Annotated in this window: 47 protein-coding genes, 3 tRNA genes and 1 pseudogene (1 of these 51 cut by a window edge); 35 read left to right on the top strand and 16 right to left on the bottom strand. The window is 64.6% G+C overall.

What is annotated here, in order from left to right:
* On the top strand, positions 1-745 hold the 3' portion of the coding sequence (locus DSM104443_RS14110) for a methyltransferase domain-containing protein (protein WP_171093275.1). 284 nt of this gene lie to the left of the window's left edge; only the last 745 of its 1,029 coding nucleotides appear in the window; its start codon lies off the left edge, out of view; its stop codon occupies positions 743-745.
* Here the strand turns inward: DSM104443_RS14110 and DSM104443_RS14105 are convergent.
* Positions 742-1,350, bottom strand: a complete 609-nt coding sequence (locus tag DSM104443_RS14105; RefSeq protein WP_171093273.1) for a class I SAM-dependent methyltransferase — start codon at positions 1,348-1,350, stop codon at positions 742-744. The genes DSM104443_RS14110 and DSM104443_RS14105 overlap by 4 nt on opposite strands.
* Positions 1,351-1,669: 319 nt before the next feature.
* On the opposite strand from DSM104443_RS14105, the gene DSM104443_RS14100 reads away from it, so the two are divergent.
* Entirely contained in the window at positions 1,670-2,473 is an 804-nt protein-coding gene (locus DSM104443_RS14100) for a TylF/MycF/NovP-related O-methyltransferase (protein ID WP_171093271.1), read from the top strand.
* A 49-nt stretch (positions 2,474-2,522) separates the two neighbouring features.
* Here DSM104443_RS14100 and DSM104443_RS14095 read toward each other — a convergent pair whose 3' ends face one another.
* The 4 genes and pseudogenes from DSM104443_RS14095 to asnB all read right to left on the bottom strand — a co-directional run bounded on the left by DSM104443_RS14095 (position 2,523) and on the right by asnB (position 7,233).
* Positions 2,523-3,680, bottom strand: coding sequence for a DegT/DnrJ/EryC1/StrS family aminotransferase (locus DSM104443_RS14095; RefSeq protein ID WP_171093269.1), 1,158 nt, complete (start codon positions 3,678-3,680; stop codon positions 2,523-2,525).
* Positions 3,677-4,828 (bottom strand): glycosyltransferase family 4 protein, encoded by a 1,152-nt coding sequence (locus DSM104443_RS14090; protein ID WP_171093267.1) that lies wholly within the window; start codon positions 4,826-4,828, stop codon positions 3,677-3,679. Before DSM104443_RS14090 ends, DSM104443_RS14095 begins: the two co-directional genes overlap by 4 nt.
* Positions 4,829-4,848: 20 nt before the next feature.
* Positions 4,849-5,001: pseudogene (locus tag DSM104443_RS22105) on the bottom strand (DapH/DapD/GlmU-related protein); the annotation flags it as partial.
* A 414-nt stretch (positions 5,002-5,415) separates the two neighbouring features.
* Positions 5,416-7,233 (bottom strand): asparagine synthase (glutamine-hydrolyzing), encoded by a 1,818-nt coding sequence (gene asnB, locus DSM104443_RS14080; protein ID WP_246232248.1) that lies wholly within the window; start codon positions 7,231-7,233, stop codon positions 5,416-5,418.
* Positions 7,234-7,386: 153 nt separating this feature from the next.
* On the opposite strand from asnB, the gene DSM104443_RS14075 reads away from it, so the two are divergent.
* From DSM104443_RS14075 to DSM104443_RS14065, 3 genes are read left to right on the top strand one after another with little or no spacing between them, the layout of a single operon-like run.
* Positions 7,387-10,638: a hypothetical protein gene (locus DSM104443_RS14075; protein WP_171093263.1), complete on the top strand. Its 3,252-nt coding sequence runs from the start codon at positions 7,387-7,389 to the stop codon at positions 10,636-10,638.
* A gap of 15 nt (positions 10,639-10,653) precedes the next feature.
* Positions 10,654-11,880, top strand: coding sequence for a glycosyltransferase family 4 protein (locus tag DSM104443_RS14070; protein ID WP_171093261.1), 1,227 nt, complete (start codon positions 10,654-10,656; stop codon positions 11,878-11,880).
* Between the two features lie 35 nt (positions 11,881-11,915).
* Positions 11,916-13,199 carry a nucleotide sugar dehydrogenase gene (locus DSM104443_RS14065; RefSeq protein ID WP_171093259.1) on the top strand — a complete coding sequence of 428 codons (1,284 nt, stop codon included), beginning with the start codon at positions 11,916-11,918 and terminating at the stop codon, positions 13,197-13,199.
* On the opposite strand, the gene DSM104443_RS14060 is transcribed toward DSM104443_RS14065, so the two are convergent.
* Positions 13,194-14,171 carry a UDP-glucuronic acid decarboxylase family protein gene (locus DSM104443_RS14060; RefSeq protein WP_171093257.1) on the bottom strand — a complete coding sequence of 326 codons (978 nt, stop codon included), beginning with the start codon at positions 14,169-14,171 and terminating at the stop codon, positions 13,194-13,196. The two genes, DSM104443_RS14065 and DSM104443_RS14060, sit on opposite strands and share 6 nt — an antisense overlap.
* Before the next feature lie 125 nt (positions 14,172-14,296).
* Here DSM104443_RS14060 and DSM104443_RS14055 point away from each other — a divergent pair, with 125 nt between their 5' ends.
* On the top strand, positions 14,297-17,059 hold the full coding sequence (locus DSM104443_RS14055) for a M16 family metallopeptidase (RefSeq protein ID WP_171093254.1): 2,763 nt from the start codon (positions 14,297-14,299) through the stop codon (positions 17,057-17,059).
* Here the strand turns inward: DSM104443_RS14055 and DSM104443_RS14050 are convergent.
* Both DSM104443_RS14050 and DSM104443_RS14045 read right to left on the bottom strand, forming a co-directional pair.
* Positions 17,052-17,441 (bottom strand): VanZ family protein, encoded by a 390-nt coding sequence (locus tag DSM104443_RS14050; RefSeq protein WP_171093252.1) that lies wholly within the window; start codon positions 17,439-17,441, stop codon positions 17,052-17,054. The two genes, DSM104443_RS14055 and DSM104443_RS14050, sit on opposite strands and share 8 nt — an antisense overlap.
* 4 nt (positions 17,442-17,445) lie before the next feature.
* Positions 17,446-18,786 (bottom strand): mannose-1-phosphate guanylyltransferase/mannose-6-phosphate isomerase, encoded by a 1,341-nt coding sequence (locus DSM104443_RS14045; protein ID WP_246232244.1) that lies wholly within the window; start codon positions 18,784-18,786, stop codon positions 17,446-17,448.
* Between the two features lie 469 nt (positions 18,787-19,255).
* On the opposite strand from DSM104443_RS14045, the gene DSM104443_RS14040 reads away from it, so the two are divergent.
* From DSM104443_RS14040 to radA, 16 genes are all read left to right on the top strand, one after another.
* Positions 19,256-19,744 carry a hypothetical protein gene (locus tag DSM104443_RS14040; protein WP_171093249.1) on the top strand — a complete coding sequence of 163 codons (489 nt, stop codon included), beginning with the start codon at positions 19,256-19,258 and terminating at the stop codon, positions 19,742-19,744.
* A gap of 9 nt (positions 19,745-19,753) precedes the next feature.
* Positions 19,754-20,980 carry an outer membrane beta-barrel protein gene (locus DSM104443_RS14035; protein WP_171093247.1) on the top strand — a complete coding sequence of 409 codons (1,227 nt, stop codon included), beginning with the start codon at positions 19,754-19,756 and terminating at the stop codon, positions 20,978-20,980.
* Between the two features lie 92 nt (positions 20,981-21,072).
* A complete protein-coding gene (locus DSM104443_RS14030; protein ID WP_212756680.1) occupies positions 21,073-21,612 on the top strand; it encodes a polysaccharide biosynthesis/export family protein in 540 nt (179 codons plus the stop codon).
* Positions 21,612-23,870 carry a GumC family protein gene (locus tag DSM104443_RS14025; protein WP_171093245.1) on the top strand — a complete coding sequence of 753 codons (2,259 nt, stop codon included), beginning with the start codon at positions 21,612-21,614 and terminating at the stop codon, positions 23,868-23,870. Before DSM104443_RS14030 ends, DSM104443_RS14025 begins: the two co-directional genes overlap by 1 nt.
* A 2-nt stretch (positions 23,871-23,872) precedes the next feature.
* On the top strand, positions 23,873-24,544 hold the full coding sequence (locus tag DSM104443_RS14020; RefSeq protein WP_171093243.1) for a hypothetical protein: 672 nt from the start codon (positions 23,873-23,875) through the stop codon (positions 24,542-24,544).
* Positions 24,541-25,284, top strand: coding sequence for a FecR family protein (locus tag DSM104443_RS14015; RefSeq protein ID WP_171093241.1), 744 nt, complete (start codon positions 24,541-24,543; stop codon positions 25,282-25,284). Before DSM104443_RS14020 ends, DSM104443_RS14015 begins: the two co-directional genes overlap by 4 nt.
* Before the next feature lie 107 nt (positions 25,285-25,391).
* A complete protein-coding gene (locus DSM104443_RS14010) occupies positions 25,392-26,750 on the top strand; it encodes an O-antigen ligase family protein (RefSeq protein WP_171093239.1) in 1,359 nt (452 codons plus the stop codon).
* A 9-nt stretch (positions 26,751-26,759) separates the two neighbouring features.
* Complete coding sequence (locus DSM104443_RS14005) at positions 26,760-27,719, top strand: SDR family NAD(P)-dependent oxidoreductase (RefSeq protein WP_171093238.1); 960 nt, start codon at positions 26,760-26,762, stop codon at positions 27,717-27,719.
* Between the two features lie 147 nt (positions 27,720-27,866).
* Positions 27,867-28,292, top strand: a complete 426-nt coding sequence (gene rpsF / locus DSM104443_RS14000; protein WP_171093236.1) for a 30S ribosomal protein S6 — start codon at positions 27,867-27,869, stop codon at positions 28,290-28,292.
* Between the two features lie 17 nt (positions 28,293-28,309).
* Positions 28,310-28,615, top strand: a complete 306-nt coding sequence (gene priB, locus DSM104443_RS13995) for a primosomal replication protein N (protein ID WP_171093234.1) — start codon at positions 28,310-28,312, stop codon at positions 28,613-28,615.
* Positions 28,616-28,618: 3 nt separating this feature from the next.
* A complete protein-coding gene (gene rpsR / locus DSM104443_RS13990; RefSeq protein ID WP_171093232.1) occupies positions 28,619-28,915 on the top strand; it encodes a 30S ribosomal protein S18 in 297 nt (98 codons plus the stop codon).
* A gap of 14 nt (positions 28,916-28,929) precedes the next feature.
* Positions 28,930-29,382: a 50S ribosomal protein L9 gene (gene rplI / locus DSM104443_RS13985; RefSeq protein ID WP_171093230.1), complete on the top strand. Its 453-nt coding sequence runs from the start codon at positions 28,930-28,932 to the stop codon at positions 29,380-29,382.
* Between the two features lie 224 nt (positions 29,383-29,606).
* Entirely contained in the window at positions 29,607-31,016 is a 1,410-nt protein-coding gene (gene dnaB / locus DSM104443_RS13980; RefSeq protein ID WP_171093228.1) for a replicative DNA helicase, read from the top strand.
* Between the two features lie 4 nt (positions 31,017-31,020).
* Positions 31,021-32,088, top strand: coding sequence for an alanine racemase (alr, locus tag DSM104443_RS13975; protein ID WP_171093226.1), 1,068 nt, complete (start codon positions 31,021-31,023; stop codon positions 32,086-32,088).
* The gene (locus DSM104443_RS13970) at positions 32,085-32,891 is read left to right on the top strand and encodes a hypothetical protein (protein ID WP_171093224.1); all 807 of its coding nucleotides are present in this window, start codon (positions 32,085-32,087) and stop codon (positions 32,889-32,891) included. The genes alr and DSM104443_RS13970 overlap by 4 nt, the downstream gene beginning before the upstream one ends.
* A gap of 1 nt (position 32,892) precedes the next feature.
* Complete coding sequence (gene radA / locus DSM104443_RS13965) at positions 32,893-34,254, top strand: DNA repair protein RadA (RefSeq protein WP_171093222.1); 1,362 nt, start codon at positions 32,893-32,895, stop codon at positions 34,252-34,254.
* Positions 34,255-34,331: 77 nt separating this feature from the next.
* Here radA and DSM104443_RS13960 read toward each other — a convergent pair whose 3' ends face one another.
* The 7 genes from DSM104443_RS13960 to hpnC form a co-directional block, all read right to left on the bottom strand.
* Complete coding sequence (locus DSM104443_RS13960) at positions 34,332-35,696, bottom strand: serine/threonine protein kinase (protein ID WP_171093220.1); 1,365 nt, start codon at positions 35,694-35,696, stop codon at positions 34,332-34,334.
* A gap of 8 nt (positions 35,697-35,704) precedes the next feature.
* Positions 35,705-36,595, bottom strand: a complete 891-nt coding sequence (locus DSM104443_RS13955) for a TssQ family T6SS-associated lipoprotein (protein WP_171093218.1) — start codon at positions 36,593-36,595, stop codon at positions 35,705-35,707.
* Complete coding sequence (locus DSM104443_RS13950; protein ID WP_171093216.1) at positions 36,592-37,920, bottom strand: nucleotidyl cyclase domain-containing protein; 1,329 nt, start codon at positions 37,918-37,920, stop codon at positions 36,592-36,594. The genes DSM104443_RS13955 and DSM104443_RS13950 overlap by 4 nt, the downstream gene beginning before the upstream one ends.
* Positions 37,921-38,056: 136 nt before the next feature.
* Positions 38,057-38,809 (bottom strand): SDR family NAD(P)-dependent oxidoreductase, encoded by a 753-nt coding sequence (locus DSM104443_RS13945; protein ID WP_171093214.1) that lies wholly within the window; start codon positions 38,807-38,809, stop codon positions 38,057-38,059.
* Positions 38,806-40,134 (bottom strand): hydroxysqualene dehydroxylase HpnE, encoded by a 1,329-nt coding sequence (gene hpnE / locus DSM104443_RS13940; RefSeq protein WP_171093212.1) that lies wholly within the window; start codon positions 40,132-40,134, stop codon positions 38,806-38,808. The genes DSM104443_RS13945 and hpnE overlap by 4 nt, the downstream gene beginning before the upstream one ends.
* Positions 40,131-40,964, bottom strand: a complete 834-nt coding sequence (gene hpnD, locus DSM104443_RS13935; RefSeq protein ID WP_171093209.1) for a presqualene diphosphate synthase HpnD — start codon at positions 40,962-40,964, stop codon at positions 40,131-40,133. Before hpnD ends, hpnE begins: the two co-directional genes overlap by 4 nt.
* Positions 40,961-41,776 carry a squalene synthase HpnC gene (gene hpnC / locus DSM104443_RS13930; RefSeq protein ID WP_171093208.1) on the bottom strand — a complete coding sequence of 272 codons (816 nt, stop codon included), beginning with the start codon at positions 41,774-41,776 and terminating at the stop codon, positions 40,961-40,963. The genes hpnD and hpnC overlap by 4 nt, the downstream gene beginning before the upstream one ends.
* Before the next feature lie 99 nt (positions 41,777-41,875).
* Between hpnC and DSM104443_RS13925 the strand changes: the two genes are divergently transcribed.
* From DSM104443_RS13925 to DSM104443_RS13885, 9 genes are all read left to right on the top strand, one after another.
* Positions 41,876-41,960: transfer RNA gene (locus tag DSM104443_RS13925), tRNA-Leu, on the top strand.
* Positions 41,961-42,032: 72 nt separating this feature from the next.
* A complete protein-coding gene (tig, locus tag DSM104443_RS13920) occupies positions 42,033-43,349 on the top strand; it encodes a trigger factor (protein ID WP_171093206.1) in 1,317 nt (438 codons plus the stop codon).
* A 2-nt stretch (positions 43,350-43,351) separates the two neighbouring features.
* Complete coding sequence (gene clpP, locus DSM104443_RS13915; RefSeq protein ID WP_171093204.1) at positions 43,352-43,999, top strand: ATP-dependent Clp endopeptidase proteolytic subunit ClpP; 648 nt, start codon at positions 43,352-43,354, stop codon at positions 43,997-43,999.
* 19 nt (positions 44,000-44,018) lie between these two features.
* The gene (gene clpX / locus DSM104443_RS13910; RefSeq protein ID WP_171093202.1) at positions 44,019-45,287 is read left to right on the top strand and encodes an ATP-dependent Clp protease ATP-binding subunit ClpX; all 1,269 of its coding nucleotides are present in this window, start codon (positions 44,019-44,021) and stop codon (positions 45,285-45,287) included.
* Between the two features lie 90 nt (positions 45,288-45,377).
* Positions 45,378-47,783, top strand: a complete 2,406-nt coding sequence (lon, locus tag DSM104443_RS13905) for an endopeptidase La (protein WP_171093199.1) — start codon at positions 45,378-45,380, stop codon at positions 47,781-47,783.
* 13 nt (positions 47,784-47,796) lie between these two features.
* Positions 47,797-48,069 carry an HU family DNA-binding protein gene (locus DSM104443_RS13900; RefSeq protein ID WP_171093198.1) on the top strand — a complete coding sequence of 91 codons (273 nt, stop codon included), beginning with the start codon at positions 47,797-47,799 and terminating at the stop codon, positions 48,067-48,069.
* 40 nt (positions 48,070-48,109) lie between these two features.
* Positions 48,110-48,185: transfer RNA gene (locus DSM104443_RS13895), tRNA-Val, on the top strand.
* A 12-nt stretch (positions 48,186-48,197) separates the two neighbouring features.
* Positions 48,198-48,274: transfer RNA gene (locus DSM104443_RS13890), tRNA-Asp, on the top strand.
* A 55-nt stretch (positions 48,275-48,329) separates the two neighbouring features.
* Complete coding sequence (locus DSM104443_RS13885) at positions 48,330-50,309, top strand: SurA N-terminal domain-containing protein (protein ID WP_171093196.1); 1,980 nt, start codon at positions 48,330-48,332, stop codon at positions 50,307-50,309.
* Between the two features lie 9 nt (positions 50,310-50,318).
* Here DSM104443_RS13885 and fabI read toward each other — a convergent pair whose 3' ends face one another.
* Positions 50,319-51,107, bottom strand: coding sequence for an enoyl-ACP reductase FabI (gene fabI / locus DSM104443_RS13880; RefSeq protein ID WP_171093194.1), 789 nt, complete (start codon positions 51,105-51,107; stop codon positions 50,319-50,321).
* A gap of 85 nt (positions 51,108-51,192) precedes the next feature.
* Here fabI and DSM104443_RS13875 point away from each other — a divergent pair, with 85 nt between their 5' ends.
* The 4 genes from DSM104443_RS13875 to DSM104443_RS13860 are packed head-to-tail and all read left to right on the top strand — an operon-like array spanning position 51,193 to position 57,616.
* Positions 51,193-53,025, top strand: a complete 1,833-nt coding sequence (locus DSM104443_RS13875) for an ABC transporter substrate-binding protein (protein ID WP_171093192.1) — start codon at positions 51,193-51,195, stop codon at positions 53,023-53,025.
* Positions 53,022-54,800 carry an ABC transporter substrate-binding protein gene (locus DSM104443_RS13870; protein ID WP_171093190.1) on the top strand — a complete coding sequence of 593 codons (1,779 nt, stop codon included), beginning with the start codon at positions 53,022-53,024 and terminating at the stop codon, positions 54,798-54,800. The genes DSM104443_RS13875 and DSM104443_RS13870 overlap by 4 nt, the downstream gene beginning before the upstream one ends.
* A 38-nt stretch (positions 54,801-54,838) precedes the next feature.
* Positions 54,839-56,644 carry an ABC transporter substrate-binding protein gene (locus DSM104443_RS13865; protein ID WP_171093189.1) on the top strand — a complete coding sequence of 602 codons (1,806 nt, stop codon included), beginning with the start codon at positions 54,839-54,841 and terminating at the stop codon, positions 56,642-56,644.
* Between the two features lie 33 nt (positions 56,645-56,677).
* Positions 56,678-57,616, top strand: coding sequence for an ABC transporter permease (locus tag DSM104443_RS13860; protein WP_171093187.1), 939 nt, complete (start codon positions 56,678-56,680; stop codon positions 57,614-57,616).
* Positions 57,617-57,671: the final 55 nt, after the last annotated feature.

Raw genomic sequence — 57,671 nt, 5'->3', positions numbered from 1 at the left:
GGCGACTTCTGGATACATGTACGCACATCTCGAGTCGGGATTGAATGAATACCCAATTCCATCGATTCGCTTGCCTCCGGGAAATGGCAAGTTACTGGTGGACATCGGTAGCAACTGGGGCAGGTGGGTGGTAGCGGCAGCTCGGAGTGGCTACACGGTCGTTGGCGTAGACATTCATCTCCACGGGTTGCGGGCCGCCAGGCGTGTCTGCGCTCAGCTAGGAGTCGACGCTCTCTTGATTTGTGGCGACGCGAGGCGCCTGCCTCTGAAGGACATGACAGCGGATACCGTGTTTAGCTACAGCGTACTTCAGCATTTTTCGCGCGAGGACTTTGCAATGGCACTCACGGAAATTGCCCGCATTCTTCGCTCGGATGGCAGCGTGCTGGTTCAAATGCCCAATCGACTTGGAGTCAGGAATTTCTATAACCGCCTGCGGAATCGATTCCGCGAGGAGGGCTTCAACGTCCGATACTATTTTCCGAGCGAGCTGGTCCGACACGGGCACAGAGACTTCTCTCGAGCTAGAACGACTATCGACGGCTTCTTCGGTCTTGGCATTCAACCGAGTGATTGGGAGTTTTTCACGCCGTTCGGAAAAATGGTTTGCCTCGCCTCCGAAGGCCTTAGGCGGGTTTTCCACAACGTGCCAGGGGGCGTTTGGCTAGCGGACAGCCTCTATCTGCACCTTGAGCTGCCACGCGGCCACTCCGCCAATCCGCAAATCTCGACACCGCGGGCTTAGTTCTCCGTACTGGCTTCCACGTACAGCGACTCGATAGCGCGCCATTGCGAGTCGATGAGCAGACTTGGATCCCGGCCGGTGAGGAAGCCCTCTTTCGCTATGGACCGGAATCCGTGCGATTCGAGGAGGCGCCGAAGCGTTGCGAAATCGTAGATGAAGGCGTGACCGTATTTCCGCATGATGCGATTTACGCTCATCATCGGCGTATAGATTCCGCGATAGGAATCTTCCGCGGCGTAGGGCAGGGGCAAGTCGGATGCATAGTTGTTGAGATAAAGAGATCCGTCAGGCACGACGATTCTCAAACTTCCACCGGGCTTGAGGATTCGACGAAACTCGCCCAGCAATCGGTCACCGGCTTCAAGCGGGACGTGTTCCAGGCAGTGCTCGGTATAAATTCCGCGCACGGACTGCGACTCGAGCGGCAGTGGTCTCGTAATGTCCCAACAGATGTCGATGCCGGGGTGCCAGCTGAAGTCAAGATTGATGAAATTTGGGTGGCAGTTGTTGCCGCAGCCGACGTCCAGATAGTCCTTGGACCGAATACGTTGTCGGTTGAGGTGCCAAGATCGGTTGCGGATGATCGCGGCAATCGCGATTTGCACCCTCGCAGAACTGGTAAGTGGCCGTCGAAATATAGGGCGTATGTGCAAGGAAAACAGGCCTCTCTGGGATAGACCTCGTCAGGCAGGTTCGCCTCAATAAATCAGGTCTTCGATGGAGACTGCTTGCTCTGACATCAACTCGCGCAAATGATAGCGGAATATCAATGTGAGTCGACATCTGCAAGAATTGCGAGCGTCGATGCTTGCTCGCGAGTACGACCGGGCTTGCTCGGTTCGGACGCTGTGGCGAGCGGGAGAGGTTGCGCTGCGTACTTGGGATAGCGGCGACAAGGTCAACAGGATGGAGGGGAGTCGAGACATGAGTAGTGAATTGCGGGACGCATATCTGGACCTGATGAAGAAGTGTCTAACGCGCGAGCTGTTTGCGAAGAACTATAGGGAAATTCCAACCAACACCAAGACGTTTGCCAAGCGAATGAGGCAGGTGGCGGTCGATGGTTCGCGAGCGGTACTCGGGCCCGCTGGCCTGGAGATTGTTAGTACGCGCGGACCGTTTGGCGAAACGATGACGCATATGGATTCCTTGATCCACGTGCAGAAGTGCATTGAAGAGATCGTGAAGTCCGAAACTCCAGGCGATTTCATTGAAACGGGGGTTTGGCGCGGCGGAATGGCGATCTTCATGAAGGCGGTACTTAAAGCGCATGGGGACACCGACCGGAACGTGTGGGTCGCTGATTCGTTCGAAGGGCTGCCGAAGCCGGATGCCAAGAAGTACAAGGCAGATGCGGGAGACACCCTCTGGTCGCATTCGTTGGATGTTTCCATGGACGCGGTCACGGAGAATTTCAGGCGTTATGGGGTCTTGGATGATCGCATTCGGTTCTTGAAGGGCTTCTTCGAAGACACGATTCCCACAGCACCCGTTGATCGATTGGCGCTGCTGCGTCTGGACGGGGACATGTACGGTTCGACGATGGTCGTGCTCAAGAACCTGTATCCCAAGTTGTCCGTGGGCGGATACGTCATCGTCGATGACTATGCCGTCGTTCCTGCTTGCAAGCAGGCCGTCCATGACTATCGAGCAGAGGCGGGGATCAAGGAGCCCATTTGCTATTTCCCGCAGGAGCCGTGGGACGCTCACTGGCGCAAGGAGTCCTAAGTCCTGCCATGTGCGCGGGAGATGCTCCAGGGTCGTGGCTGGAAGCTGGCTAGACCCCGCCTGCCGATGCCGCAGGCCTTGGTGCCGCCTGTGTGCGGATCAATGCCCTTTGCATTGCCTCTGCAACTCGCGCGACTTGGGAGCGCGATTGACGTGTCGAGGATGGAAGGCAGATCCCACGATCGGCGAGATCGTGCGACACGGCGGTGCCCTGATTGACGAATCGGCACGCGGCGTACGGAGGCAACTTGGAGAGCGGTACAAAGAAGGGGCGAGTGTCGATGGCCTCATCCGCGAGTGCCTGGCAGACGGCGTTTACGCGTCCTCTTGCGCCGATGGGAAGCAGCGCAACTACGAGCCAGCAGATTGGGTTGGCGGGATGTACAACAGGATTCAGGTTGATCGACGACCCTCCGAATTCTTCCCGATACCAGGACAGGACTTGGGCCTTTCGGGAGAGAATCTCGCTCGCGCGCTCGAGCTGTGCGCAACCGAGGGCGGCCTGGATGTTGGTCATGCGGTAATTGAATCCGACCTCCGGGTGAAAGTAGCGCCGCTCCTTGCTCATGGCATGGTCCTTTAGGAAGCGGACCCTTGTCGCGAGTGCGTCGTCATTCGTCGTGATGCATCCGCCTTCACCCGTGGTGAGGACCTTGTTGCCGTAGAAGCTGAACGTCGCTGCGTCTCCGAGTCCGCCCACCGGCTTTCCTTCCCAGCGCGCTCCGTGGGCTTCGGCGGCATCTTCGATGAGGAAAATCCCGTGACGATCAGCAACGTCGCGCAACGCGGTCATGTTGGCTGGGTGCCCGAATAGATGCACCGCAATGATCGCCCTGGTCCTGGGCGTGATTGCCGCTTCGACCAGTTGGGGGTCGATGCAATACGTTGCGGGATCGACGTCGACGAGGACCGGCGTGGCGCCGGCGTGCTTCACCGCGGAGGCTGTAGCAACGAATGTAAGGTCGGGAACGATGACTTCGTCACCGGAGCCGATGCCGCGAGAGACTAGACAGAGATGGATCGCGACGGTGCCGTTCGACAGCATGATCGCGTTCCGAACGCCACAGTATTCCGCGAACCCCTTCTCGAAGCGATCAATGAAGGCTCCGATGGAGGAAACCCACCCGGATCGAACTGCATCGAGGACGTATCGCTCCTCGAGGAGGCCGAGGTCGGGTTCGGCGACGGGAATGAATTCCTGTTTCAAAGCTGCTCCCTTTTCGTCACGAGGGGTTCGGCGGCGATCCTCTCGATAAACTGCTGATGTTGCGCGGCGAAGCGCTCATAGGAAAAGTGCGACTGTACCCGCGCCGCCGCGGCTTGGCCCATTCGTCGGGTCCGCTCGCGGTCGTTCGCCAGGGTCTCCAGCGCGTTCGAGAACGCAGCCTCGTCGCGCGAAGAAACGATCAAGCCGCTCTCGCCGTCGACGCAGACCTCGACCGATCCGTCCTCGTTGCCGACGATCGATGGAATGGCGCACCCGCCAGCCTCCAGGGGCGTCAGCGGGATTCCTTCGCCGCCCCCGTCGAATTTCTGGCTCACAAGGGCGAAGACCGTGGACAGGCGGTACACGGCGGGCAGGTCGACGTCGGGAACACGGCCGATGAGCTTGACGCGATCGCCCTTGCCGCTCTGCAGCGCGATGCCGCGCAAGATTTCGACTTGGTTTCCAGAACCCGCGATGACCAGTTCCGCATCCTTCGGTAATCGCGCACGTGCGAAAGCACGGATCAGCCGGTCCGGACCCTTGTGCCTTGATCCCTCGTCGAGTCGTCCCAGGAACATCACACGGAAGCGATCGTCGGGTACGAGACCGTAGCGCCCGGCGATCTCCAGGTCGATCGCGCCCGGGCGAAACATCGCCACATCGACCGGATCGTGGATCACGGTGGAGCGCTCTGGATCAACGATGCCCATCTGTACGGCCGATGAGAGCGTCGCGTTACAGTCCGCGATGACCCAGCACTTCGCGAGGCAGCGTTCGCGCAGCTTCGAACGGCGGGTCCAGAGCTCGAGCCCATAGATGTTGACGACGGCGGTGCCGCCGGTCGCGGCGGCGAGGGGCACGACGATGGGCGTGTAGTTCAGGTGCCCGGACCAGTACATGCGCCCCGGACGTGCGCGTGCGCCGAAGGCCAGCGCGAACCGGACTTTGTTGGACGGCCTGTTGCCGCCGGCAACGAGATCGACCTCGATCGGTTCGTCGAAGCCGCCGGGCCCGGGAGCGAGCATCGACAGGACCTCGACGTTCTCGCCGCCCAGGATCGACTTCAACGCGCGCACCTGGGACCGCCCGTACCGTGCGATGCCCCCCATGTCGAACAAACCCGGACTGCCGTAGACGATTCTTGTCATGTGTTGGATGAGATCGTGCGACGTGGACTGATTTCCTTTGCGGGCACGCCGCCGACCACTGCGTTCGGAGGCACGTCCCGGTTGACCAGCGCCGCGGCGCCGATGACGGCATGGTCACCCACGGACACGCCTGGAAGGATGATCGCACCCGCGCCGATCCAGACGTGGTCTCCTACTTTCACGGCGGCATACGTCACGGGTTGCTCCAGGACGGGTGCCGTGGCGTTGGCGCGGTACTGGTTCGATTGCGTGTAGATGATGACGCCAGCGGCGATCGCGCATCCAGCGCCGATCTTCAAGCCGCCTTGTCCGTGGAGCACGCAGTTTCGGTCAACGTGAGTGCCGTCGCCGATCTCGATTCGTCCCTGTTCTCCATGGGCATTGAGATAGCTGCTTCCATACAGCGTGACGTTGCTTCCGAAATGGATGTTGCTGCGATCGACCATCTCGATGCCACGGCCGAGGCGCAGGCGATGGCCGCCTCCGCCGCGCAACCAGCCCCGCAGGACGCTCTCGACGCCCGTGGCCTCACGGCTAGTCAGCGCGGCGAGGATCCTGCTCGCGAGTGGTAGGAGCATGGTCGGCGCTCAGCTCGGCACGTTTGGCGCGCCCGCCATTTTCGGCGGTTTCCCCGGACGTCCCTGCGGTTTCGCCGGCAGGTTCCATTTGTCGAGCACGCGCCGCGCCCAGGTGCGCAGCCCGCGTTCCGCCCGCTCTCCCGGAAGGCTCGTTCCGAACCATTCGCGCACCGGGACGTTGAAGCCAGTCTTGGGACGCGTCGAAAGAAGGGCGGGAAGCTCTCCGCTTACCGCGCGCAGAAGATCCTTCTTGGTCGGCGCACGCTCGTCCGCAACTTGCCTCGCCACCATGCGGAAGAGTGGCACATCGACGAAGGGGACGCGGATCTCCACGGAGTGCGCCATGCCGGCCCAGTCGGAGTCCCGCAGCAACTGGCTCCGCAGGTACCAATCGAGCTCCAGCGCGGAGACGGCGAGCCGTTCGTGTGAGATGTTCCCCAGCGCGACGCGCAGGCGGTCCTCCGTATCGAGGCGCTTCAGTCCCTCTTCGACGAATGCGGGATCGAGGACGCGCGCGACCTCCCACGGCATGTAGAGGGCTCGGCGCAGGAGATACGCGCCGGACACGGAGCCGCCGTATTCGAGCAGCCCCGCGTACTTCGGCGATGTGAACGGTGCGAGAAGGGGCTCGGCCGCCCTGCGGACGGCGCGGGAAATCCCCGCGTGCTTTGCGAAGGGGGATGCCCAGCGTGCGGTCGCCGGCACTTGCGTGAAGCTCGGATAGCCGGCGAAGAGCTCATCGCCACCGAGACCGGAGAGCGCGACCTTGATCCCCGAGTCTTTCGCGGCCTTGCTGACGAGCCAGGTGTTCAGTCCATCCATGGACGGCTGGTCCATCGCCTCGAAGTACGACGACAGGCCGGCATCGACCTGTTCCCGCGAAGTCCAGCACGTGGAGTGCTTGATGCCGAGATCCGCCGCAACGCGCGCGGCGAGCACGGTTTCGTCGTACTCGGTGTTCTTGAACTCGGAGAATCCCAGGGTCAGCGAATGCAGGCGATCCCCGAGACGTGCGCCGGCGAACGATGCGACGACGCAGGAGTCAATTCCGGAAGAGAGGAAGAGACCCACTGGGACGTCGGCGACGAGGTGGTGATCGATGCTCTCATCGAGCGCGGCGCGGAGTTCCGCCATGGCATCTCCGCCGGCGGGTCGTCGTTCCTCGCCCTCGATCCTCAACATTTCCTCGCGCGTCGAGAAGTACTGCGTCTCGGCCGCGAGGCCGTCCTTCCCAATCCACAGGTGGCTCCCCGCGGCGATCGAGCGGATGTCGCGATACAGCGAGAAGGGCTCCGGAACGAAGCCCCATAGCAGGAAGCCCACGGAACCGGCAGGGTCCTCACGGCGCGGCACACCGCCGCCGGCGAGGAGGGCCTTGACCTGGGACGCGAATCGCAGCGTGGATCCGTCGTCGGCGACGTAAAGGGGCTTGATTCCGAACGGGTCGCGCGCGAGGAACATTCCGTGTCGCCGTTCGTCCCAGATGGCGAACGCGAACATACCGCGGAGGGCGTGGACCATGTCTGGCCCGCGATCGGCATAGAGGTGGAGCAGGACCTCGGTGTCGCTTTCCGAGCGGAACCGGTATCCCTTGGACTCGAGATCGCTTCTCAGTGCGCGGTAGTTGTAAATCTCACCGTTGTAGGTGATGCGTAGCTGGCCGTCTTCGGTGGACATCGGCTGCGCGCCCGCCGCGCTGAGATCGATGATCGCCAGCCGGCGATGGGCAAGACCTACACGGTTGTCGGGCGAGATCCACAGGCCCGATCCATCGGGGCCTCGCGCCGCCATGGCGTCGCCGATGCGCTGCAGCTCGGCGCGATCCACGGGCGCTGCCGAGCGGGCGTAAGCGAAGGTTCCTGCGATTCCGCACATGGGTCTGGCGCTTTGGTGCGTCTTGAACGGCTTCGTCGAGGATCGATCCGACTCGGTCTCTACGTTTTGCTCTACATTCTAAGTCAATTAGATCGGAGTTCCGCGTTGATCACTATCATCCGCAGCGCCTTGGTCGCGGCATTCCTACTGGCAATTGCGTCCTTCGGCCTAGGCGCGTCTCAAGATAGCAATTCGGTCACGCTGATCGTCGATGGGCCTGTGTCCGCTGGCATCGACGGGCGCAATTGGAACAAGTCCGTACCCGGTGCCACAACGGTCGATGCCGTTCACAGGTCGGTGCTCCTGCGTTTTCCCGAAGCACCGGATCGAATTGCGTCGGAACTGAGCCGGGGCTATACGCTCGAATCTGCCGCGGTGACGTTTGAATACGGCGGTCGAGAAGTTGTTCCGGAAGGGTATCTCTCGCGTCCAGGCCTGGGCCGTGCCAAGTGGAGCGCGCAAGCTCCACGGTGGCACCTCGTCGCATGGGCGCTTCGGCGTCCATGGATGTCGGATGCAAACGAAGGTCCGACCTTCAATGCATTTATCAACGGTGTGGGTTACTGGTCGCGGTACGGAGCGTCGGACTTCGCCCGGGACCGGTATAAGGACCGGTTCGGCCCCGTCGAGCTTTCGGAGTCGCAACCCTTCGCGGAACTGGACATCACGGCACTCTTTTCTGAACCGGCGTTCGGGAGCGATCTTGGTCGCAGATTGCGGACGATCGGGGATAGCGGTTTGCTGATCGCAAAGCTTGAGCGCTATGACCAGCGCTATCGCGATCCCGGCAACGCGTTCGAATGGTCCGTTTCCACGGGTGGGCATGGCCTCACATTCAAGAATGCCCGGCTAAAGGTGATCCTCCGGAAAGCCATCGGCGGGAAAAGGCCACGAGTCCGCCCCCCGCCCGCGGCAGATGTGCTGCGACTTGGGGAACAACTCCGAGCCACAAACTCCGGAGGTAAACCGTCCGCGTCGATGCTATCGGGACAGGATTTGGCCGAAGTGCGCCAGATCGCCGCCCTTCGCCGTAGCTCCCAGCCGCAATGGAGATCTCAGCGCGTCGAGGAACTCATCGGCATAGGCGGGGACGAGGTGTCGCCGTGGGTGAACGCGTTGGAAGCTAACAATGGAGCTCGGTATGCAAAGCTGGTCCAAGAAATTCTGGCGACGCCTCCGCGCTATTGGCAGGGCTGGAGTGTGCATGACTCATTGCTTCGCTGGTATCTCTACCGTGACGCGATGCCGTCCGTGGCGAGGGAACACATTCGCTTGGATTGGGAGGCATGGCTGATGCCCGATGTTGCGACGGGCGACCTGTTCCATCCGCAGAGCAAGGAAGCCATCGAGTATTGGGAGAAGACCGGTGACTGGCGCGGGCGCGCGTCGTTCTTCCGAGATGGCTACAACTACGGCGTGAGCACCGAGAACTTCAACCACACGGCGGCAATGGGAGCGTTGCTCGGAGGGGCCATCGTCGCTTCGGATCTGGCCATGGCCGATGGCCGCCACGGTCTCGAACAGTTTCCACTGCGCCTTTGGTCCTTCGCCGACGGCGGCACGCAGGAAATGCTCGATCACTACTACTACTCAATCACCGTCAGCGGCCAGAAGATGTTCGCGGATTTCGGTCCGACGCCGATCGATCGGCTCATGGGTCGCGTAATTCTGGATCGATCCGTCGACCTGCTTTCGAGCGCATATCACCCGGGACTGCGGCGCATCGTGAGCACCAGCGGAAGAACAGACCTGCAGCAGGTTCTCGTGACTCAAGAGGGCATCTACGGCGTGCTGCATTCGCTTTCGAAGCAGGGTGTCCTCAACTATCTCGATCGGCCCTTCGACGCGACCGACCACGGAATGCGGATTTGGGGCTACAACGCACCTCCTGGGCGCATTGGTGTGCAGGCACTTGTCAGCCCCTGGGCTGGCGATTGGGTCTCGAAGGTGCTCGACGAGAAGGCGCTGCCGTTCGAGGAGACGGCCACGGAAACGGTCCGTGGATCGTTCAAACCCCCGCTCTGGAGGCGTGTTTACCTGGGCAAGCATTACGGGCTGGCTAGCCAAGACATCAAGGGCGACACGGTCGACGTCATTGCCCAATGGAAGCGTCGGGAAGCGCCGGTGACCTCGATGGGAGAACTTGGCACGCTCACGCTGCGGTATGCCGTCAACGAACCTGACATGGCTACGACGCTCGGCGGGACGATGCCACACGCCGGCGGCGTTCTGACGTTCCAGCATCGCAATCGCGCAATCGTGATGACGAAACCGCGAACGGAAAAAAATCGCGTGATCGAGATCGCTGGCAAGAAGGGATTGCGCTCGCTCGCGTCGGTAATCGCGCTCTGGAACTTCAGTGCCGAGCCGTCCTGGGAACTGTACGTCGACGGCGAGCGGATCACGCACTTCCCAGCGAACCTCCGCGCGGGACAAGTGATCGCCATCAAGGACGGCGTCACTTACCTTGGCGTCATTCCGCTTCGCGCGACGAACCTCGGGCGGCGCGACGAGATTGTCATCGGCTACGGTGGAGGGGGTAAGACGGAGCCCAACGGGGCGGTCATCCGACCGGCGTTGACCATCACCTCCTACAACTTCCAGAGCGATGTGGACATGCCCTTCGAGAAGCTCGATTGGGAGGCGATCAATCACGCGTCCTATGGCGGATTCGTGCTCGAGATGGGCGACGCGACTGAGTACCGCGACTTTAAGGCGTTCCAGGCACACCTGCGTTCGGCCGACCTGCGCGAGACGTGGGACCCTGCGCAGCGCCTGTTGCAGGTCGACTACCGGAGTGGAGCCGATCGAATGGAGGTCGGATTCTCGACGTCGTTCGACCAATACGATGTCGCCTATGGCGTCAAACCCGGCCAGCAGACGAAGGCGTTGCCCTACCGGCGCATCAACGGACAGTGGCCCTACCTGCCTCCGGGGCTGCAGCGCGATTCGAACCTCTCGCAGCAAGGCACGACGGGCCGGCTCGAGAAGAATGGAGCGGTCCTGCAAACCGAACCTGGCCGCACGGCGTATTTGTGGACCGAACCTGCCTCAGGCGTGTTCACGGCATACAACCCGTTGCCCGATCCGACCCCGTGGCGTCTCGATGTCCCTGGCGGTGTGCGCATCGAAGCGCGCGGCAAGGTGAGCCTGTTGCGCGTCTCCGTCCAGCCCGCGGAGCGCAGGCTGTGGATCGATTCGGCGGCGAAGCCCGGGCAGGAGGGCGCGCAGATGGCGAAGCATTTGCTCGTCACCGGCTTGTCCGATCGACCTATAGTGATGCGGGGCGGCGCGGCGTTCGACGCGTTCGAAAGCGTGATTGTCGATGGGAAAACGGCTTATCTCATTCCGCTTTGAGTACCATGTCGGGCCATGAAGCTGATCTTCTTCAATCGCTTTTTCCATCCGGACACGTCGGCAACCAGCCAGATGCTCTCGGACCTCGCGTTCCATCTCGCGTCACGGGGCATCGACGTGCATGTGGTCACGAGTCGATCGACGGAAGCAGGGGCGGCTTCTTTGGAGCGCGTGCGCGGCGTCACGATCCATCGCGTTTCGACGGCGCCGGGCGCACCACACGGCCTGCCACGCCGGGCGCTGGCGTACGCGGCCTTCTATCGCGCCGCCCGGCGCGCGGCGGCTGAGCTCGCCGGGCCGGGCGATGTCGTGGTCCTGAAAACGGATCCTCCGTTGCTGAGCGCTGCCGTGAGCCGCGTGGCGTTGCGCAAAGGCGCAACGGTCGTGAACTGGATCCAGGACCTGTTCCCTGAGGTGGCCGAGCGACATGGAGTTCCCGGTGCGCGAGGTCCGCTTGGCGCGTTGTTGCGGTGGATCCGCAACCGCTCGCTTCGACTTGCCTCGCGCATCGTGGTCATCGGCGATCAGATGGCCGCGCACGTCGGAAAGCAGGACGGGATCGACCCGGGCAAGATCGCCGTGATCCACAACTGGGCGGACGGCCAGGTCATCCAACCGATGCCGCCTGCGTCGAATACGTTTCGCAAGGGCTGGGCGCTGACCGATGCGTTCGTCGTGGGCTACTCGGGCAACCTGGGGCGCGTGCACGAGTTCGACACGCTGCTCGATGCCGCCAAGCTGCTCAACGCGGAGAAGGACATCTGCTTCCTTTTCGTCGGGCGCGGCCCGCGACTGGCCGAGGTGCGTCGACGCGTCGAAACGGAACGGATTGCCAACGTGCGCTTCGAGCCCCCGCAGAGTCGGGATTCGCTGTCCCAGAGCCTCGGCGTGCCGGATGTCCATGTCTCGACGCTGCTACCTTGCTTCGAAGGCCTCGTGCACCCCAGCAAGCTCTATGGCGTCATGGCTGCGGGCCGGCCCACCCTCTTCATCGGGGATCAACGCGGCGAGACGGCGTGCATCCTCGATCGAGACGGCTCCGGCGTATCGGTGGCGACCGGCAACAGCGAGGCCGTGGCGCGCGAGATCCGGGCGCTGCGCGACGACCCGGCGCGCAGGCAATCGATGGGTGAGCATGCGCGGCGGGCCCTCGATGCCAAGTACGACATGAGGATCGCCCTGTCGCAGTGGGAGTCGCTACTGGGCTCCGTGGGTGTCACGATGGGGACGGTTGCGCACTGAACGGCCGACGACAACGAACAAGACAGGGAGCGGGAATGGCGGAGACGGTTGGAATTGTGGGGTTGGGCTATGTGGGTCTTCCCCTTGCGGTTGCGTTCGGGCGTGAGCTCGACACCATCGGCTTCGACCTTTCCGAGTCGAAGGTGGAGCAGTACCGCCTTCATGTGGATCCCGCCGGCGAGGTTCCGAGCGAGGACCTGCGCTCGGCCACGAAGCTCCGCGTCAGCAGCGAGGCACGATCGCTGGCAGATGCCGATTTCATCCTCGTTGCCGTCCCGACGCCTGTGGATTCGGCCCGCCAGCCGGACTTCTCGCCGCTCATCGATGCTTGCCGCAGTTTCGGCCCGCATCTGAAGCGCGGCGCCACGGTGATCTTCGAATCGACCGTCTATCCCGGAGCCACTGAGGACATCTGCATCCCGGAGATCGAACGTGTCTCGAAGCTCCGGTGGAAACAGGACTTCTTTGTCGGCTACTCCCCCGAGCGCATCAATCCCGGCGACCGCGAGCACACGCTGGCCCGCGTGATCAAGGTCGTGGCTGGCGACACGCCCCAGACCCTGGATCGCGTGGCCGCCCTCTACGCGCGCGTGGTCACGGCGGGAATCCATCGCGCGACGAGCATCAAGGTGGCGGAGGCGGCCAAGGTGCTCGAGAACACGCAGCGAGACCTGAACATCGCCCTCATGAACGAGCTGGCGATCATCTGCCACAAGGTCGGCATCGATACGACCGAGGTGTTGAAGGCCGCGGGCACCAAGTGGAACTTCCTCAACTTCCGTCCCGGCCTCGTCGGGGGGCATTGCATCGGGGTGGATCCGTACTACCTCACCCACAAGGCCGAGATGCTGGGGCTGCACCCGCAGGTCATCCTCGCCGGGCGTCGCATCAACGACAACATGGGCAAGTTCATCGCCGAGCAGACGATCAAGTGCCTGGTGGAGCGTGGCCGTCCCATCAACGGCGCGAAGGCGGTCGTCCTGGGCTTCGCCTTCAAGGAAAACTGCGCCGATCCGCGCAACAGCAAGGTGGTCGACGTGATCCGCGAGCTCGAAGCCTATGGCGTCGAAGTGCTCGTGCACGATCCCCGGGTCGAGCCGCACGAGGCGAAGGAGGAATACGGCATCGACCTCGTGGGTTGGGACGCCCTGCCGGCTGCCGATGCGCTCGTCCTGGCCGTCGCGCATCGCGAGTTCCTCGCGATGGAAATGGACGCGCTTCTCAGCAAGGTCGTGTCGGGGGGCTGCGTCATTGACGTGAAGGCAGCCCTGGATCGCGACGCGCTGTCGGCGCGCGGCCTGCGTGTCTGGCGGCTATGACTTGCCCGCGCCGACGACGCCCGAGAAATACTCGATCGTCTTCTTGAGCCCTTCCTCGAGCTGGGTTTGCGGCTCCCACTGCAACGTCGCTTTCGCATGGCCGATGTCCGGGCGGCGCTGCTTCGGATCATCGCTGGGGAGCGGCCGGCGCTCGATGGAAGACTTGGCGCCCGTGAGCGCGATGACCTGTTCGGCGAGCTGGAGGATGGTGAACTCGCGGGGATTACCGAGGTTCATCGGTCCGGTGACTTCGTCGGGCGTATCCATCAGGCGCATCAGCCCTTCCACCAGGTCATCCACGTAGCAGAACGATCGCGTCTGGCTGCCGTTGCCGTAGATGGTGATGGGATCGCCGCGCAGGGCCTGGACGATGAAGTTGGAAACCACGCGCCCGTCGTTGGGGTGCATGCGCGGCCCGTAGGTATTGAAAATCCTCGGCACCTTGATCTTCACGCCGTGCTGGCGGTTGTAGTCGAAGAACAGGGTCTCCGCGCAGCGCTTGCCCTCGTCATAGCACGCTCGCACGCCGATTGGATTTACGCGTCCCCAATAGTCCTCCGTCTGGGGATGCACCTCGGGATCGCCATAGACCTCGCTCGTCGAGGCCTGGAGGATCTTGGCGCCAACGCGCTTGGCTAAGCCCAGCATGTTGATCGCGCCGTGGACGCTGGTCTTCGTGGTCTGGACCGGGTCGTGCTGGTAGTGGATCGGAGCGGCCGGGCAGGCGAGGTTGTAGATCTCGTCGACCTCGACGAACAGGGGGAACGTGACGTCGTGCCGCGTGAGCTCAAATCGGGGGTTGGGCAGGAGATGCGCAACGTTGTCGCGCGTTCCCGTGAAGAAGTTATCCGCGCACAGCACGTCATCGCCGCGATTGAGCAGGCGCTCGCAGAGGTGCGACCCGATGAATCCGGCACCCCCGGTCACGAGGACGCGGCGGCGGTTGAAGTACTGGCGGGAGGTGGTAGGCATGGTCCGGAATCATACAGACCCGTGAATTTTGCCGGTGTGCGGAACCGGTGGGCAGCGCGAGCGGCCAAAGCAGTAAGATCGAATTGCTGGACATCCCCCCGCAGGAAAACATCCACGGAGCTTTCATGCCCCTGAACCGCGCATTCACCGCTGTCCTGCTGGCCACGAGCCTCGGCTTCTGCGGCTTCGCTTCCGCCCAGCCGGCCGCCACCATCAAGTCCGCGCCGGCGAAGACGGCCCCGGCGATGAGCCAACCCCAGTCGTTCACGAAGGTGACGACGGTGGAGGGCATCACGGAGTATCGCCTCGGCAACGGGTTGAAGGTCCTGCTGTTCCCGGACGCGTCCAAGCCCACGATCATCGTGAACATGACGTACCTGGTCGGCAGCCGCATGGAGAACTACGGCGAGACCGGCATGGCGCACCTCCTCGAGCACCTGCTGTTCAAGGGCACGCCGCGCAACCCCGACATCGACAAGCAATTCAACCAGCGCGGCGCCCGCTACAACGGCACCACGTGGCTCGACCGTACCAACTACTACGAGCTCTTCCAGGCGAGCGACGAGAACCTGAAGTGGGCCATCGACCTCGAGGCCGACCGGATGGTGAACTCGTTCATCCGCAAGTCGGACCTGGACAGCGAGATGACGGTGGTTCGCAACGAGTACGAGATGGGCGAGAACTCGCCGTTTAGCGTGATGCTGAAGCGCCTGCAATCGGTGGCCTACGACTGGCACAGCTACGGCCGCTCGACCATCGGCAACCGCAGCGACATCGAGAACGTGAAGATCGAGAACCTCCAGGCCTTCTACCGCACGTACTACCAGCCGGACAATGCGGTGCTGCTGGTCGCCGGCAAGATCGACGAGGCGAAGACCATCGCGATGATCGCGAAGGCTTTCGCCCCGGTGCAGAAGCCGCGGCGCGTTCTCCCCGTCCTCTGGACGAGAGAGCCCGCCCAGGACGGTGAGCGCACCTTCCAGATCCGCCGCAAGGGCGACGTGCAGATCGTGATGCTCGCCTACAAGGTCCCGTCGAGCCTGCAGGAGGACAGCGACGGCATCTCCTTCGCCAATTTCGTGCTCACTGATACCCCGACAGGCCGGCTGCACAAAGCACTCGTCGAGAGCGGGAAGGCGGCCCAGGTGTTCGGCTATCCGCTGGTCGGTGTTGATCCCGGCCTGCACATCTTCGGTGCCGTGGTGAAGAAGGGCGATCCGGTCGAGCCGGTGAAGGACGAGCTGGTGCGCATCGTCGAGGAGCTCGCCACGAAGAAGCCCACCGCGGAGGAAGTGGACCGCGCCCGCAAGAACTACGCGAACCAGTTCGAGAAGACGCTCAACAACCACGAGACCATCGGCGCCCAGATGTCGGAGTACATCGCCCTGGGCGACTGGCGGCTCTTCTTCCTGTCGCGCGACGATCTGGAGAAGGTCACGCCCGATTCCATTTCGAAGGCCGCGGCGGCCTACTACCGGCGCGACAACCGCGTGATCGGCTACTACGTGCCCGAGGACAATCCGCTTCGCGCCGAGGTGCCGCAGGCGCCGACCGTTGCCGAGGTGATGAAGGACTTCAAGGGCAAGGCAACGGTCGGCACGTCCGAAGCGTTCGAACCCACGCAGGCCAACATCGAGGCGCGCACCAAGCGCTACGAGTTCGGCGGCGTGAAGGTGGCCCTGCTGCCGAAGAAGAACCGTGGCGAAGTGGTGAACGTCACGATGCAGCTTCGCATCGGCAACGAGAAGGACCTCTTCGGCAAGCGCCGCATCGCGTCGCTCACCGGCTCCATGCTCTCTCGCGGCACCACCAAGTACACCCGCGAGCAGATCGCGGATGAGTCGGAGAAGCTGAAGATTTCGGGGAGCATCGGTGGCACCGGTGCCAACATGCAGACCACCCGCGAAAACCTGGACGGGGCCCTGCGCCTTGCGGTGCACGTGCTGCGCGAGCCCTCTTTCCCGGAAGGCGAGTTCGAGCAACTGAAGAAGCAAGCCGTGACCGCGCTCCAGACGCAGCTCTCGGAGCCCAACTCGCGCGCCTCCGAAGCCCTTTCCCGCCACTTCAACGCCTATCCGAAGGGCGACTGGCGCTATGCCAGCACGCTCGAGGAAGCGATCGAGGACACGCAGGCCGTGAAGTTGGACGACGTGAAGGCCTTCCACAAGGCGTTCTACGGCGCGAGCGTGGCGGAGATCTCCATCGTCGGCGACTTCGACGAGGCGAAGGCTGCGGCCACGCTGAAGGAGCTGCTCGAAGGATGGAAGAGCGCCACGCCCTACCAGCGCATCGACCAGGCTTATCGCGACGTGTCGCCGATCAACAAGGCGGTTCCCACGCCGGACAAGGAGAACGCGATCCTGCTTGCCCGGTTGAACGTCAACTCGCGCGACGACGACCCCGACTTCGCGGCGCTCTACGTTGCCAACTACATCCTCGGCGGCGGTGCCAGCTTCGATTCCCGCCTGGGTGCGCGCATCCGCCAGAAGGATGGCCTCTCGTACGGCACGGGCTCGGACCTCGCCGTGGGCTCGACGGACCGCGCCGGCTCCTGGGTTGCCTACGCGATCGCCGCACCGCAAAACGTCGCGAAGGTGGAAGTCGCGCTGCGCGAGGAGGTGGACCGGGCGCTGAAGGACGGCTTCACGGAAGCGGAGCTCGCCAACGCGAAGTCCGGGATCATGCAGATGCGCGTCCAAAACCGCTCGCAGGACGGCACGGTGGCCGCGGGCTGGGTGAACAACCTCAACCTGGGCCGCACGTGGGCGTTCAGCAAGCAGTTCGAGGACCGGATCATGGCCCTCAAGGTCGCGGACGTGAACGCGGCGCTGAAGAAGTACGTGGACCCGGCGAAGATGACGATCATCAAGGCGGGGGACTTCAAGTAGGGCGGACGAGGCGCTCCAGCGTGGGCAAGAGCCGGCCGCGAAGCGGCTGGCCTGCGAACAGGCCCAAGGCGACACCTGCGGCGTTGGAGCCCATGTCCGCGTAGCTGAAGTGCCGGTAGCCCGTCAGCGCCTGCGCGAACTCGAGGGCGATTCCCATCGCGCAGAGCGCGAGCGGCGTCCAGATCCCGATCCCAGGCTCCTCGCGAAGTTGGGCGAACCAGAGCGCCGTGACGCCATAGGCGAAAACGTGGTTGAGATTGGCTCCGCCAAGATCGTGGCCGGGTAGCGGATTGGGCGTGAGCGAGAGATAGACGATCGCCAGCACGCACGCGGCACCGAGCGCGATCCACCACGGTTTGTAGCGAAGGGGAGCCGGCGTCACCCGGTCAACGACCGTACTGGTCGTCGTAGCGCTTGATGTCGTCTTCCCCGACATAGACGCCGACCTGCACCTCGATGATCTGCAACGGCACGTCGCCCAGGTTCTCAAGGCGATGCTTCGTGCCGATGGGGATGTAGGTGCTCTCGTTCGGATTGAGCGTGGAGACCTTCGCATCGCACGTCACGGTGGCCGCTCCCGAGACGACGACCCAGTGCTCCGAGCGATGCTCATGGCTCTGTAGCGACAGGCGTCCGCCGGGCCGGACTTCGATGCGCTTGATCTTGAAGCCCGGGCCTTCCTCGAGGACCGTGTACGAACCCCAGGGGCGATTCACCTTCGTGTGGGTGATGTGCTCCGTGGCCGAGCGCCGGATCAGCTCGTCGACGATGGATCGCACGCGCTGTCCTTCACCACGCTTCGTGACCAGCACGGCATCGGACGTCTCGATGACGGTGACGTCGTCCAGGCCCACCGCGGCCACGAGGCGCGTCTCGCTGCGAATCAGCGTGTTGCGGCAATCGATGGCGACGACGTTGCCCTGGCTCGCGTTGGAATCCGCATCCTTCTCCGACACATCGTGGATCGCATCCCAGCTGCCAATGTCGGACCAGCCAAAGTCGCCAGGCAGGAGATAGAGGTTGCCGCAGGTCTCCAGCACGCCGTGGTCGATGGAGATGGACTCGGCTTCCGGCAGCCGCTTCTTCACGACTGCGGCGAGGCCCGCGATGCTGCCGGCTTCCTTCTGCATGAGGTCGAGGAGGGCGGAGAGCTTGGGCTGGGTACGGCGGATGGCATCGAGAATGGCCGAGGCCTTCCAGACGAACATGCCGGAGTTCCAGAAATACCCACCCTCGGCGAGCATCGCGCGTGCCGTCTCGACATCGGGCTTTTCCTTGAAGCGCTCGACCGGGCGCACGTTGCCGTGATTCGCCGGCGCTTTGACGTAGCCATACCCCGTGGCGGGCTCTGTTGGCGTGATGCCGAACGTGACCAGGCGTCCGTCTTCGGCCGCATCGATCGCAGCGGCCAGCACGCGCTGGAAAGCGGGCACGTTGGTCACGAGGTGATCGGAGGGGAGGACGACCATCACCGGGTCGATGCCTTCGAGGCGGTACCGCATTGCAGCCACGCCGATTGCCGGGGCTGTGTTTCGGCCGACAGGCTCCAACAGGGATTCGTACGGCTCGAGCTGGTGGAAGCCCTCTCCCTTGGCAAGCGCCTCGCTAGTCACCACCAGGACATCGGAGGGCGCGATGCGCGGTCCGAGACGGTTGACGGTGGCCTCGAGCATCGTCTCGTGTCCCGTGAGCCGGAGAAATTGCTTCGGTGCATGGAGGCGAGACATCGGCCAAAGGCGGGTGCCGGAACCGCCCGCCAGGACCACGGCGCGGACGGGGGAAGGGGGGGTCGTCATTCTGTTCTCAGGGGGCGTGGAGCTGGACGATACCCCGGGAATGCGGATACCGCGCAACGCAAAATTGTAGCTTGGCCGTTGAATCGCTCGAAAGACACCGTGGTGAAAGGAACTCCCGAATCTGCGGGCTCGTCAGATAGATCACGTCGCGTTAGCGGAGGATTCGACATCCCGACCGGACCGGTGTCATTAGGGTGTAGGAGCGCGACGGGCAAGATTTACCGGTGAATCGATTTGTGAGGGTAGGCGGGACTAATGACACCCCCCGGGGTGTTGTTCCCGTGCAACGCCCTCGGCTTGACGGCTGACGTTTTTCGGCATATTGTCCGCAAGTAAAAATGCATTTCGTACAAGTACTTACGGGCGATATTTCTTGTAACTTTTACGGAAGGGCCCAACCATGAAGAAGACCGCGATTTCTCTCTTCGTCGGTATTGCGCTGGCCGCGACCACCGCCCTCGCCCAATTCACGGGCGGGATGACGGCCGCACAGCTCGGCAATGCTGTAAAGCAGCAACTGGCCCAAGGTAAGAGTGCCGCTGACATTGCCAAGGCGGCTTTGGCCGCCGGCGTTGAAGCAGGCTCGCTGACATCTGCTCTGTTGCTGGCCGGTGTATCGCCCTCGGTTGCAATCGCCGCAGTGATTGGTGCAGGTGGGGACGTGTCGGCAGTGCTCATCGCGGCCATCGACGCCGGGGTTCCGCCCGCAACTGCTCAGGCGGCCGCCATCGCGGCGGGTGCCAATCCGGCCACTGTGAATCTGATCGTCGCGGGGGCCTCCGGCGCACTCACCGGCGGCACGCTCGCTACGCCAAATAACGCGGCACCCGCGGGGTCTGGCGGGGGCGGAAGTGGCGGGGTTGGCGGCGTGCCCCCCAGCACTCGTTAAGGGAAAAACATGAAGAACAAGAAAATCTACGGGGCGGCTGCCGGCGCCCTCATGGCGCTAACCGGTATTGCAAGCGCGCAAGTGAGCCCTGTGCGGCCAGCCTACGCCTTCCCGGAAACCAACTCGCCGGCGCTGGGCATGGCCGCGGTGCCGCTCGGTGACGGACCTCTGTACTTCGCGCCTTTCGCCGGCGTAACGGTGGGTCGCGACGACAACCTGCTGCTGTCCCCGAACAACGAACTGGATTCGGGGTTCGCCATCTACAGCCTGGGCGTGAAGCTCGATGCTCGCAGCGAGCGTTCCGTGTTCCAGCTGGGCTACGTTGCCAACATCGGCCAGTACAACAGCAGCGAGGCAGACGACTACGTCGACCAGACGCTGCGCAGCACCTACGACTTCGCCTTCTCTCCGCGGTCCTTCCTGCGCGTGGGCTACGACTACCTTCGCGCGCACGATCCGCGGGGATCGACCGACCGCGGCATCTCCAGCCAAGTGGATCGCTACAAGCTGTCCACGCCGACCGTGACGTACGCCTACGGTGCCCCCAATGCGCAAGGGCGGTTTGAGGCCTACTACAGCTATGCGGATCGGCAGTACCTGAACAACCGCGAGACGACCGCTGCCAGCGATCGCGTGACGACCGAATACGGCGGCGCCTTCTACTGGCGCGTCATGCCGAAGACCTCTCTGCTGTTCGAAGCTCGCCACACCGAGCTCGACTACAAACTTTCCACCTCGCAGCTGGACAGCGAGGAAATCCGCTACTACATCGGCGCGACGTGGGATGCCACCGCGGCGACCACCGGCACGGTCAAAGTGGGGCGCGTCGAGAAGAAATTCGACTGCTGCTTCCCCTCGGCGAAAGACAGCTCCTGGGAAGGCATCATCACGTGGCTTCCGAGGACCTACTCCAAGTTCGATTTCTACAGCTCGCGCCAGCCGACGGAATCGACAGGTCTGGGCACGTTCATCCTTACGGACGCGAGCGGTGTTTTGTGGACCCACAATTGGAATTCGGTCGTCTGGTCTGAGATTGGCGCCCGATACCAGAAGGATAAGTACCAGGGCTTCGATCGCCGGGACGAGACAACTTCGGTGGGACTCAAGGTCGGTTACAAGTTCCGCCGCTGGCTGACGCTTGGAGCCGAGTACCAGTACTTCACACGGGATTCCAACCTCCCTCAGTTCGAGTACGACCGCAACCTGTACATGCTGACAGCGACAGGTTCGCTGTAAGGTCCCTCGGAGGCGTTAAAATGCCTCCGAGACTCGCACTTCCTGAGGGGCCGACGTCCAAAGCCTCCTTGCCTATGAGACTTTCGCCATCCATGGCGCACGCCACCGCATTCCTCTTCACGCTCCTCGTGACGCTGTCGGGCCTTGCGTCCGCGCAGGGCCAGAACCTTTCCACCTACAAGCTCGGAGCGGGGGATCTCATCACCATCCGGGTGCAGGGCGAGGACGACCTGAAGCGCGAGAAAGTCCGCCTTTCGGATGCCGGCACGATCTCCCTTCCGGTGCTGGGCGAGATCCGAGTGCGTGGAATGACCGTGGGCGCGCTGGAGGACACAATCACCAAGGGGCTCAAGGGTCGGTACCTTCTTGATCCGCAGGTGACGATCTCCATCGACGAGTACCGCAACTTCTTCGTGAACGGCCACGTCGAGAAGCCGGGCGGGTATCCGTATATGCCGGGCCTGACGGTCCGCAAGGCGATCTCGATTGCCGGCGGATTCAAGGAACGCGCTTCCCGAGAGAAGCTGAACCTCATTCGGGATGACGATTCGTCGCAGACGGCGAAGCGGGTCGACCTGAATGCGCCGATGATGCCCGGCGACATCCTGACCGTCGAGGAAAGCTTCTTCTGATGAACGACCTCACGCTCCAAGACCGTCTCCAGCCTGCGGATCAGTTGCAGCAAGGTCCTCAAGAAAAGACCTCGGACATCGTCGAATACTGGCGTGCCATCGCCAAGCGACGCTGGAGCATCCTGGGCCTCACGATCATGGTGGCGATCCTGGCCGCTCTTATTGCGTTCGGGATGCGTCCCATCTATCGCGGGACCGTGACTCTGCTCATCGAGCAAGGCAAGACGAAGGTCGTGTCCATCGAGGAGGTTTATAACCAGGGCCTCCTTCAGCGTGAGTACTACCAGACGCAGGTCGAGATACTCAAGAGCGTCGATCTGACTCGCAAGGTCGTTCAGAAGTTGGGGCTGACCAAGCATCCGGAATTCGACCCACGTCAGGCCCAACCGAGCGCACTCGCCAAGTTCAATCCATTGAATTTACTACGCGAGGAACCAAAGGAGGCATCCGAGGAAGACGCTCTGAAGTCGGCTGTTGGGCGCGTAAGAAGTGACCTGCAAATCCAGCTCGTACGCAACAGCCAACTCGTGCAGATCAGCTTTTCCTCATACGATCGCGAACTTGCGGCCAGTGTGCCGAATGCATTGGCCGATATCTACATCGAGAGCGATCTCGAGGCCCGCGTTGCGATGACGCAGAAGGCGACGAGTTGGCTTCGGGAGCGTATGGGCGAGCTTCGGTCGAAGGTCGAAGCCTCGGAGAGGAATCTTCAGGACTATCGGGATCGCGAGCGCATCGTCGACACCAAGGGTCTTGCGATGTCGGGCGCCGGCAAGCAGCTCGAAGAGCTTACCCGGAGCGTCGTCGAATCGCGTGCGAAGCGCGCAGAAGCAGAGGCTTCCTATAACCTCGTGCAGCAGATTCAGTCGGGAAAGGCGAAGGCAACCTACGACTCGATTCCGGCCGTCCTTCGCCACCCCCTTGTCCAAAAGACGAAGGAACAGGAGGGGGATGCGGAGCGCCGCCTCAACGAAGCATCAAAGCGTTACGGCCCCGAACATCCCAACATGATTCGCGCACGCGCCGAACTCGATTCGGCTCGCGAGAATACCAAGCGTCAGATGGAGATCGTCGTCACCGGACTGGCGAAGGAATATGAGGTCGCTCGGGCGAATGAGGCGGCTGTCGAGCGCGCGCTCGCGCAGAGCAAGGCCGACATCCAGGGCATCAACCGCAAGGAGTTCCAACTCGGCGTCCTCGAGCGCGAGGTGTCGCAGAACCGCAACCTCTACGACATGTTCGTCGGCCGCCTCAAGGAAACGAGCGCGACCGGAGATCTGCAGTCCACGATCGCACGCGTCGTGGACCCCGCGACAGTCCCCAATTTCGCGTTCTCCCCGCGGAAGGGACAGATCGTCGGTATCTCGACGGTGCTGGCGCTCGTCATATTCGCGATGCTAGCTCTCCTGCTGGATCGCCTGAACAACACGCTCAATTCCACGTCGGATGTCGAACATCGGCTTGGGGTGCCCGCGCTCGGCGTGCTGCAGAAGATCAAGGGCATCGTGGGCAAGAAGGGCTTCATTTCCGAGCTGGCCTTCTTCAACGATACGCAATCGACATTCGCTGAAGCCGTGCGAACCGTTCGCACCAGCGTGTTGATGTCCGCGCTCGACTCGAAGCACAAGATTGTCGTGGTGACGTCTTCGGTGCCGGAAGAGGGCAAGACCACGCTCTCCTTCAACCTGGCCTGCGCCCTCGGGCAGGTGAAGAAGGTCCTCCTGATCGACGGCGACCTTCGCCGGCCCAAGATCTCCAAGCTGGTGGGGCGGGATACCCGCTCTCCCGGATTGGCCGACCTCGTGGCGGGCCAGGCGCAGATCAGCCAGTGCGTCTTCCTGCAGGAGCAGGCCGGCATCCACATCCTGCCGGCGGGCACGGTTCCGCCCAATCCGCTGGAGCTGCTTTCCTCCAAGCGCTTCGAGGAGGTCGTGACGAAGCTCAAGGAGGCGTTCGACATCGTCATCATCGACTCCGCGCCGCTGCAGCTTGTGTCCGATGCCCTAGTGCTCTCGCAGTACGCTTCCTCGGTGATCTATGTCGTGAAGGCGGACGCCACTCCCTACCAGGTCGCACAGAACGGCCTGAAGCGCCTGCGCCGAGTGAACGCCCCGGTCCTCGGCGTGGTGCTCAACCAGCTCGATATCGAGCGTGCCGAGAAGTACTACGGCGAGTACAGCGGCTACATGAGCTACAAGGGCTACAAGAAGTACGGCTACAAGCGCGGCTACGGCAAGACGTACGGCCAAGCCGACTGATCGTGACCCGCCCTGCGCGGTTCGCGGTTGCCATTCCAGCGGTCGCAATTCTGGTCGGGTTCACGGTGTGGGCCGCAAAGCTGGGCCTGGCCGAGACGCTCGCCTATGAAGTCACCGACCAGATTGCGTCGTGGCAATCCCGGAAAGTGTCCCCGGAGCTGGAGCCCTGGCTCCAAGCACGCGACCAACTCGAAAGCGCACAGCGCCTGGCCCGCCGCAATGGTGCGGTCGAAGAGCTGCTCGGCGTGCTCTACTCCGAACGCCGCAGAAATCCGGATTTCCAGCAGCTCGCCCTTGACCATTTCACCGCCGCGCTGACACAGCGTCCCTCGTCTCCCTATACCTGGGCGAGCATCGCCGATGTGCGCTATCGACTCGGGTCCACCACAGGTGACTACGAGCAGGTCCTGCTCAACGCGGTCTTGCTGGGCCCCAACGAGCCCGAAGTGCAGCGCATCGTGGTCGACTACGGCTTCGCGCTCTGGGACGACATCGGACCGGAGACGAAGGCCGCCGTCCTCCAAGCTATTGCATCTGGAATGCGCCGTAACCCCATGGAAATGCTGAAAATTTCGGAGCGCCGTGGTAGGCTTTCCCTCGCGTGCCCCCGGGTTCCGTCCGACGCGCGTTTCCCCGACCCCCTATGGGCCAAACTTTGCGAGGCGAACACATGAAAACCTTCCTCAAGCTCCTGGCCGGCACCTTCGCCTTGATTGCCTCTTCCCTTGCGTTCGCCGAAGGCGGCGTCGTCAGCAGCCTGGAAGGCACCGCAACCGTTCAATCTGGAACTGGTGCCCCGCGTCCGTTGCGCCTGGGCGATGCCGTGGTGGAGGGAGACACGCTCGTCACCGGCCCCAGCACCACGCTCATCGTGCGGTTCGATGACGACCAGGTGGTCGCCCTCTCGTCGCGCTCCAGGCTCACGGTCAGCACCTACAAGTACAACGCGCCCGCCAAGTCCGGCAACATCCTCCTGTCGCTCGTGGACGGCGGGATGCGCGCTCTCACCGGCCTCATCGGCAAAGCCTCCCCCGACGCCGTGACTTATAAGGCGCGGACCGCGACCATCGGTATCCGCGGCACGGATACCATCGGGGAAATCGACGGCAACAGATTCACCTTCGGCGTGTTGGACGGAGCGGGCGAGATCCGGCAAGGATCCCAAGTCGTAAGTTTGTCGAGGCTGTTCGGCGTTTCCTTCGTGTTCGACAATCCGATTCCGCCCCCAATCCTGTTTAGCCAACTCAACTTCAGCGCCAGCGTGATTAGCCTGTCGCGGTTGCCGCTGCTCCAATTTCAACAGCAGCCCCGGGGACCTCAGCCGCCCGCCGACACTTCGACCACCACGACCAATACGCCTAACGCCTCGGGTCCTACGGGCGCAGGCGGCGGCGGCTCGGCGAGCGTACGCTGAGCGAACGACGCGAAGGCGGGCACTCTGCCCGCCGCCGCCGTCGCAGGTCGTTTCCAGGGTTCGAGCTTCCCTTCACGCTCGAGAAGGCCCTCTTCTGGGCCCTCCTGGTGCTCCTCGCATGGGCGCCGATCCCGCTGGGTAGCAACCGCGGTTGGGCATGGGCAATCCTGGTCGGGGGCGCCTTCTTCATCCTCGGGTTCTGGCTGATCCTCTGGGCGCTGGAAAAGGCGCAGGTGCCCGATGCGCTCCGCAATGCCTGGCCCGCTTTCGTGCTGCTCGGAGCTTTCGCGGCGCTTCAGGCATTTCACTTCGTTCCGCTGCCTCCGGATTGGGTCGAGTACCTATCACCCCATTCGGCCCGCCTGCAGGCGGCTACGACATTCCTGACCGGGCCGCGTGAAACGATGACGCTTTCCATCGAACCTCACGCCTCACAGGTGGCCCTGGTGAAGACCCTCGGCTACTCGGCGGTCTTCTTCCTGGTGCTGGCGCTCGTGAACAATCGATCACGCGTGCTCAACGCGGCACGCGTACTGGTCTATGTGGCCGTGATCCAGGGTGTGTATGCCGTGCTCATGCACCTCTCCTTCTCCAACGACGAGCATTTCGGCACGATCATCGCGCACGGCACTTCTGCAAGCGGCACGTATCCGAATCGCAATCACTTCGCCGGTTATCTCGAAATGATGAGCGCGGTCGGCATCGGCCTGTTGATCGCTGGCCTTTCCGACAAGCGCGCCGAAACCTGGAAGGCGTTCCTGCGGGACTTGGTGGCCTGGGTGCTGTCGCCGAAGATGGTGCTGCGCTTGTCCCTCTGCGTCCTCGTCATCGCGCTCACGACAACTCACTCACGCATGGGCAACACCGCGTTCTTCTCCGCGCTGATGATCGCGGGCGTGCTGGGCATCGTCCTGTCGCGATACGCGACGCGCAACACGGTCATCCTTCTCGCAAGCCTTGTCGTCCTCGATCTCCTGATCGTCGGAAGCTGGTTCGGCGTCGAGAAGCTCGCGGCGCGCATCGAGGCGACGACCGTGGAAGATGTCCGGACACGCGAAGAGCCCGCGGCCTACACGCTCCCCCTCATCAAGGACTATCCGATCCTGGGTGCGGGGCCGGGCACGTTCTATGTGGCATTTCCGAAATACAGACCGGAAACCGTCGTCTCGTTCTACGACCACGCCCACAACGACTACGCGCAGATCGCCGCCGAATCCGGAATCCTCGGCCTCTCGCTGCTGGGGGGCGTCGTCTTGCTCTCCCTCATCGCCGCGCTGAGAGCCCAGTGGGTGCGCAGAGACCCATTGATGCGAGGCATGGCCTTCGCCTCCACCATGGGCATCACGGCGCTCCTGATCCACTCATGGGTAGATTTCAATTTGCAGATCCCCGCCAACGCCGCGCTCTTCATGGTGATTCTCGCGTTGGGTTGGATATCGCTGCATCTGGACCGCGCGCACGCCTAGAATTCAGCCATGCGAATCCTCCTCACCGGCGCCGCCGGCTTCATCGGCTTCCACCTCGCGAATCGCCTCCTCCAAAGAGGCGACACGATCGCCGGCCTCGACAACCTCAACGCCTACTACGACGTGGCGCTGAAGCAGGCGCGGCTGGCCATCCTCAAGGAGGCTCCGCGTTTTGCATTCATGCACGTGGACATGGCCGACCGAAGGGCGATGGAAGCCCTCTTCGCCAAGGAGCGCTTCGACGCGATCGTGAACCTGGCCGCGCAAGCCGGGGTTCGCCATTCCCTGGATCACCCACACGACTACGTGGAATCCAACATCACGGGCTTCATGAACGTCCTGGAGGGCGCCAGGCGCCAGAAGTCCGGGCACCTGGTCTACGCCTCCACGAGCTCGGTCTACGGCGCGACCGACCACCTTCCGAATCGCGAGACTGACGGCACCGACCATCCGCTCTCCCTCTATGCCGCCACCAAGAAGGCCAACGAGGTGATGGCGCATTCGTACACGCACCTCTTCGGCGTGCCGACGACGGGCCTCAGGTTCTTCACCGTCTACGGCCCGTGGGGAAGGCCGGACATGGCGCTCTTCAAGTTCACGCGCGGCATCCTCGCCGGCGAGCGCCTGCCGGTCTACAACCGCGGCCAGATGGACCGGGACTTCACCTACGTGGACGACATAGTCGAAGGCGTGGTGCGCATCCTGGACCGCCCGGACGGCTACCGGATCTTCAACATCGGCAACAACGAGCGCGTGCCCCTCATGCGCTACATCGAGGCCATCGAGAAGGCCACGGGCCGCAAGGCCGACTTGGAGCTGCTCCCCATGCAGCCCGGGGATGTCCCGGCCACCGAGGCCGATACGAGCGCCCTGGACGCGGCCGTGGGCTTCAAACCCGCCACGCCGGTGGAGGAGGGCGTCCAGCGCTTCGTGGACTGGTACCGCGCCTACTACAAGGTCCCGAAGTAGTTGTTCCTGTAGGCCTTTTTCCGCTATAATCGTTGGCTCTGCGGAATGTTTTCGCGGAGCGGTGGCCGGGTCGATACCCGTGTGCTGCCGAACCTTGCTCCACCCCGTTCGCATGCGGTGGGGAGCTTCAACCCAAAAGGAGAGTTCATGCGCCATTACGAGATGGTATTCATCGTGCATCCCGATCAAAGCGAGCAAGTGCCCGCCATGATCGAGCGCTACCGCGGCATGGTCACCGCGGGCAACGGCAAGGTGCACCGTATCGAAGACTGGGGCCGGCGCCAGCTGGCTTACCCGATCCAGAAGGTGTTCAAGGCGCACTACGTGCTGATGAACATCGAGATCGGCAACGAGACGCTCGCGGAAATCGAGCACGCGTTCAAGTTCAACGACGCCGTGCTGCGACACCTCATCGTCACCATGGACGAAGCCGTCACCGGCCCGTCGCCCATGATGAAGGAAGAGAAATCCCGCAACGTCACCGACGGGCAGGGCGAAGCGCGCGAAGGCGGCAAGGAAGCTCCGGCTCCCGCTGCTGCAGCTCCGCGCGAGCAGCCGGCCGCGGCGGCGTAACGACCGAACTGGAAAGGGTGGATCGCAACCAGCTCCTCCTCGACGCCGAGATCCTCGACGTGGGCCCCGTACGGGCTACGCCGGGCGGAGTCGATACCGTCGCCTTGCGGCTGCGGCATGTCTCCGAGCAGGTGGAGGCGGGTGGGGCAAGGACGGTCGAGGTCACGATCGACGCTTCGGGGTTCGGCACAGTCGCCCCCAGGCTCGGCGCCCTCGGCAAGGGCCAGCGCATCGCGGTGAAGGGTTTCCTCACCAAGCGCAGTGCCCGAAGCGACATCCCGGTCCTGCACATCAACGAATTCAAGATCATCGATACGGAGTGAACCATGCCCAGACCCGCACCCCGCGGCAAAGGTAAAGGCAAAGGGAAGTTCGGCAAGGACGGCAAGAAACCGCAGAATCGCGGACTGTTCCGTCGCCGGAAGTTCTGTCGCTTTACCGCAGAGAACATCAAGTGGGTGGACTACAAGGACATCGCCATCCTCAAGGACTTCGTGAACGAGAACGGAAAGATCATCCCGGCTCGCATCACCGGCACGAAGGCGAAGTACCAGCGCCAGCTGGGCATCGCCATCAAGCGCGCCCGCTTCCTCGCGCTGCTGCACTTCACCGACCTTCACTGAGAGGAGACACGAACATGCAAGTCATCCTCATGGAAAAAGTCGCGAACCTCGGCGCCCTGGGCGACGTGGTGAAGGTGAAGGACGGCTTCGCGCGCAACTTCCTCATCCCGCAAGGGAAGGCGAAGCGTGCGACGACGGCCAACCTGAAGGAATTCGAAGGCCGCCGCGCGGAGCTCGAGCGCAAGGCCAACGAGACGCTGACCGGCGCGCAAGACAAGGCCGCCAAGCTCGAAGGCACCAAGGTCGAGATCACGCAGAAAGCGGGCCCGGACGGCCGCCTGTTCGGTTCCGTGACCAACACGGATATCGCCGAGGCCCTCACGGCCGCCACCGGCATCGAGCTGAAGAAGGCCGATGTCCGCATGCCGGCCGGTTCGCTGAAGAACATCGGTGAGTTCCCGATCGTGGTCCAGCTGCACACGGATGTCCTCGCCAACGTCACCGTTCACGTGATCGGCGAGCAGTAACAGCACGCAAGTTGTTGAAAAGGGCCGCGGTTTACCCCCGCGGCCCTTTTGTTTTACCGGGGTTATCCACAATTTGTTAGTCACTCAATTAACAGGTTCCCCGCGCGCGTAGAGTCGGATCATCCACAGCCTTTTCCGTTGTCATGGAACCGACCAGAACGCACACTGCCCCGCTTGCGCGTTTCACCCGCATTCGCGCCCCGCTTCCAGAAAAAAACAACGCGATGCCGACCGTTCCCGCCAACGACCGTTTCCCCCCTCCTGGCTCCGTTCCGGGCGACATGCAGGTCGAATCACTTCGCCTGCCGCCACACTCGGTGGAGGCGGAACAAGCCGTCCTGGGCGGGCTGCTCCTCAGCAACCAGGCGTGGGACCGCATTGGCGACGTCATCACCGAGTCCGACTTCTACCGCCACGACCATCGCCTGATCTGGCGCACCGTCACGCGCCTGGTGGAGGACAACAAACCGGCGGACGTCCTCACGGTCTCGGAGGCGTTCAAGGTCAGCGGTGAGCTGCAGGAAATTGGCGGTCTCGCTTATCTCCACCAGCTCGCGACCGGCACGCCGAGCGCCGCGAATATTCGCCGCTACGCGGAGATCGTCCGCGAGCGCTCGATCATGCGGAAGCTGGCCGAGGTCGGCACCACCATCGCGGACAACGCCTATACGCCCTCGGGTCGTGAGGCGAAGCAGCTGCTGGACGAAGCGGAACAGAAGATCCTGGAGATCGGCGAGAAAGGCGGCCGTTCTTCGGAGAGCTTCCAGAAGATGTCGCTCGTGCTCTCCGAGGTGATGAACCGGCTGGATGAGCTGCATCGCAATCCGGCTGCCGTGACGGGTGTTGCTACCGGCTTTACGGATCTCGATGAAATGACGACGGGCTTGCAGGCCGGTGATCTCGTCATCGTTGCTGGCCGCCCGGCGATGGGCAAGACGTCGTTCGCGCTGAACGTCGCGGAGAACGTCGCGCTGGATCTCAAGCTCCCCGTCCTCGTCTTCTCGATGGAGATGGGCGGCACGCAGCTCGGTTTGCGCCTGCTGGGTTCCGTCTCGAAGGTCGATGCGCAGAAGCTCCGCACTGGCCGCCTCGACACGCAGGATTGGGACAAGTTAGGAGTGGCGCTCGGCAAGTTGAACGAAGCTCCGATCCTCATCGACGAAAGCGCGGCGTTGAACCCGCTGGAGCTTCGTTCGCGCGCCCGCCGCAAGTGGCGCGAATACGGCGGCCTCGGGCTCATCGTTGTGGACTACATCCAGCTCATGGTCGCTGCAGAAGGCGGCGTCGAGAATCGCGCCACGGAGCTCTCCGAGATCTCGCGCGGCTTGAAGTCGATGGCCAAGGAATTGAAGTGCCCGGTGATCGCGCTCTCGCAGTTGAACCGCTCCCTGGAGCAGCGGCCGAACAAGCGCCCCGTGATGTCGGACCTTCGCGAATCGGGCGCCATCGAGCAGGACGCGGACCTGATCATCTTCATCTACCGCGACGAGGTCTACGACGAGAACTCGCCGGACAAGGGCATGGCCGAGATCATCGTCGGCAAGCAGCGTAACGGCCCCATCGGCACCGTGAAGCTCACCTTCCTCGGCAAGCACACGCGCTTCGAGAACTACGCCGGCCCGTCCGGCTACTAGCCCCGTGGCACGCCCGATCCGCGCCACGATCTCGGGGCAAGCGCTGCGGCACAACTACGGTGTCGCCAAGCGCGCGGCTCCCCGCTCGAAGGTGATCGCCGTCGTGAAGGCGGATGGCTATGGCCATGGCCTCGCCCGCGTGTCGAAGGCGTTGAAGGACGCGGACGCCTTCGGCCTGATCGAGCCCGAGTACGCGGTTCGCCTTCGCGAGTCCGGCCTCTCGCAGGAGGTCCTGCTGCTCGAAGGCTTCTTCGAAGCGCGCGAGCTCCCCGCGATGGCGGCGGCCAGCATTGCGACGGCTGTGCACTCGGAAGAGCAGCTTCGCCACCTGGAAGCCTTCAAGGGCGGCAAGCTCGACACGTATTTCAAGATCAACACCGGCATGAACCGGCTCGGCTTCACGCCGGCCGCGGCACGTGCCGCGCTCGCTCGCCTGCAGGCTTGCGCCTCCGTGAAGTCCGTCACGTTGATGACGCACTTCGCCACCGCCGATGGTCCCGAAGGCATCGGCGAGGCCATGCGCCGCTTCAACGAGGTCACGGCCGGTTTGGTACTCCCCCGAAGCCTGGCCAACTCCGCGGCCATCTTCGCGCACCCCGAAACGCATGCGGACAAGGTGCGGGAGGGCATCGCGCTCTATGGCGCCACGCCGTTCTCCGACCGATCGGCCGAATCGCTGGGTCTCAAGCCCGCCATGACGCTCACCTCCGAGCTGATCGCGATCCAGGACCTCGCCGTGGGCGAGACCATCGGCTACGGCGCCACATACAAGGCCGCCGGTGCCCTGCGCGTCGGCGTCGTTGCATGCGGCTACGCGGATGGCTACCCGCGTCTCGCGCCTTCCGGAACGCCGATTGTCGTCGGCGGTGTCCGCACAAAGACGGTCGGCCGCGTTTCCATGGACATGATCACCGTCGACCTCACGCCCGTCCCGCAAGCCCGCGTCGGCACGCCCGTCGTGCTGTGGGGCGAGGGCATGCCCATCGACGAGGTCGCCACGTCGGCCGGCACCGTGGGCTACGAGCTCATGTGTGCCCTGGCGCCGCGTGTCGCAGTGGGCGAGGCGCCGTGACGAAGGATCGCCGCCCCGCCTCCGAAGTCCTCGCCCATACGCTCGCGGGTCGAGTGCGCCAGCGCAGAGGCATGGTTCGCTTCCACATGTTCCTGATCGTCGTGACGAGCGTCGCCATGGCCACGCTCGTCACCGCGGGCCTGCTGGCCGTCGGAGTCGACGCGCTCTGGAAGCGCTACCTGCCGGCCCTGCTCGTCGCCTATGGGACGTTTTTCCTCGGCGTCTGGGTCTGGCTGCACGTCACGAGCGTGGGAGCCGATCTGGGCATCGAAGCGACGGGTGCCAGGCGCGCACGCAAGTCGAAGTCGAGCGATCCCGGGCTCGACGCCGCGCCCGACATCGGTGACATTCCTTTGTCTCTTCCGACGCGCGTGGATGGCCCGGTTTTCCACGGGGGTGGCGGCACCTTCGACGGTGGCGGTGCCTCGTCGTCATGGGGAGATGGCGTCGTTGACGGGGTAGGTGACGCAGTCGGCTCCGCCTTCGACGACGAGGGCGGCTTCCTGCTCGTGATCGCCATCGCGCTCGTCGTCCTCGCCCTGGCGTTGCTCTTCGGCGCCGCCGGCTACGTGATCTACCAGGCGCCCGCGATCCTTTCCGAAGTCGTGTTCGAGCTCCTGCTCGCGCAGCCGCTCGCGCGCGGCATGGGCGCGATCGAATCGTCGCGCTGGTTCGGGGCGCTCTTCTCGCGCACCATCGGTCCCTTCCTCCTCGTGGCCGGCGGCATGCTGCTCTTCGCTGCCTTCGCCGCGTCCGTCGCACCCCAGGCCCGCACCGCGGGCGAAGTCCTGAGATCCCTCTGACATGGCGAAAGCGAAGACCCTCTACACCTGCACCGAATGCGGCGGCAACTCGCTCAAGTGGGCTGGCCAGTGCCCGCACTGCAGCGCGTGGAACACGCTCGTGGAAACGGTGGCGGAAGTGGCGCGCGCCGGCGGCCATCGTTACGCGGGTCTTGCCGCTCCGGCCGAGGCGGTCTCGCTGTCGTCGGTCGAAGCCAAGGATTTCCCGCGGCTTCCGACCATGGTGGGTGAATTCGATCGCGTGCTCGGTGGCGGTCTGGTCGAAGGCGGCGTGGTGCTGATCGGCGGCGACCCCGGCATCGGCAAGTCCACGCTGCTGCTGCAGGCCGCGGCCAAGCTCTCGGAAGTCGTGCCCGTGCTCTACGTGACCGGCGAGGAATCGGCGCAGCAGGTGGCGCTGCGTGCGAAGCGGCTCGACGTGAACGCCGCCAAGGTGATGCTGCTTCCGGAGATCGAGCTGGAGAAGATCCAGGCCGCGATCGTGAGCATGAAGCCGAAGGTCGCGGTGATCGATTCCATCCAGACCCTCTATTCCTCGGCGCTCACCTCGGCGCCCGGCTCCGTGGCCCAGGTGCGCGAGTGTGCGGCGCAGTTGACGCGCCTCGCCAAGCAATCCGGCACCACGGTGATCTTCATCGGCCACGTTACGAAGGAGGGCGCGCTTGCCGGCCCCCGGGTGCTCGAGCACATGGTCGACACCGTTCTCTATTTCGAAGGCGACACGCACACCAGCTTCCGCCTCGTGCGCGCGTTCAAGAACCGCTTCGGCGCCGTGAACGAGATGGGCGTCTTCGCCATGACGGAGAAGGGCCTGCGCGAGGTGACCAACCCCTCGGCGCTCTTCCTCTCGCGCCACTCCGAGGGCGTGTCGGGCTCGTGCGTGATGGTCACGCAGGAGGGGACGCGGCCGCTGTTGGTGGAGCTGCAGGCGCTGGTGGATGACTCGCATGGCGGCACCCCCAAGCGCCTCACCGTGGGCCTGGAGCAGAACCGCCTCGCGATGCTGCTCGCGGTCCTGCATCGGCACGCGGGCATCGCCTGCTTCGACCAGGACGTCTTCGTGAACGCCGTGGGGGGTGTGCGCATCGCGGAGCCGGGGGCGGATCTCGCGGTCACGCTCGCCATCGCCTCCAGCCTGCGCAACAAGCCGCTGCCGGATCGCCATGTGGTCTTCGGCGAGGTTGGGTTGGCGGGTGAGGTGCGGCCGGTGCAGCGCGGCCAGGAGCGCCTGAAGGAGGCCGCCAAGCTCGGCTTCACGCACGCGATCATTCCCGCGGCGAACAAGCCACGCCAGCCCATCGCGGGCCTCGAGATCATCACGGTGGAGCGGCTCGTGGAAGCCGTCGACTACGTCAGGAAGTGAGACGAATAAAGGGGTCAGGACAACTTATTCGTACGCTTCTTTTTTCGAATAAGTTGTCCTGACCCCTTTATTCGTCGTTACTTCAGGACGAGCGCGATCGCGAGTGCCACGGCGAGCACGAAAAGCACGACGATCGTGCCGATGGCCAGCATGCTGGTGCCGCCGGTTCCGATGCGCGTCTTCTGCGTGACCATGCCCGAAGGCACCGCGCGGGGGCGTGACACATCCGGATTCGGCAGGCGCACCTCCGGCTTGGGCGGGGGCGGCGGTGCTGCTGCCGCGGCGGCGGCGGCGGCGGCTTCGGCGGCGATCGCGAGCGGGCTGCCCGGCTCGATCTTGCCCTTGTACGCCCGCATCTTCTGCGTGACGGTGATGTAGTCGCGGAAGTCTTCCGTCTGGTTCGTCATCGCGGCGAGCCGCAGCGTCGCATCGAACGAATCGAAGGTCTTGTCGAGCGGCAGGGGCGAGGCGGTGTCGTCGCCCGCCGGCGCCTTGGGCGGAGGCTCCGGCGCAATAGGCTGCGTGCCCGTGTCGATCACCTTCTCGGACGGGGGCAGCGTCACCGGACGCGACGGCACGGGCGAGGAGGTGGCCTTCAGCGCCGAAGCAGGGCGGCCGTGGTCCATCTGGCGGCGGACCTCGCGGAGGTCGTCGCCGAGCTCCTTCACCGACTGGTAGCGGTCGTCGAGCGTCTTCGCCATCGCCTTGGCGACGATGAGGTCCAGCATCGCCGGGATGTTGCGGTTGTGGTGCGACGGCGGCACGGGCGTGGTGTTCACGGTCGCGTACATGATCGCGTTCACGTTGTCGCCGTCGAAGGGCGCCACGCCGGTGAGCGCTTCGTAGAGCACGACGCCGAGCGAGAAGGTGTCGCTCCTCGCGTCGATCGTCTTGCCGATCACCTGCTCGGGCGACATGTAGCGCGGCGAGCCGAGGATCAACCCCGTCATCGTCTTCACCGCCGAGTTGGGCAGGCGCGCGATGCCGAAGTCCGTGATCTTCGCGATGCCGCCGCGCATCACCATGATGTTCGAGGGCTTCACGTCGCGATGCACGATGTTCTGCTGGTGCGCGAACCAGAGGCCGTCGGCCACCTGAGAGATGATGTCCACCACCTGGTCGGCCGGAAGGAGCTTGCCGCTGGTGATGATGTCCTTCAGCTCCTGGCCTTCGAGGAACTCCATCGCCATGTAGGCGACCTGGTCGGTCTTGCCCACGTCGTAGATCGTGACGATGTTGGGGTGGTTCAGGCGCCCCGCGGCCTTGATCTCCTGCTGGAAGCGCGCCTCGTACTCCTCGAGCTCCTGGCGCGAGAGATTCAAGTTGATGGTCTTGATCGCCACCGTGCGGTCGATGATCGGATCGACGGCCTTGTACACGGTGCCCATGGCACCCTGCCCGATCTCCGAGATGACCTTGTACCTGCCCAGCGTCGAAATCATGCGTTTGTCTAGTTCTTCTTGGGGGGTGTGGCGCCCGCGGTCGGCGGTGCCGTCGCGGGTTTCTGGGCGGCCCTCTCCGCCTTGTCCTTCTCGGCCTTCTCACGTGCCGCCTTCTCGGCGACGAGCTTGCGGCCCTGCGCCTTGGCGGAGGCGAAGGTCTTGGTCCAGTTCGGGTGTCCCGCTTCGGCCGGCGTGAGGTCGAATTCGGGGTCGATGTCGTAGATCTTCACGAACTCGGCGCGGCAGGCGGGGTACTTGTCCTGCAGGCACAGGCTGAAGGCGAGGTGCTTCATGGCGCGCACCTGGTCGGCCTTGTCGCGCAGGCCTTCCTTGAGCGCGGACTCGTAGAGCCTCTGCGCCTCGACGTAGTCGCCGGCGTCGTACTTGACCATGCCGTCGGAGAGCATCTGCTCGGACTTGGAGAGCAGGATGCGCGGGCGCGACGCGGCCGTCGCGGCTTCGCGCTCGGCGATGAGCTGCGTGCGCACGCTCCGGTAGACCGGGCCCCAGATCGGGTGGCCGTCTTCGGCCGACGTGAGCGAGAAGTCGGGATTGATCTCGAAGGCCTTGCGGAACTCGTCGCGGCACTGCGCCTCGCGATTGGAGACGCAGTTGATCATCGCGAGATGCTTGCGGGCGTTGGATTGATCCACCTTCGAGAGCATGCCGTGCTCGAGCGAGGCGTTGAAATTCTTGGTGGCGTTCTCGAGGTCGCCCGTGTCGTACTGCTTCTGGCCGAGGGCGAGCTGCTCCGAGGCCCGGGCCCGCAGCGATGCCTCGGTGATCTGCGGCGAGACCGGCGCGGACTTGGAGTCGGCGGGCAGGAGCTTCTGCATGTCCGCGCACCCGGCTAGGAGCGCGAGGAAAGCCACGAACGGTGCGAGGGCGGGACGGTTCATTGGAAGCGGTGGCGCACGGTGATCTCGTCGCGCGCTTTGAGGTCGAGGGTTTCGACGTGGGCCGGGAAGCTCGTGTTGCGGATCTCGATCTTGTACTTGCCCGGGTCCAGCTTGAGGAACTTCATGGGCGGCACGACGCCGCGCGATTTGCCATTCACGAACACTTCGCCCCACGGCTGCACGGCGAACACGAGCGTGGCGGGAATGCCGGCGGGCTTGGCGGGATCGACGGGCTTGCCACCGTCCGCAGTCTTGCCGTCCGCCTTGGGATCGGCCTTCGGGGATTGCGCCCCGGCTTTCGCGGAAGCCGGATCGGCCTTCGCGGGATTGTTGTTCGCGGCGGGCACCTGGCCGGGCGTCGGCGCAGGCTCGAGCACCTTCGCGTCGGGACGCGTCTCGGCTTTCGGCTCGGCCGGCTTTGCGGGATCGGCGGCGGGAGGCAACTCGGCGGCCTTCGCAGGCTCGGGAAGCGGAAGCGCCTTCGCGGGTTCGGGCGCGGGCTTTGCGGGCTCGGCCGCGGCGGGCGCGGAGGCGACGACCTCGGGCTGCGACGGCGACTTCTTCGTGGCCACGAGCACGGACAGCACGATGACGAGCGAGGCCAGGCCGGCGGCCAGCATCGTGAGCTTCTTCTTGTCCTGCACGAAGCTCGGGATGGTGAGCGTGACGGTGGTGGTGCCGGTGGTGTTGATCTTGGGGCGCGTGACGGACGGGCTCGTGTTCGACGCGCGGTCCTGCATGCCGTCGCGCGCCTTCTGGATGGCGCCCTCGTGGTGGCCCACGACGTAGATCTCGTGTTCGCGCACGTGCTTGTCGGTGCGCGAGCCTTCGTACTGGAACAGCTTGGCGTATTCGCTGGCGAGGTTGCTCACCACGTCGTAGTACGAGCGCGAGACGACGATCTGCCCGGGGCGCGCGAAGCTCATGATGCGCTGCGCCACGTTGATGCCGTCGCCGATGATGTTGGGGTGCCCGTTGATGTCCTTCACGAGCTTCACGGGGCCGAGGTTGATGCCCATGCGCACGGAGTCGTCTCCGGAGGCCTCGACCATCGTGGCCGTCATGCTGTCTCGCACCAGCGCATCGCGGAGGGACAGCGTGACGAAGAGCGCGTCTTCCGGATCGCCGAGGAAGCTGATGGCCGCGCCGTCGCCCGTGTCGAGGATGATGCGGTCGTTGACCGGGATGTCCTTGATCGCTTCGGACAGGTTGTTCGTGAGGCTCGTCTTGAGGCGGATCTGCTCGGTGACGGGCTTCTTGGAATAGCCGACCAGGTCGATGAACACGACGCTGCAAATGAACGTTCGGTTGGCCTGATCAAGCATCGTGCGACCTTGGGTGACCTTGGGGTGGGGGCGGGGGCCGGCCTCTATTTATTTCTGGTAAAGCAACAACTTACAAGGCGAATTTCGGGCAATTCGTAGTTTATCCGATTCCCCGAGCGAGCGCCTGTCGACTGTGTCACATACGCAACGTCTTCCCGCTCGTGCCGTGGCTTTCTCGCCCCAGGAGGTACAGGAACGCGATCGCGACGGATTCGGCCGAGGGAAGCCGTGCCCGATCCTCTCCCGGATGGCTCACCGCGCGCTGCGGAGTATTCATGGGTCCGGGCACCAGAACATTCAGCCGCGGCGTCCCGGCCTTCTCCAGTTCCTCCGACCAGATGTGGGCGAGCGCCGGCAGCGCGGCCTTGCCCACGGCGAAGCCGCCCCAGAACGCCGCGGGGTCGAGGCCATGGGTCTCGCCCGTGAAGACGACGGAGGCGTCGGGCGCCGCCGAAAGCAGGGGAAGGCACGCCTTGGTGAGCGCGAAGGGTGCCGCGAGGTTCACGCGCAGCAGCGTGAGCCACTGGTCCAGCGTCTGGTGGGCGAGCGGCGAGAGAGGTACGAAGTGGCTCGCGCAATGCGCGATGCCGTCGAGGCGCTTCATCTCGCGGCGCAGCAGGTGGGCGAGCTGGTCGTACTCGGGCGTGTTCGCCTTCGCGAGATCGAAGGGGATCAGAACCGGATCGGCGCCGCCCGCGGCTTCGATGGCGTCGGCCGTGGCTTCGAGCTTCTTGGGCGTGCGTCCGAGAAGGGCCACCGTTGCGCCGTGGGCCGCGCAGGCGAGTGCCACGGCGCGCCCCAGGCCCTGGCCCGCACCGGTGACGAGGATGGCGCGTTCGGCGAGGAGGTCGGAAGGCGGCACGTAGCCGGGAGGAAGGGAGGTCGTCATCGTTGTGCGAGGTGGTCGATGGTGGTCCGGGCCGCGGAGATGCCGCTCCGCACCGCGCCCTCGAGGGTGGCGGGGTAGCCGCTGTCGGTGAAGTCGCCGGCGAGCACGAGGCCGGGCTCGGCCGTCTCGTTCGGCGGGCGGAAGGTGCCGGGCGTGCAGGCGAACGTGGCGCGGCGCTCGCTGATGGCCTTCGTCCACTGCGGCTGCGGCAGGGGGCCGAGGGCCGCGTTGATCTCGCGATGCGCAACGGTTGCGAGCACGTCCTGCTCGAGGCCCTCGTGCGGTCCGGACGCCGAGATCACGGCGGCGATCAGGCCTCGATGCCCGGAGATTGCCTCGCGGTCGAAGACCCACTGCACGTGGCCGCCGACCAATCCCACCATCGGGAAGGGCAGGCGCACGGGCGCGTCGTACTGGAGATAGACGGTCGTGATCGGCTCGTGGTCGATGTGCTGGAGGCGCGCGGTGAGCTCGTCCAGGCGCGACACGGGCTCGAGGAGCGCCGCGACTTGAAACGGCGCGACGGCGCACACCACGGCGTCGAAGGCGCGCGGGCCCGCGGCGGTGGTAACGCTCCACGCATCGCCGGCGCGCTCGACCGAGAGTGCGCGCACGCCGAGCGCGATCTCGGTGCCGCGTTCACCGAGCCACGCCAGCGCCGCATCGGGAAACAGCGCCGAGAGATCCACGCACGGGATCACGAGATCGGAATCGTCGCGCTTGCGGAACAGCGCGTCGCGCAGCACGTTGGCGAAGACCTGCGCGTCGGCCTGCGCGACGGGCGTGTTGAGCGCGGCGATGCAGAGCGGCTCCCACAGCAGCTCGCGCACCGCGGCGGGCTGCGCATGGCGCGTGAGGAAATCGCCGACCGTGATGCCTTGCGGCACGCGAAACGACGCTCGCTGCAGCGCACGTGCCATGCGGATGGCCGCGAAGCGCTCGCCCCACGTGAGTCCTTTCGCCGTGACCAGCGCCACCGCGAGATGGAAGGGCGCGGGCAGCCGCGGCGCGGAGAGTGCCAGCCGGCCGGGGATGCGAAGCGTGAGCGGGCGGCGCTGGATCGCGGAGTCGGGCACGCCGACATCGCGCATCAGGGCGAGCGTGTCGCGGTACGCGCCCAGCAGCAGGTGCTGGCCGTTGTCGAGCAGCATGCCGCGATACTCGACGCGACGGGCCCTGCCGCCCGCCGTGCGGTTCGCCTCGAAGAGCGTGACGTTCCACCCCTCGCGCACCAGCGTCACGGCCGCGGCGAGGCCGGCGTAACCGGCGCCGACGATCGCGACTCGCTTGGGGGAGGGCGCTCGGCCGCCGCGTGCGGCGGTCACGTCCCCACCCACGTCTTCCACGCGATCCAGAGCTTGCGCAGCGGTGTCAGCGCGATGCGCCGGTCGAGCACGTCGAAGTTGTCGCGGCGGATTTCGTCGAGGAGCGTGCGGTAGATCGCGGCCATGATCAGGCCCGCGCGCTGGTCGCGCTTGTCCCCGGGTGCCAGCTTCGAGAACGCGAGGTCGTAGTACGACTCGGCGCGCTGCGCTTGAAAAGCCATCATCGTGCGAAACGCGTCGCCCCCGCGGCGCTGCAGGATGTCTTCGGGCGTGAGCCCGTGGCTCGCGAGCTCGTCGACCGGCAGGTATACGCGCCCGCGGCGCGCGTCCTCGCCCACGTCGCGGATGATGTTGGTGAGCTGGAAGGCGATGCCGAGGTTCTCCGCGTACTCGAGCGTCGAGGGCTCGCGGAACCCGAAGATCGAGGCCGAGAGCTGGCCCACGACGCCGGCGGCGCGATGGCAGTAGAGGCGCAGCGACTCGAAGTCGGCGTAGCGGCGATGGGTGAGGTCCATCTCCATGCCGTCGATGATCTCGTTCATGCGGCCCGCGTCGAGGCCGAACGTCGCGGCAAACGGCGCCAGCGCCTTGGTGACCGGATGCTGCGGCTGGCCCGAGAAGAGGTTTGCGACTTCCGTGCGCCACCACGCGAGCTTCGCGCGGGCGATATCGGTCTCGTGCACCTCGTCGACGATGTCGTCGACCTCGCGGCAGAACGCGTACAGCGCCGTGATCGCCCGCCGCCGCTCGGGCGGGAGGAACAGGAAGCTGTAGTAGAAGCTCGAGCCGCTCTGCGCGGCTTTCTGCTGGCAGTATTCGTCGGGGGTCATGTGCGGCGCGCGAATGCCCGCGCGAGGATCACGAGCCAGTCCGCCTTGCCGAGGACCGGCCGATGGCGGAACACGTCGCCCGCCACGGCCTCGATCTTATCGAGAATCCGTTCCCCTCCGGCGACAACCGCGCGAATTTCGAGGCCCATCCGGCCCGGCAGCGCATGGCCGAGCGGGGCGCCCGAGCGCATCAGCGCCCGCGAGCGCTCGCACTGGAAGGCCATCACCTTGCGCCAGGCGTCGTCGACGCGCGCTTCGCCGATCGACGATTCCGGAACACCGAAGCGCACGAGATCTTCCTGCGGAATGTAGACACGGCCCTTCTGCCAGTCGACGGCCACGTCCTGCCAGAAGTTGATGAGCTGCAGGCTGGTGCAGATCGCATCCGACTGCGAGAGGCTGCGCGCATCAGTGCGGCCGAAGAGATGCAGCAGCAGGCGACCGACGGGATTGGCCGAGCGGCGGCAGTAGTCGAGCAGGTCGGGGTAGGTCGCGTAGCGCTTTGTCGTCACGTCCTGCGAGAAAGCGTCGATGAGATCGCGGAAGAGCTGGACCGGAAGGTGATGCTCGCGGATCGCACGGCCGGCGCGCTCGAAAGGCGGGTAGGGGACGTTGCGCCCCGCCTCGATTTCATCCAGCGCGCGCGAGTATTCGGCGAGGCCCGCCAGGCGCGTCGCGTCGTCGGCGTCCCCCTCGTCGGCGATGTCGTCCGCCCCCCGGGCGAAGCCGTAGATCGCCTCGACGGGCTCTCGCATCGGGGCGGGCAGCAGCCACGAGGCAACGGGGAAATTCTCGTAGTGGTCGACGGGCAAGGGCGGCGCGAAGCTTTTGAATTTTCAAGATTATATCGGTGGCCGGGCGGTTTTCGACCCGTGCCGGAGGGCCCTGCTTTGGGGTATAATTTCGCGACCGCGAAAGTGGCGGAATTGGTAGACGCACTGGATTTAGGTTCCAGCGCCGAAAGGTGTGTGGGTTCGAGTCCCTCCTTTCGCACCAGGTCGCTTCACCCGGGTAGTGCCCGGCCCGCCCCTCGCGGAGGCATGAGGGAAAACCAACAAGGAAAACGATATGCAGCAGGCAGTCCAGAACACGTCCAGTCCGCTCGAGCGCAACCTCACGGTGTCGGTGCCCATCGCCGACCTCGAGAAGGAAATCGCCACGCGGTTGAAGAAGCTCGCGCAGACCGTCCGCATGGAAGGGTTCCGCCCCGGCAAGGTGCCGCTCAAGATGGTCGAGCGCCACTACGGCTACCAGATCCGCCAGGAAGTGCTGAACGACTCCGTGCAGCAATCCTTCATCGACGCCGTGAAGAGCCAGAACTACCGCGTCGCCGGCTATCCGCGCTTCCAGCCGGTGCAGGCCGGCCAGGCCGGAGCGCAGCCCACCAGCGTCGATTTCACCGCCACCTTCGAGGTCTACCCCGAAGTGAACATGGGTGACCTCGCCGGCACCGAGCTCTATCGCCCGGCGCTCGCCGTCGGCGACGAGAACGTCAACAAGACGCTCGAGACGCTTCGCAAGCAGCGCGCCACGTTCGAGAACGTCGCCCGCGCTGCCCAGACCGGCGACCTCGTGAACCTCGATTTCCGCGGCACGATCGCCGGCAACGCCTTCGAGGGCAACGAGGCGAAGAACTTCGCCGTCGTCCTCGGCGAGAACCGCATGCTCCCCGACTTCGAGTCCAACACCGTGGGCATGAAGGCCGGCGAGACGAAGACCTTCACGCTCAAGTTCCCCGACGACTACGCCGATCCGGTGAAAGGCCAGCAGGCCGAATTCACCGTCACGGTGAACTCCGTGTCCGAGCCGAAGCTGCCCGCCGTCGATGCCGATTTCGCCCGCCAGCTCGGCGTGGAAGACGGCGACGTGGAGCGCCTCAAGCGGGAAGTGCGCGACAACGTCCAGAAGGAAGTCGACAAGCGCGTGAAGGCCCGCGTGAAGGAGCAGGTGATGGATGCGCTCGCGGCCGCCGCGGCGTTCGACCTCCCGCGCTCGCTGATCGACCAGGAAGTCCAGCAAATGCAGCAATCCGCGATCGAGGAGTTGAAATCCCGCGGAATGACCACCAATCAGATGACGTTGCCCGCGGATCTCTTCACCGAGCGGGCGACCCGCCGCGTCAAGCTGGGCCTGCTGCTCCAGGACCTCGTCCGCCGCCACGACCTCACCCCGCGCCCCGAACAGGTGCGCTCGATGGTCGAGTCGCACGCCGAGAGCTACGAGCACCCGGAACAGCTCGTTCGCTGGTACTACGCGGAAGATTCGCGCCTCGAAGATGTGCGCGCGCTCGTGGTGGAGGACAACGTCGTAGAATGGGCTCTCGGCAAGATGAAGGTCTCCGACCAGCCCGTGGCCTTCGACGAACTCATGGGAACGAAAGCCTAGACATGTTCATCAAGCACGCAAGCGAGTACGAGGAGCCGGAAGGCCTGGGGTTGATCCCCATGGTCATCGAGCAGTCGGGTCGCGGCGAACGTGCCTACGACATCTACTCGCGCCTCCTCAAGGAACGCATCATTTTCCTGGTCGGCCCGATCGGCGACGGCATGGCGAACCTCATCGTGGCGCAGATGCTCTTCCTCGAGAGCGAGAACCCCGACAAGGACATCCACATGTACATCAACTCGCCGGGCGGCAGCGTCTCGGCGGGCCTGGCGATCTACGACACCATGCAGTTCATCAAGCCGGACGTGACCACGCTCTGCACGGGCCTGGCCGCCAGCATGGGCTCGTTCCTGCTCGCCGCGGGCGCCAAGGGCAAGCGCTTCTGCCTGCCCAACTCGCGCGTGATGATCCACCAGCCTTCGGGCGGCTTCTCCGGCCAGGCCTCGGACATCGAGATCCACGCCAAGGAGGTGCTGTACCTCAAACGGCGCCTGAACGAGATGCTCGCCAAGCACACCGGCCAGCCGATCGAGACGATCGAGCGCGACAGCGATCGCGATCGTTTCATGAGCTCGGAAGACGCGGTAAAGTATGGTCTGATCGATCGGGTGCTCCAGAGCCGCACCGAAGCGGCCGCCCTCGCCACCTGACGATCGCGCAAGAGGAAACATGACGGAAAAGGTCGGCGGCGAAAAGCTCCTCTACTGCTCCTTCTGCGGCAAGAGCCAGCACGAGGTCCGCAAGCTCATCGCGGGCCCCTCGGTCTTCATCTGCGACGAGTGCATCGATCTCTGCAACGACATCATCCGCGAGGAGGCCACGGCCGACACCTCGCAGAAGGCGCAGAAGTCCGACCTCCCCAGCCCGCACGAGATCTGCGAGATCCTCGACCAGTACGTCATCGGCCAGGTCCAGGCCAAGAAGATCCTCTCGGTCGCGGTCTACAACCACTACAAGCGCCTGAAGACCGGCGGCAAGCAGGATGAGGTCGAGCTCTCCAAGTCGAACATCCTGCTGATCGGCCCCACGGGCTCGGGCAAGACGCTGCTCGCGCAGACGCTCGCCCGCCTGCTGAACGTCCCCTTCGTGATCGCGGATGCCACGACGCTTACCGAAGCCGGCTACGTCGGCGAGGACGTCGAGAACATCATCCAGAAGCTGCTGCAGAAGTGCGACTACGACGTGGAAAAGGCCCAGCGCGGCATCGTCTACATCGACGAGATCGACAAGATCTCGCGCAAGAGCGACAACCCGTCGATCACCCGCGACGTGAGCGGCGAGGGCGTGCAACAGGCGCTCCTGAAGCTGATCGAGGGCACGATCGCGAGCGTCCCGCCCCAGGGCGGCCGCAAGCATCCGAACCAGGAGTTCGTGCAGGTCGATACCACGAACATCCTCTTCATCTGCGGCGGTGCCTTCGGCGGCCTGGAGAAGGTCATCCAGAACCGTTCGGACCGCTCCGGCATGGGCTTCGGCGCCCAGGTGCGCTCGTTGAACGACCGCCAGGAATTGAACGCGCTCCTGCACGACGTGGAGCCCGAGGACCTCATCAAATACGGCCTCATCCCGGAATTCGTCGGCCGGCTGCCCGTCGTGGCGGTGCTGGACGAGCTGGATGCCGGAGCCCTGGTGAAGATCCTCACCGAGCCGAAGAACGCGCTCGTGAAGCAGTACCAGAAACTGCTGGCGATGGAAGGTGTCGAACTCGAATACCGCGAGAACGCCCTCCATGCCATTGCAAAACGCGCGCTCGAGCGCCGTACCGGCGCCCGCGGCCTGCGGTCGATCATCGAGCACGCCTTGCTCGACATCATGTTCGACCTCCCGTCCCTCTCCAACGTCCAGAAAGTGGTCGTGGACGAGGGCTGCATCAACGGCGACGCGAAGCCGCTGCTCATCTACTCCGACCAGCCTAAGGTCGCGAGTGGGCAGCAATAGGCGCGCCCCGCCTTCCAGTAGTCCCTCCGCGGGGCTTGCGGGGTCGCCCCGCCGCCCCCACGTCTTTGCAGCCAACTCCAGGAAACCTCGATGACAACCCCTTCCGCTGATTCCCGCGTCCTGCCGCTGCTGCCGCTGCGCGACGTGGTCGTGTTCCCCCACATGGTGATTCCGCTGTTCGTGGGCCGGCCGAAGTCGATCAAGGCGCTGGAAGCCGCCATGGAGGAAGGCAAGAACGTCGTGCTGGTGGCGCAGAAGTCGGCCGCCAAGGACGAGCCCTCGCCCGAGGATCTCTACGGGGTCGGCACGGTCTCCACCATCCTGCAGATGCTGAAGCTGCCCGACGGCACGGTGAAGGTGCTGGTCGAGGGCGTGCAGCGCGCGCGCATCGTCGCCGTGCTCACCGAGAAGCCGAATTTCGAAGCCGAGATCGACCTCGTGAACGTGGACGAAGCGGATTCCACGGAAATCGAAGCCATGCGTCGCACGCTGCTGGCGCAGTTCGACCAGTACGTAAAGCTGAACAAGAAGATCCCGCCCGAGGTCCTCACCTCGCTGTCGGGCATCGACGGCGCCGGGCGTCTTTCGGACACCATCGCCGCTCACCTGCCGCTCAAGCTCGAGCAGAAGCAGCAGATCCTCGAGATGCTCGCCACCGGCCAGCGCCTGGAGCAGCTCCTCCAGCTCCTCGAGACCGAGATCGACATCATGCAGGTCGAGAAGCGCATCCGCGGCCGCGTGAAGCGCCAGATGGAGAAGTCGCAGCGCGAGTACTACCTGAACGAGCAGGTGAAGGCGATCCAGAAGGAGCTCGGCGATTCCGAGGAAGGCGCCGATCTCGACGAGCTGGAGAAGAAGATCAAGTCCGCGCACATGCCGAAAGAGGCGCGTGCGAAGGCCGAGTCCGAACTGAAGAAGCTCAAGTTGATGTCGCCCATGTCCGCGGAAGCGACCGTGGTCCGCAACTACATCGACACGCTCGTGGGCCTGCCGTGGAAGAAGAAGTCCAAGGTCTCCACGGACCTCAAGAATTCCGAGAAGATCCTCGACGCCGACCACTACGGCCTGGAGAAGATCAAGGAACGCATCGTCGAATACCTCGCGGTGCAGCAACGCGTCGAGAAGCTGAAGGCGCCGATCCTCTGCCTCGTGGGTCCCCCCGGCGTCGGCAAGACCTCGCTGGGACAATCGATCGCGCGAGCGACCAACCGCAAGTTCGTCCGCATGTCGCTGGGCGGCGTGCGCGACGAAGCCGAGGTTCGAGGCCACCGCCGCACGTACATCGGTTCGATGCCGGGCAAGATCCTGCAGAACATGACGAAGGTTGGCGTGCGTAACCCGCTCTTCCTGCTGGACGAAGTCGACAAGATGGGCATGGACTTCCGCGGCGATCCTTCCTCGGCGCTGCTGGAAGTGCTCGATCCCGAGCAGAACCACACCTTCACCGACCACTACGTCGAGGTGGAGTACGACCTCTCCGACGTGATGTTCGTCGCCACCGCCAACACGCTGAATATCCCGGCGCCGCTGCTGGACCGCATGGAGGTGATCCGCCTCTCGGGCTACACGGAAGACGAGAAGGTCCACATCGCCAAGCAGTACCTGCTGCCCAAGCAGTTCAAGGCGAACGGCGTGAAGGACGGCGAGCTCAACGTCACGGACTCCGCGCTGCGCGACATCACGCGCTACTACACGCGCGAGGCGGGCGTGCGCGGCTTCGACCGCGAGCTGGCCAAGATCACGCGCAAGGTGATCAAGTCCATCCTCACGAAGAAGAAGGACGGCCAGCACGTCACCGTCAACTCCAAGAACCTCGACAAGTACCTGGGCGTGCGCAAGTACACCTACGGCATCGCGGAGAAGGAGAACCAGGTGGGCCAGGTGACCGGCCTCGCGTGGACGGAAGTCGGCGGCGAGCTCCTCACCGTGGAAGCCGTGAAGCTCCCCGGCAAGGGCAACACCGTCACCACCGGCAAGCTGGGCGAGGTGATGCAGGAATCGATCAAGGCCGCCATCTCCGTCGTGCGCGCGCGCGCCAAGCGCCTGGGCGTGGCCGAGGACTTCTGGCAGACCATGGACCTCCACATCCACCTTCCCGAGGGCGCCACGCCGAAGGACGGCCCGTCGGCCGGCATCGGCATGGCCACCGCCATCGTCTCCGTGCTGACCGGCATCCCGGTCCGCTGCGATGTCGCGATGACGGGCGAGATCACCCTGCGCGGCGAAGTGCTGCCGATCGGCGGCCTCAAGGAGAAGCTGCTCGCGGCCCACCGGGGCGGCATCCGCACGGTGCTGATCCCGAAAGAGAACGTGAAGGACCTCCAGGAAATCCCCGACGAGGTGAAGAGCGCGATCGAGATCGTGCCGGTCCAGTGGTTCGACGAGGTGCTCGAGCGCGCGCTGGAATCGCAGCCCACGCCGCTGCCCGAGTCGGCCTCGCCGCCGCCGGCACCGGCGCCCGCGGCCGACGTGCGCCCGATCGTGACCAAGCACTGAGCCCGGAGGAAGGATGAACAAGTCCGACCTCATCGAGGCGATCGCGAAGAAGGCCGACATCTCCAAGGCAGCCGCCGAGAGGGCCCTGGAAGGGGCCCTGGGGGCCATCCACGGGACGCTGCGCAAGGGCGGGTCGGTGAGCCTCGTGGGCTTCGGGACCTTCTACGTGGGCAAGCGCGCCGCCCGCGGGGGCCGCAATCCCCGCACCGGCGCCGCGATCCGCATCAAGGCTGCGAAGGTCCCCAAGTTTCGCGCTGGAAAGGCCCTGAAGGATGCGGTAAACTGACGGGCTTCGTTGTTGGGTTGCAAGCTTCGCTTACGTACCGGGGTGCTTAGCTCAGTTGGTAGAGCGTCGCCCTTACAAGGCGAATGTCGGCGGTTCGAACCCGTCAGCACCCACCAACGTGGAAACCTGGAGTGGTAGTTCAGTTGGTTAGAATACCGGCCTGTCACGCCGGGGGTCGCGGGTTCGAGTCCCGTCCACTCCGCCAGATCCCAGGGCGAACCCAAGCGGGTTCGCCCTTTTCATTTCAAGAAAGTTGATCGATGCTCGAGCAGATCCGCGAGTTTGGTAACAAGAAGATCGTCAGGCTGTTCTTCGCGCTCTTCCTGGTCATTCCGTTCGGCCTCTTCGGCATCGACTATTACTTCAAGACGCCGATGGGCGGCGACACGATCGCCACCGTGGGCGGCCTTCGCGTCGGCTCGCAGGAATTCGACAACGCGCTACGCCGCCAGGCCGACCAGTACCGCCAGCAGTTCGGCGCGAACTTCGACGCGTCGATCATGGAGAACCCCGAGGTGCGCCGCGGCGTCCTCGACCGCCTCGTCAACGAGCGCCTCGCGGCCGTCGGAGCGCAGGAAGCCGGCATCCGCATCGGCGACCAGCAGCTCGCCGACCGCATCAAGGCCGAGCTCATCTTCCAGGACGAGAAGGGCCAGTTCTCCCGCCGCGCCTACGAGTCGATCGCCAAGCAGGAGGGCCTGACGCCCATCGGGCTGGACGAGCGCATCCGCGAGAGCATGCGCCTCACCGCCTATCGCGACGCGGTGGTCGAGACGGCGTTCGTCCCGCGCTCGACGCTCGACAACTTCATCCGCCTGTCCGAGCAGTCGCGCGAGGTGAGCGTCGTCACCTTCGCGCCCGATGCATACGCCTCCAAGGTCACCATCACCCCCGAGCTGGCCAAGGCCTGGTACGAATCGCACAAGGCCGAGTTCACGATCCCCGAGCAGGTCCGCGCGGAGTTCATCGAGGTCTCGTCCGACACGCTGGCGCCCCAGGCATCGGTTTCCGCCGACGAGGTGAAGGGTAACTACGACGAGCAGATGAAGGCGGGCAAGTGGGGCCAGAAGGAAGAGCGCAAGGCCTCGCACATCCTTATCAACGCCAAGGCCGACGCGCCCGAAGCGGACAAGAAGGCCGCGCAGGCGAAAGCCCAGGCCATCGCCGACGCCGTTCGCAAGAACCCCAAGAGCTTCGCCGACGTCGCGAAGAAGGAATCGCAGGACCCGGGCTCGGCCGTGCAGGGCGGGGACCTCGGCTTCTTCCCGCGCGGCGCGATGGTGAAGCCCTTCGAGGATGCCGCCTTCGCCGCGAAGAAGGGCGACATCGTCGGCCCCGTGCTGAGCGACTTCGGCTACCACGTGATCCTGGTCACCGACATCAAGCCCGAGCGCGTGAAGTCGCTCGCCGACGCCACGCCCGAGATCGAGGCGGAGCTGAAGAAGCGTGCGGCCTCGGCGAAGTTCGCCGAAGTGGCCGATCCGTTCGCCGACATCGTCTTCTCGCAGCCGACGGGCCTGAAGCCCGCCTCCGAGCTGCTGAAGCTCCCCGTGCAGCCCACGGGCTGGCTGTCCAAGAACGGCGCCGGCGCCCCGCCCGCGCTGAACAACCCGAAGCTCCTCGCCGAGCTCTTCTCGGACGACGCGATCAAGAACAAGCGCAACACCACCGCCCTCGAAGTGCGCCCCGGCGTGCTGATCGCCGCGCGCGTCGTGGAGCACAAGCCTTCCGAGGTGCGGCCCTTCGAGGCCGTGCAGGCGGACGTGCAGCGCCGCTACCAGCGCGAGGAGGCGCTGAAGCTCGCGCAGGCCGACGGCGAGGCGAAGCTGAAGGCGGCCCGCGAAGGCAAGGCGGAAGACATCAAGTGGCCCGCGTCGCTCGCCGTGAACCGCCAGAAGCCGGGCGGGCTCTTCCCGCCGGTGGTCGATGCGGTGCTGCGCGCGGATGCGAAGAAGCTCCCGGCGTTCGTCGGCACGACCACGCCCGCGGGCTACTCGCTGGTGAGGATCACCAAGGTGATCGACGTGGAGAAGATCGACGACGCCCGCCGCGAAGGCCTGGGCACGCAGCTGCGCTCGGCGGTGGCCGCCCAGGAAATGGAAGCGTCGCTCTCGAGCGTGCGCAACCGCGTGGGCTTCAGCGTCCGCAAGGACGCGCTCGAGAAGAAGAACCCCGACGACCAGCCGCAGCAGCCGGCGCAGGCGCCGCGCCCGAAGGCCCCGACCAAGCTCGGCAGCTAGCCGGGGGGACTACTCGGCTTCCATCCCCGGCGTGGTGGTGTTGAACCCCGCGTCGACGTACATCACCTCGCCCGTGATCCCGGAGGCGAGGTCCGAGAGCAGGAAGGCCGTGGCATTGCCCACTTCGTCGATCGTGACGTTCCTGCGCAGCGGCGCGTTCTTCTCGACGAAGTGCAGGATCTTCGAGAATCCCCCGATGCCCGCCGCGGCGAGCGTCTTGATGGGGCCCGCGGAGATCGCGTTCACGCGGATGCCCTGCGGCCCCAGGCTCGACGCCAGGTAGCGCACGCCCGCCTCGAGGCTCGCCTTGGCGAGGCCCATCACGTTGTAGTTCGGCACCGCGCTCACGGCACCCAGGTAGGAGAGGGTGACGATCGCGCCCGGCCGCCCCTGCATCAGCGGAGCCGCTCCGCGTGCGAGCGCGGCCAGGCTGTAGCTGGAGATGTCGTGCGCGATGCGGAAATTCTCGCGCGTCACGCTCTCGTGGAAGCTGCCCTTCAGCGCCTCGCGCGGGGCGAAGGCGATGGCGTGCACCACGCCGTCCAGCACGCCCCACTTGGCCTTCAATGTCTCGAAGAGCGCGTCGATCTGCGCGTCGTCCGCGACGTCGCACGGATAGACCTCGTCCACGCCGAATTCCTTCGCGAGGCCGGCCACGCGCTCTTTCAAGCCCTCCCCGACGTACGTGAAGGCGAGCTCGGCGCCCTCGCGCTGGCAGGCCCTGGCGATGCCATACGCGATGGACCGGTTGGAAAGCAGGCCCGTGACCAGGATCTTTCGCCCCTGCAGGAATGACATTTCGTAACGCCTTTTCCAGAGTAAGGCCGCAGTATAATCGCGCGCTGGCCGCTCCCGGCCCACCGGTCCCATGAGGACTCGTTTCATGCACCCCACGCGCTTCCTATCGGCCCTGGCGATCCCGGGACTGCTTGCCGCCAGCCTGGCCTCCACCCCGGCGCTTCCCGCCGACACCAAGGTCTTCCGCTACGCCTTCCGCGTGGCCGAGACCAGCTTCGACCCCGCCGCCGTCTCGGACCTCTATTCGTCCACGGTCATTGCGAATCTCTTTGATACCCCGCTCGGCTACGACTTCCTCGCGCGTCCGCTGAAGCTGGTGCCGAACACGCTGGCCGAGATGCCCGTGGTGAGCGAAGGCGGCACGGTCTACACGATGCGGGTGAAGCCCGGCATCTACTTCATGGACGACCCTGCGTTCAACGGCAAGAAGCGCGAGCTGGTCGCCGAGGACTACGTCTACTCGATCAAGCGGCTCTTCGACCCGAAGGTGAAGTCGCCCAACCTCTACCAGCTCGAGGGCTACCTCGTCGGCATGGACGAGGTGCTCGCGAAAGCGCGCAAGACCAACCGCTTCGACTTCGATACGCCCATCGAGGGCCTGCGCGCGCTCGACAAGTACACCTGGCAGGTGCGCCTGAAGCAGCCGAACTACAACTTCCTGTACTACCTCGCGCACTGCAACCTCTCCTGCGCCCTTGCGCGCGAGGTGGTGGAGCACTACGGCGAGAAGGTGGGCGAGCACCCGGTGGGCACCGGCCCGTTCAAGCTCTCGTTCTGGAAGCGCTCCTCGAAGATGGTCTTCGATGCCAATCCCGCCTATCGGGAGCAGACCTACGACGAGACTCCGCCCGCGGGCGATGCGGGCGCGGAAGCGATCGCGGCGGCGCTCAAGGGCAAGAAGCTGCCGATGGTCGGGCGCATCGAGGTCTACGTGATCGAGGAGCCGCAGCCGCGCTGGCTCGCGTTCCTCAACAACGAGCACGACTTCGTCGAGCGCGTGCCCGAGGAGTTCGCGAACGTCGCTTTCCCCGGCGGCGTGCTCGCGCCCAACCTCCAGCGCCGCGGCATGGTGCTCGACCGCAACCCCGGCATGGAGATCACGTACTCGTACTTCGCGATGCAGGACCCCGTCGTGGGGGGATACGCGCCGGAGAAGATCGCGCTTCGCCGCGCGATCGTGCTGGGCCAGGACGTGGGCGCGGAGATCTCCATCGCGAGGAAGAGCCAGGCCATCCCCGCCCATTCGCCGATCGGCCCGGGAGCCTCGGGCTACGACGCGGACTTCCGCTCGACCGCGTCCGAGTACAACCCGGCCAAATCGAAGGCACTGCTCGACATGTTCGGCTACGTGGACTGCAACGGCGACGGATTCCGAGACCTCCCGCGCGCGAAGTCCGGCGACGAGTGCAAGTCCTTCTCGATCGAATACGCCTCGGCACCCGCCGCGGACCAGAAGCCGATCGACGAGAACTGGAAGCGGAACATGGATGCCATCGGCATCAACATGCGCTTCAAGAAGGCGAAGTGGCCCGACCTGCTCAAGGCCTCGCAAGCCGGCAAGCTGCAGATGTGGGGCCCGGGCTGGAGCGCCACCGTCCCCGATGCCGACGTGTTCTTCGTGATGCTCTACGGGCCCAACAGCGGCCAGGCCAACCACTCGCGCTTCCAGCTCGCGGAATTCGACAAGCTCTACCTGCAGGCCAAGCGGCTGCCGGACGGCCCCGAGCGCAACGCCGTCTACCGCGAGATGAATCGCCTCTTCCTCGTGTACGCGCCCTGGCGGCTGGGCACGCATCGCATCCTCTCGGACATCTCGCAGCCGTGGGCGATCGGCTACCGCCGCCATCCGGTGATGCGCGGCTGGTGGAAGTACGTGGACATCGATCAACCCAAGCTCGAAACGGTTGCCGGAAAGTGATCGCGCGCGTCCTCGTCCTGCTGTTCGTCGCGCTTTCCGTGCAGGCCGCGGAGCAGAAGGTGTTGCGCATCCCGTTCATCGCCGCGGAGACGAATTTCGATCCGGCGTTCACGGCGGATCTCTACTCGAACAACGTCATCGACGAGATCCTCGAGCCGCCGCTCACCTACGACATGCTGGCGCGGCCGGCGAAGCTGAAGCCGCAGACGCTGGAAGCCATGCCCGAGATCACCGAGGGCGGGCGCCTCTACACGCTGCGGATCAAGAAGGGGATCTACTTCGCGGACGATGCCGTGTTCAAGGGCACGAAGCGCGAGCTCGTCGCCCAGGACTACATCTTCGCGATCCAGCGCCTGGTCGACCCGAAGATGGCATCGCCGAACCTGTGGATGGTCGACGGCAAGATCGAGGGCCTCGATGCCTTGCGTGACAAGGCGAAGAAGGAGGGCAGGCTCGACTACGACGCACCGATCTCTGGGCTCAAGGTGCTTGACCGGTACACGCTGCAGATCCACCTGACGAAGCCCGACTACAATTTCCTCTACATCCTCGCGTTGGGCACGCTGGGCGCGCAGTGCCGCGAGGTCGTGGAGCACTACGGCAGCGATATCGGAGCGCATCCGATCGGCACGGGCCCCTTCATGCTGAAGGAGTGGAAGCGTTCCTCGAAGATCGTGCTCGAGCGCAATCCCAACTTCCGCGAGGTCTACTACGAGGCGGAGCCTGCGGCCGACGATGCCGAGGGCCAGCGCATCCTCGCGGAGATGAAGGGCAAGCGGCTGCCCGCGGTCGACCGGGTGGAGATCTACATCATCGAGGAGTCCCAGCCGCGCTGGCTCGCGTTCCTGAACAGCGAGCTCGAGTGGATCAACCAGCCGTACGAATTCAAGAGCACCGTGCTGCCCGGGGACAAGCTCGCGCCGTGGGCGGTGAAGCGCGGCCTGAAGTGGTTCCCCAGCGTCGAGGCCAGCGTCACGTACGTCTACTACAACATGAAGGATCCGGTGTGGGGCGGCTACACGCCCGAGAAGGTTGCGTTGCGCAGGGCTGTGGGCCTCGGCTACGACATCCAGACCGAGATCAACCTCGTGCGCAACGGCACGGCCATCGAGGCGGTGTCGCCGATCCCGCCCGGTGTCCTGGGCTATGACGCGAGCTTCAACCTGGGCCGCTCCTACGATCCGGCGAAGGCCAAGGCACTGCTCGACATGTTCGGCTACGTCGACAAGGACGGCGACGGCTGGCGCGACCTGCCCGACGGCAAGCCGCTCATCTACGAGTACGCGAGCGCGCCCAGCCAGCTCGAGCGCCAGTTCCTGGAGCTGCGCAAGAAGTCGATCGAAGCGCTCGGCATCCGGGTGGAGACGATCATCGCGAAGTGGCCGGACCTGCGGAAGAGATCGAAGCTCGGCAAGCTGCAGAGCTGGTTCCTGGCCTGGAACGGCGACTTCCCCGACGGCGAGAATTTCTACCAGCTGCTCTATGGCCCCAACTGCGGCAGCTCGAACGATGGCTGCTTCCAGTTCCCCGAGTTCGACCGGCTCTACGAGCAGGCCGCCGCCATTCCGCCCACCGAGGCCGAGGCGCGCAAGAAGATCTACCAGCAGATGGCGCGCATCGTCGCCGCCTACCAGCCCTGGAGCGTGAACGTGCACCGCAAGCGCAACGACCTGACCCAGCCGTGGGTGCTCGGCTGGCGCAAGAACCCGTTCCTCCACGAGGCGATGCGCTACGCGGACATCGACCTCGAAATCCGCGCCAAGTATATGAAATAACGATATAATTCGACTGTTTTGCGCACCCGGATTCCCGCTTGAAACGCCTCCCATTCGCCGTCCTCGCCCTGGCCACCTTGCTCGCCACCGCGCATCCCGCGCTGTCCGAGCCGAAGAAGGTCCTGCGCATGGCTTTCCGGACCGCGGAGACCGGCTTCGATCCCCAGAAGGTCTTCGACCGCTACTCGGTGGGGATCTGCGAGAGCCTGTTCGAACCCCTGCTCACGTACGACTACCTCGCGCGCCCCGTGAAAGTGGTCCCGCTCACGGCCGAGGCCGTGCCGCAGCCCGAGGAGGGCGGCACGCGCTACACCTTCCGCATCAAGCCCGGCATCTACTTCGCCGACGATCCCGCGTTCAAGGGCAAGAAGCGCGAGCTCACCGCGCAGGACGTCGCGTACTCGATCCGGCGCTTCCGCGATCCGAAGCTCGCGAGCCCCTACGAGTGGCTGTTCGAGAACAAGCTCATCGGCCTGGACGAGCTCGCCGAGAAGGCGAAGAAGACCGGCACCCTCGACATGGACACGCCCATCCCGGGCATCGAGGTGCGCGACCGCTACACCGTGAGCTTCAAGCTGAAGGAGCCCGACTTCAACTTTGCCTACGTGCTCGCGATGCCCAACGTGGTGCCGGTGGCGCGCGAGGTGGTGGAGCTCTACCCCGACGACATGATGGGACATCCGGTCGGCACCGGCCCCTTTGTGCTGAAGGAATGGGTGCGCCGCTCGAAGATCGTGCTCGAGAAGAACCCCAACCACCGTGGCTACGAGCTCGACGTGCGCTACGCCGATCCGAACGATCCCTGGGACAAGGCGGCCATCGAGGCGTTGCGCGGCAAGCGCCTGCCGAACCTCGACCGCGTGGAAATCTATCCCATCGAGGAAGAGCAGCCGCGCTACCTCGCCTTCGTGAACCGCGAGCACGACATCCTCGACGAGACGCCCTTCGAGTTCATCGAGCAGATCCTGCCCAACGGCAAGCTGGCCCCGGCGCTCGCGAAGCAGGGCGTGCGCGTCTTCCGCGAAGAGGCGCCCGAGACCACGTACGACCTCTTCAACATCGACGACCCGACGCTCGGCGGCTACACGCCGGAGAAGGTGGCCCTGCGCCGCGCGATGGTGCTGGCCCACGACCGCGACCAGGAGGTGGGCATCGTCCGCAAGGGCCAGGCGAATGCCGCGCAGACGCCGGTGCCGCCCGGCGTGGTGGGTTTCGATCCCGCGTTCCTCTCGCACCAGCAGGACCACGACCCCGCACGCGCGAAGGCGCTGCTGGATATGTTCGGCTACGTCGACAGCGACGGCGACGGCTGGCGCGACCTCCCCGGCGGCAAGCCGCTTCGCATCTCGTACAAGTACAACACCGGCTCGCAGGAGCAGCGCCAGCTCGCACTCCTGTGGGTGAAGTCCATGGCGGAGATCGGCATCCGCGTCGACGCGGCAGCGGTGCAGTTCGCCGACCTCCTGCAGGACAAGCGCGTCGGCAAGTTCCAGATGGCTTCCTCGGCGTGGACCGCGGACTACCCCGACGCCCAGAATTTCCTCCAGCTCCTGTACGGCCCCAACACGGGCCAGTCGAACGAGGCGCGCTTCAAGCTCCCCGAATACGACCGCACGTACGAGAAGTCGCAGCGCTACCCGGACAGTCCCGAGCGCAACGCCCTCTACCGCGACATGAGCCGCCTCATCCTCGCCTATGCGCCCTGGCGCCTGGGCGTGCACCGCGTCTTCAACCACCTGCAGTACCCTTGGGTGAAGGCGTACAAGAAGCACCCGATCCTCTATACCAACTTCAAGTACCTCGATATCGACGTCGCGGAGCAGCAGGCCGCGACGAAGAAGTAGAAGCGAGCAAAAAAACCCACGAGGAGTAGCGCGATGACCGCGTACGTCGTTCGCAGGCTGTGGCAGATGATCCCGACCCTGGCGGGCGTGATCCTGCTGATCTTCTTCCTGTTCAACTGGGTGGGAGGGGATCCCGCGCAGGTGCTGGCCGGGAAGATCTCCAACCCCGAGCAGATCGCCAACATCAGGAAGCAGCTCGGCGTCGACCAGCCGTACTACGTGCAGCTCTGGTACTTCGTGCAGCAGGTCTTCACGTTCGACTTCGGCCGCAGCTGGTCCACGAACGAAGAGGTCTCGCGCATCCTCCTCACGCGCGTCGGCCCGACGCTCACCATCATGGTGCCGGTGCTGATCATCGAGACCTTCCTCGCGGTCATCTTCGCGATCATGGTCGCCTACGTGCGCGGCACGCTGACCGACCGCACGATCATGATCCTCTGCACCACGGCGATGTCGATCAGCTTCCTCGTCTACATCATCGTCGGCCAGTACCTGTTCGGCTTCCAGTGGGGCATCTTCCCGGTGCAGGGCTGGAGCGAGAGCTTCACGAAGAACCTCGTCACGTACGCTCCGCTGCCCATCATCCTCGCCGTGGCCGTTGGCCTGGCGCCCCAGCTTCGCCTCTACCGCTCGTTCTTCCTCGAGGAGATCAACCAGGACTACGTGCGCACGGCTCGCGCCAAGGGCCTGCCCGAGAAGAAGGTGATGATGAAGCACGTGCTTCGCAACGCGCTCATCCCCATCCTCACCAACATCGGCATCTACCTGCCGAGCGTCTTCGTCGGCTCCTTCCTGCTCGAGGTGTTCTTCTCGATCCCGGGCCTGGGCCGCGAGATCATCACCGCGGTGAACCGCAGCGACTTCCCCGTGATCAAGGCGGTGACGGTCTACCTCGCGGTGCTCACCATGATCATCAACCTGCTGGTCGACGTGATGTACAAGTTCGTCGATCCGCGCGTCTCGTTCAAGTGACGAGAGGAGAAGAGCGAATGCGATCCCTTTCCCTCGTCATCCCCGCGCAGGCGGG

Source organism: Usitatibacter rugosus (assembly GCF_013003965.1).
GTDB lineage: Bacteria > Pseudomonadota > Gammaproteobacteria > Burkholderiales > Usitatibacteraceae > Usitatibacter > Usitatibacter rugosus.
The sequence above is the reverse complement of the archived record's forward strand: the minus strand, read 5'-3'. Positions and strand labels throughout refer to the sequence as shown.

What these genes read in the sequence shown, in the direction of transcription:
- DSM104443_RS14100 (WP_171093271.1), top strand. Translation starts at nt 1,670, where the DNA reads ATGAGTAGTGAATTGCGGGACGCATATCTGGACCTGATGAAGAAGTGT.
- DSM104443_RS14090 (WP_171093267.1), bottom strand. Translation starts at nt 4,828, where the DNA reads ATGACAAGAATCGTCTACGGCAGTCCGGGTTTGTTCGACATGGGGGGC.
- DSM104443_RS14070 (WP_171093261.1), top strand. Translation starts at nt 10,654, where the DNA reads ATGAAGCTGATCTTCTTCAATCGCTTTTTCCATCCGGACACGTCGGCA.
- DSM104443_RS14065 (WP_171093259.1), top strand. Translation starts at nt 11,916, where the DNA reads ATGGCGGAGACGGTTGGAATTGTGGGGTTGGGCTATGTGGGTCTTCCC.
- DSM104443_RS14060 (WP_171093257.1), bottom strand. Translation starts at nt 14,171, where the DNA reads ATGCCTACCACCTCCCGCCAGTACTTCAACCGCCGCCGCGTCCTCGTG.
- DSM104443_RS14055 (WP_171093254.1), top strand. Translation starts at nt 14,297, where the DNA reads ATGCCCCTGAACCGCGCATTCACCGCTGTCCTGCTGGCCACGAGCCTC.
- DSM104443_RS14045 (WP_246232244.1), bottom strand. Translation starts at nt 18,786, where the DNA reads ATGTCTCGCCTCCATGCACCGAAGCAATTTCTCCGGCTCACGGGACAC.
- DSM104443_RS14040 (WP_171093249.1), top strand. Translation starts at nt 19,256, where the DNA reads ATGAAGAAGACCGCGATTTCTCTCTTCGTCGGTATTGCGCTGGCCGCG.
- DSM104443_RS14035 (WP_171093247.1), top strand. Translation starts at nt 19,754, where the DNA reads ATGAAGAACAAGAAAATCTACGGGGCGGCTGCCGGCGCCCTCATGGCG.
- DSM104443_RS14030 (WP_212756680.1), top strand. Translation starts at nt 21,073, where the DNA reads ATGGCGCACGCCACCGCATTCCTCTTCACGCTCCTCGTGACGCTGTCG.
- DSM104443_RS14025 (WP_171093245.1), top strand. Translation starts at nt 21,612, where the DNA reads ATGAACGACCTCACGCTCCAAGACCGTCTCCAGCCTGCGGATCAGTTG.
- DSM104443_RS14015 (WP_171093241.1), top strand. Translation starts at nt 24,541, where the DNA reads ATGAAAACCTTCCTCAAGCTCCTGGCCGGCACCTTCGCCTTGATTGCC.
- DSM104443_RS14005 (WP_171093238.1), top strand. Translation starts at nt 26,760, where the DNA reads ATGCGAATCCTCCTCACCGGCGCCGCCGGCTTCATCGGCTTCCACCTC.
- rpsF (WP_171093236.1), top strand. Translation starts at nt 27,867, where the DNA reads ATGCGCCATTACGAGATGGTATTCATCGTGCATCCCGATCAAAGCGAG.
- rpsR (WP_171093232.1), top strand. Translation starts at nt 28,619, where the DNA reads ATGCCCAGACCCGCACCCCGCGGCAAAGGTAAAGGCAAAGGGAAGTTC.
- rplI (WP_171093230.1), top strand. Translation starts at nt 28,930, where the DNA reads ATGCAAGTCATCCTCATGGAAAAAGTCGCGAACCTCGGCGCCCTGGGC.
- dnaB (WP_171093228.1), top strand. Translation starts at nt 29,607, where the DNA reads ATGCCGACCGTTCCCGCCAACGACCGTTTCCCCCCTCCTGGCTCCGTT.
- radA (WP_171093222.1), top strand. Translation starts at nt 32,893, where the DNA reads ATGGCGAAAGCGAAGACCCTCTACACCTGCACCGAATGCGGCGGCAAC.
- DSM104443_RS13960 (WP_171093220.1), bottom strand. Translation starts at nt 35,696, where the DNA reads ATGATTTCGACGCTGGGCAGGTACAAGGTCATCTCGGAGATCGGGCAG.
- DSM104443_RS13955 (WP_171093218.1), bottom strand. Translation starts at nt 36,595, where the DNA reads ATGAACCGTCCCGCCCTCGCACCGTTCGTGGCTTTCCTCGCGCTCCTA.
- DSM104443_RS13950 (WP_171093216.1), bottom strand. Translation starts at nt 37,920, where the DNA reads ATGCTTGATCAGGCCAACCGAACGTTCATTTGCAGCGTCGTGTTCATC.
- DSM104443_RS13945 (WP_171093214.1), bottom strand. Translation starts at nt 38,809, where the DNA reads ATGACGACCTCCCTTCCTCCCGGCTACGTGCCGCCTTCCGACCTCCTC.
- hpnD (WP_171093209.1), bottom strand. Translation starts at nt 40,964, where the DNA reads ATGACCCCCGACGAATACTGCCAGCAGAAAGCCGCGCAGAGCGGCTCG.
- tig (WP_171093206.1), top strand. Translation starts at nt 42,033, where the DNA reads ATGCAGCAGGCAGTCCAGAACACGTCCAGTCCGCTCGAGCGCAACCTC.
- clpP (WP_171093204.1), top strand. Translation starts at nt 43,352, where the DNA reads ATGTTCATCAAGCACGCAAGCGAGTACGAGGAGCCGGAAGGCCTGGGG.
- clpX (WP_171093202.1), top strand. Translation starts at nt 44,019, where the DNA reads ATGACGGAAAAGGTCGGCGGCGAAAAGCTCCTCTACTGCTCCTTCTGC.
- lon (WP_171093199.1), top strand. Translation starts at nt 45,378, where the DNA reads ATGACAACCCCTTCCGCTGATTCCCGCGTCCTGCCGCTGCTGCCGCTG.
- DSM104443_RS13900 (WP_171093198.1), top strand. Translation starts at nt 47,797, where the DNA reads ATGAACAAGTCCGACCTCATCGAGGCGATCGCGAAGAAGGCCGACATC.
- DSM104443_RS13885 (WP_171093196.1), top strand. Translation starts at nt 48,330, where the DNA reads ATGCTCGAGCAGATCCGCGAGTTTGGTAACAAGAAGATCGTCAGGCTG.
- fabI (WP_171093194.1), bottom strand. Translation starts at nt 51,107, where the DNA reads ATGTCATTCCTGCAGGGGCGAAAGATCCTGGTCACGGGCCTGCTTTCC.
- DSM104443_RS13875 (WP_171093192.1), top strand. Translation starts at nt 51,193, where the DNA reads ATGCACCCCACGCGCTTCCTATCGGCCCTGGCGATCCCGGGACTGCTT.
- DSM104443_RS13860 (WP_171093187.1), top strand. Translation starts at nt 56,678, where the DNA reads ATGACCGCGTACGTCGTTCGCAGGCTGTGGCAGATGATCCCGACCCTG.